This window comes from Ruegeria profundi (assembly GCF_049800715.1).
GTDB classification, from domain to species: Bacteria; Pseudomonadota; Alphaproteobacteria; order Rhodobacterales; family Rhodobacteraceae; genus Ruegeria; species Ruegeria profundi_A.
This window is the reverse complement of sequence record NZ_JBNAFO010000006.1, coordinates 167682-222684: the sequence shown is the minus strand read 5'-3', so window position 1 is coordinate 222684 and position 55003 is coordinate 167682. Positions and strand designations below refer to the sequence as shown.

At 60.4% G+C, this 55003-nt stretch carries 61 protein-coding genes (1 of these 61 running past the window's edge); 36 read left to right on the top strand and 25 right to left on the bottom strand.

All coding sequences use genetic code 11. From position 1 onward, the window contains the following. Window positions 1-515: the final stretch of a phenylalanine--tRNA ligase subunit beta gene (gene pheT / locus ACP15L_RS12280; RefSeq protein WP_425084368.1), read on the top strand. Its footprint begins 1882 nt before the window's first position; only the last 515 of its 2397 coding nucleotides appear in the window; the start codon falls outside the window, past its left edge; the stop codon is at window positions 513-515. Window positions 516-595: 80 nt separating this feature from the next. Next, window positions 596-1042, top strand: a complete 447-nt coding sequence (locus ACP15L_RS12275) for a YtoQ family protein (RefSeq protein WP_170379140.1) — start codon at window positions 596-598, stop codon at window positions 1040-1042. A 48-nt stretch (window positions 1043-1090) separates the two neighbouring features. Here ACP15L_RS12275 and ACP15L_RS12270 read toward each other — a convergent pair whose 3' ends face one another. Beyond that, window positions 1091-1789 (bottom strand): glutathione S-transferase N-terminal domain-containing protein, encoded by a 699-nt coding sequence (locus ACP15L_RS12270; RefSeq protein WP_425084367.1) that lies wholly within the window; start codon window positions 1787-1789, stop codon window positions 1091-1093. A gap of 262 nt (window positions 1790-2051) precedes the next feature. Here ACP15L_RS12270 and ACP15L_RS12265 point away from each other — a divergent pair, with 262 nt between their 5' ends. Next, the gene (locus tag ACP15L_RS12265; RefSeq protein ID WP_425084416.1) at window positions 2052-2813 is read left to right on the top strand and encodes a mechanosensitive ion channel family protein; all 762 of its coding nucleotides are present in this window, start codon (window positions 2052-2054) and stop codon (window positions 2811-2813) included. Window positions 2814-3007: 194 nt separating this feature from the next. Here the strand turns inward: ACP15L_RS12265 and ald are convergent, their stop codons facing one another. Then, on the bottom strand, window positions 3008-4126 hold the full coding sequence (gene ald / locus ACP15L_RS12260) for an alanine dehydrogenase (RefSeq protein WP_425084366.1): 1119 nt from the start codon (window positions 4124-4126) through the stop codon (window positions 3008-3010). A 138-nt stretch (window positions 4127-4264) separates the two neighbouring features. Here ald and ACP15L_RS12255 point away from each other — a divergent pair, with 138 nt between their 5' ends. Together ACP15L_RS12255 and ppk2 are read left to right on the top strand one after the other, a co-directional pair. Next, window positions 4265-4723, top strand: coding sequence for an Lrp/AsnC family transcriptional regulator (locus ACP15L_RS12255; protein ID WP_425084365.1), 459 nt, complete (start codon window positions 4265-4267; stop codon window positions 4721-4723). Window positions 4724-4943: 220 nt separating this feature from the next. Then, entirely contained in the window at window positions 4944-5861 is a 918-nt protein-coding gene (gene ppk2, locus ACP15L_RS12250; protein WP_170379135.1) for a polyphosphate kinase 2, read from the top strand. A gap of 51 nt (window positions 5862-5912) precedes the next feature. Here ppk2 and ACP15L_RS12245 read toward each other — a convergent pair whose 3' ends face one another. Then, window positions 5913-6989, bottom strand: a complete 1077-nt coding sequence (locus ACP15L_RS12245) for a CAP domain-containing protein (RefSeq protein WP_425084364.1) — start codon at window positions 6987-6989, stop codon at window positions 5913-5915. Between the two features lie 291 nt (window positions 6990-7280). Then, window positions 7281-7487: a 30S ribosomal protein S21 gene (gene rpsU, locus ACP15L_RS12240; protein WP_005614280.1), complete on the bottom strand. Its 207-nt coding sequence runs from the start codon at window positions 7485-7487 to the stop codon at window positions 7281-7283. Window positions 7488-7598: 111 nt separating this feature from the next. Here rpsU and ACP15L_RS12235 point away from each other — a divergent pair, with 111 nt between their 5' ends. Next, the gene (locus tag ACP15L_RS12235; protein ID WP_425084363.1) at window positions 7599-8291 is read left to right on the top strand and encodes a COQ9 family protein; all 693 of its coding nucleotides are present in this window, start codon (window positions 7599-7601) and stop codon (window positions 8289-8291) included. 55 nt (window positions 8292-8346) lie between these two features. Next, complete coding sequence (locus ACP15L_RS12230; protein WP_425084362.1) at window positions 8347-9345, top strand: NAD(P)H-quinone oxidoreductase; 999 nt, start codon at window positions 8347-8349, stop codon at window positions 9343-9345. An 11-nt stretch (window positions 9346-9356) separates the two neighbouring features. Here ACP15L_RS12230 and ACP15L_RS12225 read toward each other — a convergent pair whose 3' ends face one another. Further along, complete coding sequence (locus ACP15L_RS12225; protein ID WP_170379128.1) at window positions 9357-10214, bottom strand: DUF2189 domain-containing protein; 858 nt, start codon at window positions 10212-10214, stop codon at window positions 9357-9359. Window positions 10215-10407: 193 nt separating this feature from the next. Here ACP15L_RS12225 and ACP15L_RS12220 point away from each other — a divergent pair, with 193 nt between their 5' ends. Beyond that, window positions 10408-11391, top strand: coding sequence for a quinone oxidoreductase family protein (locus ACP15L_RS12220; RefSeq protein WP_425084361.1), 984 nt, complete (start codon window positions 10408-10410; stop codon window positions 11389-11391). A gap of 54 nt (window positions 11392-11445) precedes the next feature. On the opposite strand, the gene ACP15L_RS12215 is transcribed toward ACP15L_RS12220, so the two are convergent. The 10 genes from ACP15L_RS12215 to ACP15L_RS12170 form a co-directional block, all read right to left on the bottom strand. Further along, window positions 11446-11976 carry an outer membrane protein gene (locus tag ACP15L_RS12215; protein ID WP_425084360.1) on the bottom strand — a complete coding sequence of 177 codons (531 nt, stop codon included), beginning with the start codon at window positions 11974-11976 and terminating at the stop codon, window positions 11446-11448. A gap of 267 nt (window positions 11977-12243) precedes the next feature. Continuing rightward, window positions 12244-12717 carry a YHS domain-containing (seleno)protein gene (locus ACP15L_RS12210; protein WP_170553758.1) on the bottom strand — a complete coding sequence of 158 codons (474 nt, stop codon included), beginning with the start codon at window positions 12715-12717 and terminating at the stop codon, window positions 12244-12246. 190 nt (window positions 12718-12907) lie between these two features. Further along, window positions 12908-13177: a hypothetical protein gene (locus ACP15L_RS12205; RefSeq protein ID WP_425084359.1), complete on the bottom strand. Its 270-nt coding sequence runs from the start codon at window positions 13175-13177 to the stop codon at window positions 12908-12910. After that, the gene (gene plsY / locus ACP15L_RS12200; RefSeq protein ID WP_425084358.1) at window positions 13174-13779 is read right to left on the bottom strand and encodes a glycerol-3-phosphate 1-O-acyltransferase PlsY; all 606 of its coding nucleotides are present in this window, start codon (window positions 13777-13779) and stop codon (window positions 13174-13176) included. The genes ACP15L_RS12205 and plsY overlap by 4 nt, the downstream gene beginning before the upstream one ends. Continuing rightward, a complete protein-coding gene (gene pyrC / locus ACP15L_RS12195; protein ID WP_425084357.1) occupies window positions 13779-15059 on the bottom strand; it encodes a dihydroorotase in 1281 nt (426 codons plus the stop codon). Before pyrC ends, plsY begins: the two co-directional genes overlap by 1 nt. Next, entirely contained in the window at window positions 15056-15508 is a 453-nt protein-coding gene (locus ACP15L_RS12190; RefSeq protein ID WP_425084356.1) for a hypothetical protein, read from the bottom strand. Before ACP15L_RS12190 ends, pyrC begins: the two co-directional genes overlap by 4 nt. Next, window positions 15505-15891, bottom strand: a complete 387-nt coding sequence (locus ACP15L_RS12185; protein ID WP_170379112.1) for a hypothetical protein — start codon at window positions 15889-15891, stop codon at window positions 15505-15507. The genes ACP15L_RS12190 and ACP15L_RS12185 overlap by 4 nt, the downstream gene beginning before the upstream one ends. Continuing rightward, on the bottom strand, window positions 15876-16394 hold the full coding sequence (locus ACP15L_RS12180) for a hypothetical protein (RefSeq protein ID WP_425084355.1): 519 nt from the start codon (window positions 16392-16394) through the stop codon (window positions 15876-15878). The genes ACP15L_RS12185 and ACP15L_RS12180 overlap by 16 nt, the downstream gene beginning before the upstream one ends. After that, window positions 16391-17326 (bottom strand): aspartate carbamoyltransferase catalytic subunit, encoded by a 936-nt coding sequence (locus ACP15L_RS12175; protein ID WP_170491099.1) that lies wholly within the window; start codon window positions 17324-17326, stop codon window positions 16391-16393. The genes ACP15L_RS12180 and ACP15L_RS12175 overlap by 4 nt, the downstream gene beginning before the upstream one ends. Window positions 17327-17384: 58 nt before the next feature. Next, window positions 17385-17660 (bottom strand): hypothetical protein, encoded by a 276-nt coding sequence (locus ACP15L_RS12170; RefSeq protein WP_425084354.1) that lies wholly within the window; start codon window positions 17658-17660, stop codon window positions 17385-17387. A gap of 441 nt (window positions 17661-18101) precedes the next feature. Here ACP15L_RS12170 and ACP15L_RS12165 point away from each other — a divergent pair, with 441 nt between their 5' ends. The 6 genes from ACP15L_RS12165 to ACP15L_RS12140 all read left to right on the top strand — a co-directional run bounded on the left by ACP15L_RS12165 (window position 18102) and on the right by ACP15L_RS12140 (window position 25594). Then, a complete protein-coding gene (locus ACP15L_RS12165; RefSeq protein WP_425084415.1) occupies window positions 18102-18866 on the top strand; it encodes a uracil-DNA glycosylase in 765 nt (254 codons plus the stop codon). Further along, window positions 18866-19465, top strand: coding sequence for a metallophosphoesterase family protein (locus ACP15L_RS12160; RefSeq protein WP_425084353.1), 600 nt, complete (start codon window positions 18866-18868; stop codon window positions 19463-19465). Before ACP15L_RS12165 ends, ACP15L_RS12160 begins: the two co-directional genes overlap by 1 nt. Then, window positions 19462-20082 carry a LysE family translocator gene (locus ACP15L_RS12155; RefSeq protein ID WP_425084352.1) on the top strand — a complete coding sequence of 207 codons (621 nt, stop codon included), beginning with the start codon at window positions 19462-19464 and terminating at the stop codon, window positions 20080-20082. Before ACP15L_RS12160 ends, ACP15L_RS12155 begins: the two co-directional genes overlap by 4 nt. A gap of 6 nt (window positions 20083-20088) precedes the next feature. Then, the gene (gene moaB / locus ACP15L_RS12150) at window positions 20089-20631 is read left to right on the top strand and encodes a molybdenum cofactor biosynthesis protein B (RefSeq protein WP_425084351.1); all 543 of its coding nucleotides are present in this window, start codon (window positions 20089-20091) and stop codon (window positions 20629-20631) included. Window positions 20632-20738: 107 nt separating this feature from the next. Then, on the top strand, window positions 20739-22187 hold the full coding sequence (locus ACP15L_RS12145) for an efflux RND transporter periplasmic adaptor subunit (RefSeq protein ID WP_425084350.1): 1449 nt from the start codon (window positions 20739-20741) through the stop codon (window positions 22185-22187). A 5-nt stretch (window positions 22188-22192) separates the two neighbouring features. Then, complete coding sequence (locus ACP15L_RS12140) at window positions 22193-25594, top strand: efflux RND transporter permease subunit (protein ID WP_425084349.1); 3402 nt, start codon at window positions 22193-22195, stop codon at window positions 25592-25594. On the opposite strand, the gene ACP15L_RS12135 is transcribed toward ACP15L_RS12140, so the two are convergent. Next, entirely contained in the window at window positions 25591-26010 is a 420-nt protein-coding gene (locus ACP15L_RS12135; protein WP_425084348.1) for an NUDIX hydrolase, read from the bottom strand. The genes ACP15L_RS12140 and ACP15L_RS12135 overlap by 4 nt on opposite strands. Before the next feature lie 4 nt (window positions 26011-26014). After that, window positions 26015-26827 carry a protein-disulfide reductase DsbD domain-containing protein gene (locus ACP15L_RS12130; RefSeq protein ID WP_170462614.1) on the bottom strand — a complete coding sequence of 271 codons (813 nt, stop codon included), beginning with the start codon at window positions 26825-26827 and terminating at the stop codon, window positions 26015-26017. A gap of 145 nt (window positions 26828-26972) precedes the next feature. Between ACP15L_RS12130 and ACP15L_RS12125 the strand changes: the two genes are divergently transcribed. Continuing rightward, window positions 26973-27527, top strand: coding sequence for a YqgE/AlgH family protein (locus ACP15L_RS12125; RefSeq protein WP_425084347.1), 555 nt, complete (start codon window positions 26973-26975; stop codon window positions 27525-27527). Here ACP15L_RS12125 and ACP15L_RS12120 read toward each other — a convergent pair whose 3' ends face one another. Beyond that, the gene (locus ACP15L_RS12120; protein WP_425084346.1) at window positions 27528-28475 is read right to left on the bottom strand and encodes an L-threonylcarbamoyladenylate synthase; all 948 of its coding nucleotides are present in this window, start codon (window positions 28473-28475) and stop codon (window positions 27528-27530) included. It lies immediately after the preceding gene. Window positions 28476-28604: 129 nt separating this feature from the next. Between ACP15L_RS12120 and ACP15L_RS12115 the strand changes: the two genes are divergently transcribed. The 7 genes from ACP15L_RS12115 to ACP15L_RS12085 all read left to right on the top strand — a co-directional run bounded on the left by ACP15L_RS12115 (window position 28605) and on the right by ACP15L_RS12085 (window position 35103). After that, on the top strand, window positions 28605-30308 hold the full coding sequence (locus ACP15L_RS12115; RefSeq protein WP_425084345.1) for an acyl-CoA dehydrogenase: 1704 nt from the start codon (window positions 28605-28607) through the stop codon (window positions 30306-30308). Further along, window positions 30308-31354, top strand: a complete 1047-nt coding sequence (locus ACP15L_RS12110) for an MBL fold metallo-hydrolase (protein ID WP_425084414.1) — start codon at window positions 30308-30310, stop codon at window positions 31352-31354. The genes ACP15L_RS12115 and ACP15L_RS12110 overlap by 1 nt, the downstream gene beginning before the upstream one ends. A gap of 3 nt (window positions 31355-31357) precedes the next feature. Next, window positions 31358-31810 (top strand): DUF6173 family protein, encoded by a 453-nt coding sequence (locus tag ACP15L_RS12105; protein ID WP_170379083.1) that lies wholly within the window; start codon window positions 31358-31360, stop codon window positions 31808-31810. A gap of 55 nt (window positions 31811-31865) precedes the next feature. Continuing rightward, window positions 31866-33704, top strand: coding sequence for a glycerophosphodiester phosphodiesterase (locus ACP15L_RS12100; protein WP_425084344.1), 1839 nt, complete (start codon window positions 31866-31868; stop codon window positions 33702-33704). After that, complete coding sequence (locus ACP15L_RS12095) at window positions 33691-34251, top strand: hypothetical protein (protein WP_425084343.1); 561 nt, start codon at window positions 33691-33693, stop codon at window positions 34249-34251. Before ACP15L_RS12100 ends, ACP15L_RS12095 begins: the two co-directional genes overlap by 14 nt. A gap of 67 nt (window positions 34252-34318) precedes the next feature. Further along, complete coding sequence (locus ACP15L_RS12090) at window positions 34319-34453, top strand: aa3-type cytochrome c oxidase subunit IV (protein WP_170379077.1); 135 nt, start codon at window positions 34319-34321, stop codon at window positions 34451-34453. A 17-nt stretch (window positions 34454-34470) separates the two neighbouring features. Then, the gene (locus tag ACP15L_RS12085; protein ID WP_425084342.1) at window positions 34471-35103 is read left to right on the top strand and encodes a hypothetical protein; all 633 of its coding nucleotides are present in this window, start codon (window positions 34471-34473) and stop codon (window positions 35101-35103) included. Here the strand turns inward: ACP15L_RS12085 and ACP15L_RS12080 are convergent. Then, window positions 35092-35424: an AzlD domain-containing protein gene (locus tag ACP15L_RS12080; protein WP_170469111.1), complete on the bottom strand. Its 333-nt coding sequence runs from the start codon at window positions 35422-35424 to the stop codon at window positions 35092-35094. The genes ACP15L_RS12085 and ACP15L_RS12080 overlap by 12 nt on opposite strands. Then, window positions 35421-36137: an AzlC family ABC transporter permease gene (locus ACP15L_RS12075; protein WP_425084341.1), complete on the bottom strand. Its 717-nt coding sequence runs from the start codon at window positions 36135-36137 to the stop codon at window positions 35421-35423. The genes ACP15L_RS12080 and ACP15L_RS12075 overlap by 4 nt, the downstream gene beginning before the upstream one ends. A gap of 49 nt (window positions 36138-36186) precedes the next feature. On the opposite strand from ACP15L_RS12075, the gene ACP15L_RS12070 reads away from it, so the two are divergent. The 6 genes from ACP15L_RS12070 to ACP15L_RS12045 are packed head-to-tail and all read left to right on the top strand — an operon-like array spanning window position 36187 to window position 41299. After that, complete coding sequence (locus tag ACP15L_RS12070) at window positions 36187-37074, top strand: formate dehydrogenase accessory sulfurtransferase FdhD (protein ID WP_425084413.1); 888 nt, start codon at window positions 36187-36189, stop codon at window positions 37072-37074. Then, the gene (locus ACP15L_RS12065) at window positions 37071-37517 is read left to right on the top strand and encodes a hypothetical protein (RefSeq protein ID WP_425084340.1); all 447 of its coding nucleotides are present in this window, start codon (window positions 37071-37073) and stop codon (window positions 37515-37517) included. The genes ACP15L_RS12070 and ACP15L_RS12065 overlap by 4 nt, the downstream gene beginning before the upstream one ends. Next, on the top strand, window positions 37514-38155 hold the full coding sequence (mobA, locus tag ACP15L_RS12060) for a molybdenum cofactor guanylyltransferase MobA (protein WP_425084339.1): 642 nt from the start codon (window positions 37514-37516) through the stop codon (window positions 38153-38155). Before ACP15L_RS12065 ends, mobA begins: the two co-directional genes overlap by 4 nt. After that, on the top strand, window positions 38152-38643 hold the full coding sequence (gene mobB / locus ACP15L_RS12055) for a molybdopterin-guanine dinucleotide biosynthesis protein B (RefSeq protein WP_425084338.1): 492 nt from the start codon (window positions 38152-38154) through the stop codon (window positions 38641-38643). The genes mobA and mobB overlap by 4 nt, the downstream gene beginning before the upstream one ends. A gap of 20 nt (window positions 38644-38663) precedes the next feature. Beyond that, the gene (gene glp, locus ACP15L_RS12050) at window positions 38664-40709 is read left to right on the top strand and encodes a gephyrin-like molybdotransferase Glp (protein WP_425084412.1); all 2046 of its coding nucleotides are present in this window, start codon (window positions 38664-38666) and stop codon (window positions 40707-40709) included. After that, on the top strand, window positions 40706-41299 hold the full coding sequence (locus tag ACP15L_RS12045; protein WP_425084337.1) for a GNAT family N-acetyltransferase: 594 nt from the start codon (window positions 40706-40708) through the stop codon (window positions 41297-41299). Before glp ends, ACP15L_RS12045 begins: the two co-directional genes overlap by 4 nt. Here ACP15L_RS12045 and ACP15L_RS12040 read toward each other — a convergent pair. From ACP15L_RS12040 to ACP15L_RS12030, 3 genes are all read right to left on the bottom strand, one after another. Then, complete coding sequence (locus ACP15L_RS12040) at window positions 41296-42285, bottom strand: hypothetical protein (RefSeq protein ID WP_425084336.1); 990 nt, start codon at window positions 42283-42285, stop codon at window positions 41296-41298. The genes ACP15L_RS12045 and ACP15L_RS12040 overlap by 4 nt on opposite strands. Before the next feature lie 15 nt (window positions 42286-42300). Further along, window positions 42301-42771, bottom strand: coding sequence for a transcription elongation factor GreA (greA, locus tag ACP15L_RS12035; RefSeq protein ID WP_170379061.1), 471 nt, complete (start codon window positions 42769-42771; stop codon window positions 42301-42303). Between the two features lie 234 nt (window positions 42772-43005). Beyond that, window positions 43006-43386 (bottom strand): VOC family protein, encoded by a 381-nt coding sequence (locus tag ACP15L_RS12030; RefSeq protein WP_425084335.1) that lies wholly within the window; start codon window positions 43384-43386, stop codon window positions 43006-43008. Between the two features lie 88 nt (window positions 43387-43474). Between ACP15L_RS12030 and soxR the strand changes: the two genes are divergently transcribed. From soxR to ACP15L_RS11990, 8 genes are all read left to right on the top strand, one after another. Then, complete coding sequence (gene soxR / locus ACP15L_RS12025; protein ID WP_170379057.1) at window positions 43475-43930, top strand: redox-sensitive transcriptional activator SoxR; 456 nt, start codon at window positions 43475-43477, stop codon at window positions 43928-43930. Window positions 43931-44066: 136 nt separating this feature from the next. Further along, window positions 44067-45713: a 4Fe-4S dicluster domain-containing protein gene (locus ACP15L_RS12020; protein WP_425084334.1), complete on the top strand. Its 1647-nt coding sequence runs from the start codon at window positions 44067-44069 to the stop codon at window positions 45711-45713. A gap of 151 nt (window positions 45714-45864) precedes the next feature. Next, the gene (locus tag ACP15L_RS12015) at window positions 45865-46416 is read left to right on the top strand and encodes a TetR/AcrR family transcriptional regulator (RefSeq protein ID WP_425084333.1); all 552 of its coding nucleotides are present in this window, start codon (window positions 45865-45867) and stop codon (window positions 46414-46416) included. Between the two features lie 34 nt (window positions 46417-46450). Next, entirely contained in the window at window positions 46451-47554 is a 1104-nt protein-coding gene (locus ACP15L_RS12010) for a mandelate racemase/muconate lactonizing enzyme family protein (protein ID WP_425084332.1), read from the top strand. A 10-nt stretch (window positions 47555-47564) separates the two neighbouring features. Further along, on the top strand, window positions 47565-48659 hold the full coding sequence (locus tag ACP15L_RS12005; protein WP_425084331.1) for an alcohol dehydrogenase family protein: 1095 nt from the start codon (window positions 47565-47567) through the stop codon (window positions 48657-48659). After that, window positions 48656-49780 carry a mandelate racemase/muconate lactonizing enzyme family protein gene (locus ACP15L_RS12000; RefSeq protein WP_425084330.1) on the top strand — a complete coding sequence of 375 codons (1125 nt, stop codon included), beginning with the start codon at window positions 48656-48658 and terminating at the stop codon, window positions 49778-49780. The genes ACP15L_RS12005 and ACP15L_RS12000 overlap by 4 nt, the downstream gene beginning before the upstream one ends. Window positions 49781-49783: 3 nt before the next feature. After that, window positions 49784-50515 (top strand): SDR family NAD(P)-dependent oxidoreductase, encoded by a 732-nt coding sequence (locus ACP15L_RS11995; protein WP_425084329.1) that lies wholly within the window; start codon window positions 49784-49786, stop codon window positions 50513-50515. Further along, window positions 50512-51246, top strand: coding sequence for an SDR family NAD(P)-dependent oxidoreductase (locus tag ACP15L_RS11990; protein WP_425084328.1), 735 nt, complete (start codon window positions 50512-50514; stop codon window positions 51244-51246). Before ACP15L_RS11995 ends, ACP15L_RS11990 begins: the two co-directional genes overlap by 4 nt. A gap of 24 nt (window positions 51247-51270) precedes the next feature. Here the strand turns inward: ACP15L_RS11990 and ACP15L_RS11985 are convergent, their stop codons facing one another. After that, complete coding sequence (locus tag ACP15L_RS11985; RefSeq protein WP_425084327.1) at window positions 51271-52284, bottom strand: Ldh family oxidoreductase; 1014 nt, start codon at window positions 52282-52284, stop codon at window positions 51271-51273. Window positions 52285-52342: 58 nt separating this feature from the next. Then, window positions 52343-54796: a GcvT family protein gene (locus tag ACP15L_RS11980; RefSeq protein WP_425084326.1), complete on the bottom strand. Its 2454-nt coding sequence runs from the start codon at window positions 54794-54796 to the stop codon at window positions 52343-52345. Window positions 54797-55003: the final 207 nt, after the last annotated feature.

The following is a 55003-nucleotide window of genomic DNA, read 5'->3' as shown; positions in this document are numbered from 1 at the left end:
CACCCGCCAAGGTTCAGATCCTGCGCGACGGTGACGCCTGGTGGCATCCGGGTCGTCACGGCAAGATCTGCCTCGGCCCGAAAAAGGTTCTGGGCGTGTTTGGTGAGTTGCACCCGCGCATCCTTCAGGCGATGGATATCAAGGGTCCGGCAATGGCGTTCACCATCTGGCCGGATGAGGTGCCTCTGCCGCGCAAATCAGGCGCAACCCGCGCCGCGCTGGAACTGCGCGATCTACAAGCGGTCGAGCGTGACTTTGCCTTTGTGGTTGACGATACTGTCGAAGCTCTGACCTTGGTGAATGCTGCGGCGGGGGCCGATAAGGCCCTGATCGAAGACGTTCGCGTTTTTGATGAGTTCATCGGAGGTAGCCTGGGTGAGGGCAAGAAATCTCTGGCCATCACTGTGCGTTTGCAGCCAAAAGAGGCGACGTTGAAGGAAAAGGATATCGAGGCTGTGGCAGAGAAGATCATTGCCAAGGTGTCAAAAGCCACAGGCGGCGTTCTGCGCGGCTAAGGGTGATCCACCCTCGGTCACAAGATTTTTAGAAAGATGAAGGGGCGAATGCGCCCCTTTTTCATGGGAGGAAACGCAAGATGTTGAAAGTTTATCTTTCTGGTGAGATTCACACCGATTGGCGCGAGCAGATCATTTCGGGTGCTGAGGGGCTGGATGTCACGTTCAGTAGCCCAGTGACCGATCACGCGGCCAGTGATGATTGTGGTGTCGCCGTCTTGGGCGCAGAGCCGAACAAGTATTGGCACGACCACAAGGGAGCGATGGTGAACGCGATCCGGACGCGTAAGGGAATCTCGGATGCGGATGTTGTGGTTGTCCGGTTCGGTGACAAATACAAGCAGTGGAACGCTGCCTTTGACGCAGGCTACGCGGCTGCGTTGGGCAAGTCGATCATTGTGCTGCACGGCCCCGATCATCAGCACGCGTTGAAAGAGGTCGATGCCGCCGCGCTGGCAGTTGCGGAGGAACCGCGCCAGGTGGTGGAGATCCTGCGCTATGTTCTGACCGGCGCACTGCCGGGCTAGGTTGCCAAAAGGGCTTGCGCGCCGGGATGGTCGCAAGCCCTTTTGGTGTCAATCGCGGGCGGGTGTCACCAAGCCTTTTTGCACGGCGGGGCGGTCAAGGAACCGATCTAGATAGGCGGTGAGATTGGCGTGGTCATCCCACCCAACGACCTCTTTAGCGCCATAGAAATCCAGCCCGCGCAGCCAGGGTGCGATGGCCATATCGGCGATCGAGTAGTCTCCGGCGATCCAGTCCTGACCCTTGAGTTCCTGGTTCAGGACGTTTAGCAGGCGCTTGGATTCGTTGATATAGCGCTCGCGCGGGCGGAGGTCTTCGATCTCGCTGCCGGCGAATTTGTAGAAAAAGCCCAATTGTCCGAGCATCGGCCCAAGGCCACCCATCTGGAACATCAGCCATTGCGTGATGCGATGCTTGTCGGTGGCGGATTGGCCAATGAACTGCCCGGTTTTCTCGGCCAGATAGAGCAGGATCGCGCCACTCTCGAACACGCCAATGGGGGTGCCATCTGGGCCATTGGGGTCAATGATCGCGGGGATCTTGTTGTTGGGGTTCAGCGACAGAAACTCGGGGCTTTTGACATCGGCATCGGCCAGGGTGACCTTGTGTGCTTCATAGGGTAGGCCGGTTTCTTCCAACATGATCGAGGCTTTGACCCCGTTGGGTGTCGGGAAGGAATAAAGCTGTAGGCGGTCGGGGTGTTGCGGCGGCCATTTGGCCATGATCGGGAAAGAGGCGGTGTCCAGCATGCGAAAGCTCCTGTTCGGGCGGTTCCGTTCGAGTTAGGCACGGAGTCGTGTATTTGTCAGCCCCCCAAGCTGTGCAGTGTAGGTCATCGGTTGTTTGCTGGCGAACAATGGGGAAAACTGCCGTAACTCGCACCTAGACCGATTTGTGTTTTTCACTCACAATTCAGTGACTCCCGCGCGAAAGCCGCGGGATTGATGTTTGAGAAAGGAAATGCGCGTGGATGAAGTTGCAACACAGGTGGGTGCTTTTGCGCCTCTGATCATGAGCGCGGTGAAGGCGCTGATCGTACTGATTTTGGGTTGGATCGTCGCCGGAGCAATCGCTGGCATGGTGCGGCGACGCATCAACGCGACGCCGCAGATCGACCCGACACTAGGGAACTTCATGGCCAGCCTTGTCAAATGGGCGATCCTGGCGATGGTTCTGGTTGCCGTTCTCGGGATTTTCGGGATCCAGGCGACAAGCATCGTGGCCATTCTGGGTGCCGCGTCTCTGGCGATTGGTCTGGCGCTGCAGGGGACGCTCAGCGATCTGGCAGCAGGTGTGATGCTGGTCGTGTTCCGTCCGTATAAACTGGGCCAGTTTGTCGACATCGGCGGGACAGCCGGGACGGTGAAAGACCTCAACCTGTTCACGACCGAATTGGTGACGCCGGACAATGTGCAGATCATCGTGCCAAACGGGCAATCCTGGGGGTCGATCATCACCAACTACTCGGCACATGACACGCGCCGTGTGGATTTGGTGTTCGGGATCGACTATGGCGACAGTGCGGATGAGGCGATGAAGATCATTCTGGACGTTGCGAACGCGGATGCGCGTATTCACAAAGATCCGGAGCCCTGGGTGCGTGTGACCAATCTGGGCGATAGCTCGGTCGATCTGACAGCACGTCTGTGGTGCGCAGCGGCGGACTATTGGGATGTGAAATTCGAGCTGACCAAAGCTGTGAAAGAAGCCTTCGATGCGAAGGGCGTCTCGATCCCCTACCCACATTCGGTTGAGATCCACAAAGAGGGCTGAACCCTCCCGCCCGTCGCGCGGGCATTGGAAATGCCCTCCTCCCGTTGGGCCAAGCGCCGCACTTTCGTGCGGCGCTTTCGTTTTGCGGATAGGGTATCATTCAAGACCAACCACGCCGCGCCGATAGGCGCGGCGCCATGCCCAACGCTGTAAATCGCCTTTTGGCAAAAAGGCGATTTCAGGTGCGGGAGTGTTTACGACTTGATCACCACATTGGGGGAAACGACATCAATGCCGAGGGCTTTACCAACCGCATAATAGGTCAGTTGCCCGGCGTGAACGTTCAGACCCGCCAGCAGGTGCGGGTCGTCCTGACACGCCTGTTTCCAGCCTTTGTCCGCCAGTGCCAGCATGAACGGCATCGTCGCGTTGCCCAAAGCGATGGTCGAGGTCCGGGCCACCGCGCCCGGCATGTTGGCCACGCAATAGTGCATCACACCATCGACCTCGTAGATCGGGTCGGCATGGGTCGTTGCACGCGAGGTTTCGAAGCAGCCACCCTGGTCAATAGCCACGTCGACAAGCACCGCACCGGGCTTCATTGTCGACAGCTGCTCGCGGCTGATCAGTTTCGGAGCGGCAGCGCCCGGGATCAGAACGGCTCCGATAACCATATCGGCGTCCTGGATCAGCTCAGCCGTTGCGCCAGCCGTCGAGTATTGGTTCTTGAACTGCCCGCCGAATACGTCATCCAGATAGCGCAGCCGAGGCAGTGAGCGGTCAAGAACTGTCACATCTGCGCCCATACCTGCAGCGATCTTGGCCGCGTGGGTGCCGACGACCCCCCCGCCAATCACGACGACCTTGGCCGGCCCAACGCCGGGAACCCCGCCCATCAGCACGCCTCGGCCACCATTGGCCTTTTGCAGGGTCCACGACCCGACCTGAGGCGCCAGACGGCCCGCAACCTCGGACATGGGCGCCAGCAGAGGAAGACCGCCGCTTGCGTCCGTGACGGTCTCATAGGCGATTGCGGTACAGCCCGAGGCCAGCAGATCGTGGGTCTGATCCGGGTCCGGGGCAAGGTGCAGGTAGGTGAACAGCAACTGGCCTTCGCGCAGCATCTTGCGCTCACCGGCTTGAGGTTCCTTGACCTTCACGATCATGTCGGCCGTGGCAAAGACCTTTTCTGCCGTGTCAACGATGCCCGCGCCAGCAGCGACATAGGCGGCATCGTCAAATCCTGCGCCAATACCAGCACCGGATTCGATCAGCACGTCGTGTCCGCGCGCAACCGCTTCCTGAGCGGCGTTGGGCGTCATGCCGACGCGAAATTCCTGGGGTTTGATTTCCTTGGGGCAACCGATTTTCATCTGCACCGTCTCCGTTCATAAACTGCCCAAATTATGTGCAATTCAAGGCGCAATTTTTGTGAAACAAGACGGGGCTTTGTGTTTTTTGTCGGAAGGTTTTCGCGTAAACTGCAGAAATCTTGCAAAGGATTTGCAGCAATGAGCCTAGATACGACTGATAGGAAGATACTTTCTGCGCTGCAGCGCAATGGCCGGATGTCGAATGCCGAGCTGTCGGAGCAGGTGAATCTGTCCCCCTCGGCCTGCCATCGCCGGGTACAACGGCTTGAGGCTGACGGCTATATCCGCAAATACGTGGCTTTGCTGGATGCGCGCAAGATGAATGTGCCAACTACTGTCTTTGTCGAGATCACGTTGCAAGGCCAGGCCGAAGAGGTTCTGGACGCGTTCGAAAAGGCGGTTTCGCGCATCCCGGACGTTCTAGAATGTCACCTGATGGCCGGAACCGCTGACTACATCCTGAAAGTGGTGGCCGAAGATACCGAGGATTTCGCGCGGATCCACCGTCAATACTTGTCGCGATTGCCCAAAGTGGCGCAGATGCAAAGTTCGTTCGCTTTGCGCACGGTGTTCAAAACAACCGCCCTGCCAGTTTGAACGGCGCCTATTTTCTGCGCGCAGAAAGGCAAAGGACTGCCTTGCGTCAATTCTACGGCTTGTATCCCCGGGGCGGGGCGTCCAAAATTGAGACGATGAGACCCTCGCGCTGCACCTCCCCGTGATCCCGGCAGCGCGATGTCATCAATTCATCTGATGACATCAGGCGGTTACACAAACCTGCCAGGGTGGGAACCCGAAGAATAATAAGGAGTTGACCTTGGCCTACGAAAACGATGGCGCCCCCAAAGACTGGCTGGAGGCTGAGCTGGAAGATACGCTGGATGAGGACTTCGAGATCGAATTCAGCGAGCCGATGCTGTCGATGGAAGTTCGCAAGATCTATCGGGAACAGCATCCGGACATGCTGGACCGAAAGGTCTATTTCCGCAACCTGCTGCGCCTTCAGGCTGAGTTGATCAAGGTGCAGGACTGGGTTCAGCACACCGGTGCCAAGGTCTGTATACTGTTTGAAGGCCGTGACAGTGCGGGCAAGGGGGGCGTGATCAAGCGGATCACCCAGCGCCTCAATCCGCGCGTGGCGCGGGTGGTTGCCCTGCCAGCCCCCAGCCGCCGGGAACAAAGCCAGTGGTATTTCCAGCGCTACGTGCCGCACCTGCCGGCGGCCGGTGAGATCGTTCTGTTCGATCGCTCCTGGTACAACCGTGCAGGCGTGGAACGCGTAATGGGTTTTGCGACCGAGGATCAGGTCGAACAGTTCTTTCAGGACGTTCCGGAATTTGAGCGTATGTTGGTGCGCTCTGGGATCATCTTGCTGAAATACTGGTTCTCGATCACGGATGAAGAACAACAGCTGCGCTTCCTTATGCGTATCCATGATCCGATGAAACAGTGGAAGCTTTCGCCCATGGACCTGGAGTCCCGTATCCGTTGGGAATCCTACACCAAGGCGAAGGAAGACATGTTCTTCCGCACCAATATCCCCGAGGCGCCGTGGTACATTGTGGAAGGTAATGACAAGAAACGCGAGCGTCTGAACTGTATCGAGCATCTTCTGACCATGATCCCCTATACGGATGTTCCGCATGAGAGGGTCAATCTGCCCGATCGCCGCTACAATCCGGACTACGAACGCCGCGTTCTGCCGGACGAGCTGCACGTACCCAAGATCTACTGATCGTGCTTTGACGATGCGAGGCAGCGGACTGCCTCGCATCAGGATAGGCCGTCAGGCGACGTCCATCATGCAATCGAAATTGAAGAAGTTGACGAAGAAGACGTCTCCGGAATCGTCCGATGCCATCTCCGGGCACGACGCGTCGTCCTGAGATGGATCCATATCGTCGACCATCACCAGCTCCAAGTCGTCCTCGGGTTCGTCCGGAGTCATGATGTCATCATTCCAAGCGAATTGATCCAACTGCGTCTGCAGCTGTTGAATGAACGCCTCAATTTCGGCGAGGAAAGCTGCGACGTCGAAACAACCGCTATCAGGGTCCTCGGTCTCGGTGACATCGGTCTCGGGCTGCTCAGGTTCCGGATCTTCGGTCTCTGTGACGTCAGTTTCGGGCTGCTCGGGTTCCGGGTCTTCAGTCTCAGTAACGTCAGTTTCGGGCTGTTCGGGTTCCGGGTCTTCGGTCTCTGTGACGTCAGTCTCCGGCTGTTCAGGTCCCGGATCATCCGTCTCTGTGACATCGGCTTCGGGCTGCTCGGGTTCCGGGTCTTCCGTCTCAGTGACATCGGTTACTGGTTGTTCCGGAGTGGGGTCTTCGGTATCCGTCACATCTGTTTCCGGTTCCTCGGGCACTGGATCTTCAGCCGGGGGCGGCGTCATGGCGGTGTCGTCAATGTCCAGCATGACCTCTGCGTCAGTTGTGGCAAAGTTTTGCGTCACCATGACTGCGTCAAAGCCCTGCATGTCGCCCGTCTCAACGCCGATCCCGATATATTTGAAATCGGGGTTCAGAATGTTGGCCCTGTGGCCGGGGCTGTTCATCAGGTTCTGATGCAGTTGCGCGACATCATCGCTGATGCCTGGGGCGCCGCGCTCGGATTGCCAGGCGATATTCTCGCCCGTGCGCCAGCTGCCTTCCAGATCGAAACCGGCCGACTGCATGCGCTGGGTTGCGCTGGATCCGCCCGATCCGGTGTGGCTGAACCGGTCCGTATTCAGCATCCATGCGCTGTGGTCTTCTGATGACTCGTTAAGCTGTCTTTCAAGTTGCAGGGGGTCCAGACCGCGGGATGTGCGCTCTTGGTTGATGAGCGCCAGCATCTCTCGTTCTACTTCACTTGCTGTAGACATTTTTGCCTCCGTTTTATGTTTTGTCTGAGTGGACGAGCCCAGTTATCGGGGCCACCAAAGACATGAACAGAGAGGCGATGAAAATCGGCGCTTTTCGGCGAGACGATGCAGTCGGACGCAGATTCGCTGCGCTGGAAAACGCCGAGAAAGAGGCGAGACTAAGGCTCGGCGAGTTATCGCACTGGTTGTGCGGGGGTGCGGGCAAAAACGCACTTAGAAACGACAAACCCCCGGGCGATGCCTCGGGGGTCGTCAAATAGTGTCATCCAAAGCTGGACGAGCATCAGGTGCTTAGAGCAAACCTTCGCGCTGTGCTTTCTTACGTGCCAGTTTACGGGCACGACGGATCGCTTCAGCCTTCTCGCGCGCTTTTTTCTCGGACGGTTTCTCGAAATGTTGCTTCAGCTTCATTTCACGGAACACGCCTTCGCGCTGCAGCTTTTTCTTCAGGGCACGAAGCGCCTGATCGACGTTATTGTCGCGAACACTAACCTGCATGTGGTTGTCACCACCTTTCTAGATAGAGTTGCAAGGAAATTGCAGGAGTTGGCCGTATAGCAAAGCCGCTCTATCTTGTCTAGTACTGTGCCTAAGCACCGGAGAACTGCCATGACCGTCACTTACGAAGACACCAAACAACAGCTGCTGGACGCGATTTTGATGCATGTTCCGTTCGATGGCTGGTCCGAGGCCAGTTTTCGCGCGGCCGTTGTCGATTGCGATCTGGAAGGCGGTCTGGCCCGTGCGATCTGCCCGCGCGGCGCGGTCGATCTGGCGCTGGCCTACCACGCGCGGGGCGATCAGGTCATGCTGGACAGAATCAAGTCCACTGACATGAGCGAGCTGAAGTTCCGTGAAAAGGTTGCCGCTGCTGTTCGTTTCCGGCTTGAGGCGGTCGAGGACAAGGAACTGGTGCGCCGGGGCATGACCCTGTTTTCGCTGCCCAACCACGCGGCAGACGGGGCCAAGGCGGTTTGGGGCACCTGCGATCTGATCTGGGACGCGCTGGGTGATACATCGGATGATGTAAACTGGTACACCAAGCGCGCAACCCTGTCGGGGGTCTATTCGTCGACGCTGCTGTTCTGGCTGGGGGATGATTCGCCGGATCACCAGAACAGTTGGGCGTTTCTGGATCGTCGCATCGAAAACGTGATGCAGTTCGAAAAGCTCAAGGCGCAGGTGAACGGCAACCCGCTGCTCAAGCCCTTACTGGCTGTTCCGAACTGGTTTGCAGCACAGGTGAAACCTCCGATGAAGATGCGGGCTGATCTGCCGGGGATGCTGAACCCGCGCAAGTAAGCATCTGGGCCTTTGCTTTTTGGCCTGCTAGGCATTGGGCAAAGGAGATTTGCCCATGACTTCGCCCGAGACCCAGACAATGCGTGCCGTCGAAATCACCGAGCCCGGCGGCCCTGATGTTCTGCAACTGACCGCACGACCGATTCCTGAGCCGGCGGCCGGGCAGGTTGTTTTGAAAGTGGCCTATGCTGGCGTGAACCGACCGGATGCGCTGCAGCGCGCCGGGGCCTATGATCCACCTCCCGGTGCAAGCGATCTGCCGGGGCTTGAAGCTTCGGGCGAAGTGGTTGCAATTGGCGCAGGTGTTGAGGGGCTCTCGATCGGTGACAAAGTCTGCGCGCTGCTTCCGGGCGGCGGATATGCTGAATATGTCGCCACGCCCGCCGCGCATTGCTTGCCTGTCCCAGATGGCATGGATCTAAAGCAAGCCGCCTGCCTGCCCGAGACCTTTTTCACCGTTTGGTCGAATGTCTTCACGCGCGGAGGTCTGAAAGCGGGTGAGCGGTTCCTCGTCCATGGCGGCTCCAGCGGTATCGGAACAACGGCGATCCAATTGGCGAACGCGTTTGGCGCGCGTGTATTTGCGACGGCGGGCTCGGCTGAGAAATGTGAGGCCTGCCTCAGCTTGGGCGCCGAAAAAGCGATCAACTACCGGGATGAGGATTTTGTTGGGGTTATGCGGGCCGAAGGGGGCGCGAACCTGATCCTCGATATGGTTGGAGGCGACTATATCCCGCGCAACGTGAAAGCGCTGGCCGAGGATGGACGTCTGGTTCAGATCGCCTTTTTGCAAGGACCCGTGATCGAGCTGAACTTTGCCCTGATGATGGTGAAACGCCTTACGCTGACCGGCAGCACCCTGCGTCCGCAAAGCGATCTGGCCAAGGCAAAGATCGCTCAGGACCTGCACGAGGCCGTCTGGCCGCTGCTCTCTGCAGGCAAGGTCGCGCCGGTGATGCACAGCGAATTCCCTCTGGCCGAGGCTGCTGCGGCACACGCGCTCATGGAAAGCTCGCAGCATATTGGCAAGATCGTTCTGAACGTCTCAGGCTAACGCCTTTTGGGTCACGCCACGGCGCGCCGATAGAGGTGCCATGTTGCGTGACCCAGAACGGGCATTACTATGATCAGCCCCAGCAGCATCGGGATCGCGCCCAGCACCAGCAGGGTCGCGACGATGAAGCCCCAACCCATGATGACGCCGGGATTGTGGCGCAGCACGCGAACGGATGTCACGACGGCCACGGGCAGCCCTACTTTACGGTCCAAAAGAAGCGGGAAGCTGACAACGCTGACCGCCAGCGCAATCAGCGCGAAAAAGAACCCCGCAGCAGTGCCGAAGATAACCATTGTCCACCCCGCGCCGGTGGTCAGAACCTCGGTCGCAAACGCGCCCAGCGAGGCAGGCGGTTCAGGGCCGAGCGTCTGCGCATAGACGCTTTGAGCGACCATCAGCCAGACAAGCAGCAGCAGGACTAAATAGAACCCGAGCGCGAGAATGGCCCCGAAGGAGGGCGAGCGGAATACGCCGAACGCGTCCAGCCAATGAACCTCTCCGCCTTGTTCGCGCTTGCGGCTGATTTCATAAAGACCAACGGCTGCGATCGGGCCGATCAGGGCAAAGCCTGCGATCAGTGGGGCCAATAAAGGCACCAAATCCATGTTCATTGCAAAGCCGACCATCAAAAGCCCGGCAATAGGGTAGATCAGCACGATAAAGATCGCATCCGCGCGGGTTTCCAGAAAGTCCGTGTATCCGGCCCTCAGGCAGTATTTCAGGTCGTCGAATGTGAGTGGCTGCACCATGGGCAGGTGGCGCACGTCCGAGCTGCCCAGGTGCGAGACGCTTTCCGAGACGTGATCGCTGGTTGCTCCAAGGCTTTGGGCCGCCCAGCTGATCGGATTACCGATAGTTTTTGCCATTTTGTTCCCTTCCTTGGCGAGTGGTGCGCCGCGGAATGGATCCGGCTGAGGGTTGCTCGTGGCCGGACCAGCCGGCAACGCCTGTGTGTAGTATAGCACGGTTTTGGAAATTCCCGAATTGCCGCCGCCGCATCACCCGGATTGTCTTGCCGCGCTGGCGTGTTAGCTTGGGCATAGGCAAGAGGAGGTCAGAATGCAGCAAACTGCGCGTACAGTCGTCATTGAGGAATTCGGCGGACCCGAGGTCCTACAGATCAAGGACCAGCCTTTGGGCGATCCCGGCCCCGGCGAAGTTCGCATTCGCCACGAGGCGTGCGGGTTGAACTTCATTGATGTCTATCAACGAACGGGCCTCTATCCCCTTGAATTGCCGCATGCTTTGGGCATGGAGGCCGCAGGTGTGATCGAGGCGGTCGGCGAAGGCGTGACGCATTTGCAGCCGGGCCAACGCGCAGCTTATGCCAGCGCCCCGTCCGGCGCTTATTGCGAGGCGCGGGTGATGCCCGCGGCGCAGGTATGCCCGCTACCGGATGGCATTCCTTCGGAGATTGCCGCCGGGATGATGTTGAAAGGTCTGACAGTCGAATATCTTTTCCATCGAACCACCCCATTGAAACGTGGCGACACGGTTCTGTTTCACGCGGCTGCAGGCGGTGTCGGCCTGATCGCCTGCCAATGGGCGAAATCTGAGGGCATCAAGCTGATCGGAACCGCAGGAACGGATGAGAAATGCAGCCTAGCGCAATTCAACGGTGCGGCCCATTGCATCAACTACCGGACCGAGAACTTCGCCGAACGCGTGGCCGAACTGACCGGCGGCAAAGGTGTCGATGTGGTCATGGATTCCGTTGGGGCCGATACGTTTGACGGCTCATTGGACTGCCTGAAGCCTTTGGGGATGATGATATCCTTCGGCAATGCATCCGGGCCGGTGCCGCCGGTTAATATCGGCATTCTCGGGCAGAAAGGCTCGCTCAAGATCACCCGCCCGACCCTGTTTACGCATATTGCCGATCATGCGGTTTGTCAGGCGATGGCGCGGCGGTTGTTTGGCAAGGTTCAAGGCGGCGAGGTCAAGATCCATATCGACCAACGCTTCCCTCTGGATCAGATTGCCGAAGCGCACCGCGCGCTAGAGGCGCGGCAAACCACCGGCAGCACAATTCTGGACTTGTAAACGCAAAGACCCGGCGCAGGACGCCGGGTCTGCTCCAGCACAAAACCGGAAAAATCAGAAGCGGTAGGCCGCTCGGATCTGCAGTGTTGTGGCGTCAACATCCACGCTGGACGAGTTGAAGTTGTCAAACTCGTGATAAAGCAACTCGCCTGCGATGCTGACATTAGGGGCCACGATCTGCTCATAGCCTGCGCCGATGAACCAGCCGTCGTCGCTGCCCAGATTGTCGGTGCCAGCATCCGCATAGCCGCCAACGCCGTATAGAAGACCCTGAGGGTTTACCTTGTAGCCAGCGCGCACTTTGATCCGCCATACCTCCTCGACAGTTGCGGGGCCGAGATCGATATTGGTCCAGTCATAATCAAAGCCGCCGCCCACGACCCAGTCGCCCAGATCGTAGTCATATCCAAGGATGATACCGCCAATCGCGCCATCGCCATCGACGCCGGAGACGCTGGTGTCCACGTCGATATAGCCCAATTGCAGACCGCCGTAGAACCCCGTCCAGCTGCCCGAGGATTGGGCCATCGCTGCCCCTGCCGCCAGGGTGGACGCCGCTGTCACAATTGCCAATCTGCCTATCATTTCTTGATCCTTTCATTCCAAATAACCGCGCGCCAATTTGTAAATCTGGCTACGCATATCCATACTCAAATACGGCCCTGCCTCAGGACCGGATCATCGTTCGTGGCATATTCCGTACTAGGTCTTGGATCGTTAAAGCCGTTTGGACCTATGTCCGCCCGATAGACCCGGGCTTGTCTCAATAAGATAGTTAGCGTTTTCAAAGCTTCAAATAAAATACGGCGGCAGATCACTCTGCCGCCGACGCGTGCCTTCAATTTCAGCGGATTATTGCTGCAGTTCAGCCGGGCTTTTGTCTGCGATGGTTTCCCAGTTGGTGCTGGCTTGCTCGATGAAGCCCGGGATGTCGCCTTCCCAACGTTCCTGGATGTCTTGCGACAGGTTCAGGTACAGTTTGTTGTCAACGATTTTCCAGTGGTTCGGGTCACCGTCGAATTTGAAGCCCATGGCCGCGCCGAAGGCGCAGTAGCCGCCATATGCGGGCAGGTAGGCCTCGGGGTTAGCTTCAAAAGCCACTTTGTTTTCTTCTGACGAGAAGCGGTACAGCGCGTCGTTGTGCAGGGTGGTGATGCGGTAGTCGCCTTTGGTTGCTTCGCCAGCAGTGAAATAGGCAACCGGGTCATAGCCTTGCATCGCGAGGCCGGTCGAGCTTGCGTTGAGTTCAACACCAGCGGCCAAGGTCGAAGTGGCCAGAGCAACAGACAGGGCAACGCCGCCGATCAGAGATTTAAACGTGTTCATAGCTTCACCTTTCGTGAAAGGGCCGCGCGACCTCGCCTGAATTGCGATTTGCGGACCCGGGATTTTATCTTGTGAGACCGGTAATTGGCCGCCACGGAATGCAGATGGGAGGCGGGTTGATCACGTTCAAAACAATGAATTGTGATTGTGCCAAGACACAGAGGTGCTGTGCAAAAATGCGAAATATCAATCAGATATCCGGGGTCATCGCCAACACGAAATCCACCACTTTGCTTGCGGGCATTTCACAGGGACGCAGCAACGCACCGCTGTTTCGCGTCTGATAGAGGTTCAGGCTGATATAGTCCGTCCCGCCCATTTCGTACGCGACAAGCTTATGGGATTTGCCCCCCGCCAAAGCCTTACGAGTCACTACATAGCGCTTGGCGTCTGCTCGGCCAGTGAACGTACCGATGGGCAGGGCGAAAAGTGCCGACAGAAAATCCTCTGGCGGGGTCACGATTTCCCGATTTTCGGCTCGGTCCGGGATTTGATGCGTGCCACGTTGTCCTTATGACGCCAGTAGATCAGGAAGGTCAGGGCAATTCCGAGGATGAATGTCTTTCCGTCTGTCAGAGTGATGATCCAGGTGGTCGACAAGGCCGCTGCGGCCAGTGCTCCGGCCGATGACATGCGCCAGATCGCGACGGAGACCAGCCAGGTCAGACAGCACGCAACGCCGACGCGCCAGTCCAAAGCAAGCCAGAGGCCGATGAAGGTTGCAACGCCCTTGCCGCCTTTGAAGGCCAGCCAAACAGGCAGGCAGTGGCCAAGAAAAGCCATAAGGGCGGCAATCTGCGCCGCGTCCTCACCTGCATAGGCGCGGGCCAACAGGACTGCCAGCGCCCCTTTTCCGCCATCCAGCAGCAGCGTCAGCGCGGCGGCGGGTTTGCTGCCGGTGCGCAGAACATTGGTTGCGCCGATATTACCTGATCCGATCTGCCGCAGGTTGCCCAGTCCCATGACACGCGCGATGATCAGGCCGAAAGGGATCGATCCGATCAGGTATCCCAAGGCCGCCCACAGGGCGAGTACATTCATTGAGCTGTCGAATTCGGGCATCAGGTTCTCCGGTACACGTCTTTGCCGGCCACATAGGTCGCAAGGACCTTACCTTGCATGCGCTGACCGTCAAACGGTGTGTTCTGAGATTTCGAATTCAGGGCAAACCGGTCCAGCACAAAGGGCACATCTGGGTCGAACAGAACCAGATCGGCAGGCGCACCCTGCGCTAGTCGCCCGCTGTCCAACCCCAACCGTTTCGCCGGATTCAGCGCGACGGCCCGGAACAGAGTGGGCAGGTCCAATTGCCCTGCATGAAACAGGCGCAGGGCTGCAGGCAGGAAGGTCTCCAACGCAACCGCGCCCGAGGCGGCCTCTTCAAACGGCAGGCGTTTGCTTTCTTCGTCCTGCGGCGTGTGCATCGAACTGATGATGTCGATCAGACCCGTGCGCACCGCTTCGATCACCGCTTGCCGATCATCCTCAGACCGCAGGGGCGGCTTGACCTTGAAGAAGGTGCGATAGTCGGCCACGTCCAGTTCATTCAGTGTCAGATGGTGTATCGAGGTCCCGGCGGTGATGTCCAGCCCGTTGCGCTTGGCACGTTCCAGTGCGGGCAGGGCGCGGGCGGTGGTGATCTGGTCGGCATGATAGGCGGCCCCGGTCATCTCTAGCAGCGCAATGTCGCGGTCCAGCCCCATCCGTTCCGCCATGGGCGAGACGGCGGGCAATCCGCGCAGAGCAGCGAACTTGCCGCTGGTGACGGCGGCCCCTTTGCTCAGCCCTGGTTCCTGAGGGTGCGCGATGACCAGCGCGCCGCAGGATTTGGCATAGGTCAGCGCGCGGGAAAATACCTTGGTGTTGGTGATGACGTGATCGCAATCGGTGAAGGCGACCGCGCCCGCATCCTGCAGAAATCCGATCTCGGTCATCTCACGCCCCTCGCGACCTTTGGTGAGGGCCGCCATAGGCAGGACGTTGACAGGCGCGTCAGCTTGTGCCCGCCGGGTGGCAAATTCCAGCGTTTCGGGCGTGTCGACGGCTGGCAGCGTATCGGGGCGGGTGACGATGGTGGTCACCCCACCCGCCGCCGCCGCCAGACCAGCGGATTTGTAGCTTTCTTTGTGCCGCTCACCTGGTTCACAGACCTTGACGCCGATATCGACAATACCGGGGGCAAGGCATTTGCCGTTGCAGTCGATGGCGTCTCCGCTGATGGCCGGGGCGTCCCCATCCCCAATCGCCACAATGTGTCCGTTTTCGGCGTGTAGCCAGCCCAGGCTGTCCGTGCCAGTTTCCGGGTTGATCATGCGGGCATTGGTGAAAACGACAGAAGTCATGCTGAGGCCTCTCGGGCTTGGTTCAAAGCCGCCAAAGCGGCATCAGGGTCGGACAAGTATTCGAAGACAAGAAACAGGCGGCGCGAAAACACCACGTTCTGACCGCTGCGATGGTAGTTCAACGCGTGGTCGACGGGGATGTGTTTGGGCCTGAAGATCTTGCTGATCCACCATGCGTTGCGGGTGGTCACCACATAGACACGACACGTGCGCAGCAGGCGGTCGTACCACATGAGGAACGCAACGAACCCCGTGGACCCGATCAGTTTCCAATAGTCCCACAGGGTATCGGCGAACCACGGGCTGGCCAGCCAAGCCAGACCGAGGCTGAGGATCAAAATCCGGTAAGCCCATGCCACATGGGGCGGAAAATAACCCTGATGAGGTTGCCCGGTCCAGAGGATCTCTTCGCCCTCAGGGATATGGGTTCGCCACCACCCGTCGCTCATCCCGCGGCCCTTTCGATGGCGGCTTTGGTGGCAGCGGGGTTCGCCTGATATTTGATGAGGTGCTTGTCACCGCCCCGTGTCACCACCTGAACAAAGCTGCCCATCGTATTGACGGCTTCGATCTGGTTCAGCGCGACGACCCGAGGGCCGGGGCCGGTGAGGGTGGTGTCAGACAACTCCCACGTATTGTTCAGCTCTTCCGAGGCCAGATACCAGGCGCGCAACCCGATTGCGGCTAACCCGGCAGGCGCGCCGGTCCAGACATAGGGGTTGCCGATCAACCACAGCACCAGCATCGCCCCCGCCATCGCAATGGCGGCGAGGGTCAGGTTGGTCTGGACATAGGCGCGTTTGTCCGGGGTGAAGGTCACAGGATCAGCCATAGGGCACCTCCGATAACAAGCAGGGCGAGAACCGCCATCAGGGCCGATCCGACACGGCGAGTGGCATCATTGTCGATGGGCGCCTGCGGGGCAGAGAACGGCTTGGCGCTTTCAGTTTCTATCGCACCGCCGGTCCAGTTCGTCGCCTCTTCGGTGAACAGACCCAGCAAATGCAGGCGAGGATCAGGGTTCAGCTGTGCCGCGCGCCCACCAAAGGCCGCGCTGCGGACGACCATGACCCAGCCTTCGATGGCTTCAAGCATGCTACGATCCAGTTGACACTCGGACACGCCGCCGCCTTCGTGCAGATAGCCATAAAGTCCAAGGTCTTCGAGGTCGGAGACTGGGAAGATATCGATTTGATCGGGGTCCAGACCATCAACACCCAGAACCTGATCGGCCGCGCCGGGTTCGCGTAGGAACTTGGCCTCTTCCGGGCGCATGTCCAGCGCGAACAGGCGGATCACACCGTGTTCGTGGGGGGCGACGGTCAGATCGCTCATGCGACCTCACGCAGGTTGCGGGCCAGAAGCTCCATCGCGGCCATGCGGACGGCGACGCCCATTTCGACCTGCTCCTGAATGACCGAGCGATTTATGTCATCGGCCAGCGTGCCGTCGATCTCAACCCCGCGGTTCATCGGTCCGGGGTGCATGACAATGGCATCGGGCTTGGCCTGCGCCAGTTTGGCGGCGTCCAGCCCGTAGCGGTGATAGTACTCACGCTCCGAGGGGATGAAGCCGCCATCCATCCGCTCTTTCTGAAGGCGCAGCATCATGACGACGTCGACGTCTTTGAGGCCCTCGTTCATGTCGTCATAGATCTCGGCCCCGAACTCGGCAAATTGTGAGGGGACCAGGGTGGGCGGGCCGATTAGGCGAATGCGATTCTCCATCTTGCCCAGCAGGATCAGGTTCGACCGCGCCACGCGGGAATGGGCGACGTCTCCGCAGATCGCGATGTTCAGGCGATGCAAGCGGCCCTTGGCTCGGCGGATGGTCAGAGCGTCCAGCAAGGCCTGCGTCGGATGTTCGTGCCGTCCGTCGCCCGCGTTCAGCACCGCGCAATTCACCTTTTGCGCCAGCAGGTCCACGGCCCCGGAATGCGGATGCCGAACCACCAACAGGTCGGGATGCATCGCGTTCAGCGTCATGGCGGTATCGATCAGCGTTTCGCCTTTTTTGATCGAGCTGGCCTGCATCGCCATGTTCATCACGTCCGCGCCCAACCGCTTGCCCGCCAGTTCGAAACTGGCCTGGGTACGGGTCGAGTTCTCAAAGAACATATTGATCTGCGTCAGCCCCGACAGCACGTCTGAATGCTTGGTCGATTGCCGGTTCAGGTCGACGTATTTTTCGGCCAGATCCAGAATGGCGGTGATATCGGATTGCGACAGATGCTCGATGCCAAGAAGGTGACGATGGGCAAAACGCATGGCGGGCTCCTGTCTGACAATCGGACCGCTTATAGAAAGCCACGCGGGCAGAGGCAACCTATGGTTCCGACCCTTCGGGCAGTTTCTCGCACCCGCCTTCGGGCAGGCATTGCTCGCCGGGTTTGCACCACTTGCCGTAGCCGCAGTCGACGGCCTTGATCGGAACGCATCCCTGATGATCCGAGCATTTGAAGCCGGGGCGGCATTGCGATCCGGTTTCCTCGCACAAGAACCATCCGGGACGCGTGCATCCGCCCCCCGGCAGGCACGACGACCCGCGCGCGCAGGTCAGGCCATCGTCGCATATCTGCGGCGGGTCAAGGGCCTCAGGCAAGCTGGGGTTCAAGTCGGGTATGGTTTTTTCACATTGCCCGCGCGCACTGCAAAAGCTGCCTGAGGGGCAATCCAAACTTGAGGTGCAGGCGTTTGCCCCAGCAGGCGCGCAGCGTGTGCCACCCGCGACGCAGCGCTCGAACGCGCCACAGGAGCGCCCGCCGCCGCAATAGGTTCCGCCTAAGGGAATGCAGTGGCCATCAAAGCTGCATCTCTGTCCGCCCGAGCAGCAGCGGCTGCCGCAGGCGAACTGACCCGCCCGGCATTGATCCGCCCCGCCAAGCAACTGGGCCGAGGCTTGTTCGCCGCCGAGGGCAAGCACCAGAGCAACCAGAAGGAATCGCAGAAAAGACAGCATGACGCCCGCATGGTCGGTCTGTCCCGGTGCCGAGGCAAGGTCTATTCGCTTTCCCTCAGGCAAAAGCTGGTTAGATTGAGGGGCATGGAATCGGGCTTGGACTATCATACTGCAAAGGCGCTGCTGGAATGGCAGATCGAACTGGGCGCGACCGAGGCGATCGGGGACGCGCCGATTGATCGCTATGCCTTGCCGGATACGACGCCCAAGGCGAAGAAGCCCGTAACTCCGCAAGCCGCGCCGGAAAAACCCAAACAGGTCGATCCGGTGGCGATTGCCAAAGCGACCGCCCAAGGCGCCGGGTCTTTGGGCCAACTGCGCGCGGTGATGGAGGCGTTCGATCATTGTGAGCTGAAGCGCGGCGCGCGTCAGTTGGTCTTTGCCGATGGTACGCCGGGTGCGCGGGTGATGATCATTGGCGAGGCTCCGGGCCGGGATGAAGACCGCGAAGGCAAACCTTTTGTTGGTCGGGCCGGGCAATTGCTGGACCGTATGTTGGCCGCGATTGATCTGGACCGTGCGCAGGATGTCTACATAACCAATGTGCTGCCCTGGCGCCCTCCGCAGAACCGCGACCCCAAACCCGAAGAGATCGGCATGATGAAGCCGTTTCTGGAGCGTCACGTGGCGCTGGCCAAGCCCGAGGTGCTGGTGGTGATGGGCAATATCAGTTGTCAGGCGGTTTTGGGCAAACGCGGCATCACACGCTTGCGCGGGAACTGGGATCAGGCGCTGGACCTGCCTGTCATCCCGATGTTCCACCCCGCCTACCTACTGCGACAACCGCAGATGAAAAGACAGGCTTGGGCGGATCTGCTCGAGCTGAAAGCGCGACTGGGGGCCGGGTGATGCGTATCCTGGCGTTTTCGGATCTTCACATGGCACGCAACCGGGCTGCTGATCTAGTGGCGGTCAGCGCCGAGGCGGATTTGGTGATCGGGGCCGGAGACTATTGCAACATGCGGCAGGGCCTCGATGAAGCGATGCAGATGCTCTCGGGCATCGCGGCACCTCTGGTTCTGGCCCCCGGCAATGCCGAAAGCGCGGCTGAGCTGACAGACGCGGCCCCTGAGGGGGTTCATGTGCTGCACGGAACCGGGATGACGGTCGACGGGTTGCGCTTGTTCGGCTTGGGCTATGGTGTGCCGGTCACGCCGTTTGGAGACTGGTCCTGTGACCTTAGCGAGGCCGAAGCCGCAGAGATGCTGGACCGTTGTGATGGGGCGGATGTGCTGGTCGTTCACTCTCCGCCCAAGGGGTTTGGAGATACGACGTCACAAGGGATGTCCGTCGGATCGGTCGCCGTGCGCGACGCGGTGGAACGCCTGCAGCCAGAACTGGTCTTTTGTGGGCATATCCACGATAGCTGGGGCTATCGCGGGTCATTGGGTCGCTCAGAAATCGCCAATCTTGGCCCCAGACCAAATTGGTTTGAGGTTGCGATATGATCGAAACCGTTACTCTGCTTGCCTTTATCCCCGCCGCGATGGTGCTGAATTTCACACCCGGTGCGGATATGATGTTCTGCTTTGGGCAGGGCCTGAAATCCGGACCCCGACCGGCGCTTGTGGCAAGTGCCGGGATATCGCTGGGACTGATGGTGCATGTCCTGCTGGCCGGGCTCGGCCTTGGAGCCTTGGTCAACTCAATGCCATGGCTGTTTGATGTCATCCGCTGGCTGGGTGTTGCTTATTTACTTTATCTGGCGTGGGGCGCGATCCGCAACGGAGCGGTCTCGACCGAAGGGCCAACAAGGCCGACGCGCATGGCGTTTCGGGATGGGATGGTGGTGAACCTGACCAACCCCAAGATCATTCTGTTCGTTCTGGCCTTTATCCCTCAATTTGTTGATCCTGCGGCGGGCCCGATCCTTGGGCAATTCCTGATCTTTGGCGCGATCATCGCATTGGGTGGTTTTGTCGTGAACGGGTTGGTTGGCGTGTTCGCAGGCGGCACAGGCCGGTTGCTGATCGGAAACCCGCGCGCCTCACGCATCATGGGATGGGTAACAGGCGGGATTTTCACCGCGTTGGCGCTGCGGCTTGCTATCATGGAAAGGGCCTGACACCTGATGTCACGTATCGACGAAACGATCGACTTCATCCCTATACGTATCGCGGTTCTGACCGTCTCGGACACGCGCTCGGTTGATGAGGATCGTTCGGGCCAGACATTGGTTGACCGCATCGAAAAGGCGGGGCATGTGGTTGCGGATCGCAAGATTATCCGGGATGAACGCGCCCAGATCGCCGATCAGCTGCGCGCCTGGGTGGCGGATGCGGGGATCGACGTGGTGATCTCGACCGGTGGCACCGGGCTGACCGGGCGGGACGTGACGGTCGAGGCGCATCGCGACGTCTATGAAAAAGAGATTGACGCTTTCGGGACCGTTTTCACAATCGTCTCGATGGAGAAAATCGGTACTTCGGCAGTGCAGTCGCGCGCAACAGGTGGCGTGGCAGGCGGCACTTATCTGTTTGCACTTCCGGGCAGCCCCGGGGCCTGCAAGGACGCTTGGGACGGTATCCTCGAGAAACAGCTCGATTATCGCCACCGGCCCTGCAATTTCGTGGAAATAATGCCTAGATTGGACGAACATCTGCGACGGAAGTAGACTGGTCGCACGTTCAACACCTTATAACCGCTTTGTGGCTTGGCATATTTCGTGCCTCCGCTACATTTTTCGCAGGGCAGCCCAATTGCAACCGGGATGAATAATAGATGCGTTTTTTAAGGCAGAGTCTGGTCGGTGTGTTTCTGGCGTCGCTAACGTTGGCCTTGCTGTTTGTCGCCATTCAGATCGTCACAGGCGCTGTGCAAGAGGTTCTGATCCGCGAGAATGAGCAACCCAAAGCGCGCGAGCGGGTCTTTGCGGTGACCGTCCGTCCGGCTGTATTCGAAACCGTCACGCCCAATCTCGAAGCCTTCGGCGAGGTGCAAAGCCGCCGCCGTCTGGAGTTGCGCGCGGCACTGGGCGGCCGCGTGATCGCATTGGCTGATGATTTCGTGGATGGCGGCACAGTCACCACAGGTGAGGTTTTGGTCGAGCTTGATCCGGCGGATGCACAATCGGCGCTTGATCGTGCGAAATCGGACGTATTGGATGCGCAGTTCGAAGAACGCGACGCTGAACGGTCATTGTTGCTGGCGCAGGATGAATTGAAATCAGCCGAGGCGCAAGCCGAACTGCGTGAAAGAGCCCTGCAGCGCCAGCGAGATCTTGAATCCCGCGGCGTGGGGGCACCCGCCAGTGTGGAAGAGGCCGAATTGATCGCCGCCGCCGCACAACAATCGGTTCTGGCGCGTCGCATTGCCCTTGCGCAGGCGGAATCGCGGGTGGATCAGGCTACAACCCTGCTGGCCCGCGCGCGGATCGCGCAGGAAGCGGCAGAGCGTGACTTGGAGGACATGACCATCCGCGCAAGGTTCGGAGGGACGCTGACAGATGTCACGTTGGTTGAAGGGCGTTTGGTTTCAGCAAACGAGAAGCTGGCCGAACTGGTGGACCCCAACGCATTGGAGGTGGCCTTCCGCGTTTCAACCGCGCAATTCGTGCGTTTGCTGGACAAAGACGGAGCGCTGATCAACGCCCCCTTCACCATCTCGCTTGAGGTCACGGGGGCCGACCTGACCGCGAGGGGCCGGATCAGCCGTGACAGCGGCTCGGCTGGTGAGGGGCAAACCGGGCGTCTGATCTATGCCCGGCTCGACGATGCCTCGGGGTTCAAGCCCGGCGACTTCGTGACCGTGACGGTGCAGGAACAGCCCTTGGAACAGGTCGCACGCCTTCCGTCTTCGGTTCTGGACGCAGCTGGAACCGTTCTGGTTTTGGGTGCAGATGATCGTCTGGAAGTCCTGCCTGTGCAACTGATCCGCCGTCAGGGCGATGAGGTTCTGCTGCGCGGAGAAGGGCTGGAAGGGCGCGAGGTCGTGATAGGCCGCACGCCTCTGCTAGGGTCCGGGGTTCGCGTGCGCCCCCTGCGTCCCGAGGCCAGTGCCGATCCTGATCTGGTTGAATTGACTGATGCGAAACGGGCCGAACTGATCACTCATGTCGAGGCTAGAGAGGATATGCCTGAGGCCGAGAAAACACGCATGCTCGGCCAGTTGGAAGAGGCGAAGGTTCCGGTCTCTCTGGTGCGTCGCATTGAAAACCTGGCCGGGGGCTAAGCGCCATGATGCGCGACATCCCTAGCGCTGCCGGTGGTATCCTGAGCTATTTCACCCGGCACAGAACCGTGGCCAATCTGTTGTTGCTGGTGATGCTGGTGTTGGGCGCGGCGGCCATCCCGAATATGCGGGCGCAGTTCTTTCCGGATGTGGTTCTGGAACGGGTCGACGTGAATGTCGAATGGGAAGGGGCCGGTCCCGAAGATGTCGACAATGGCATCGTCCAACTGCTCGAACCTGAATTGCTGGCGGTTGAAGGCGTGGCAAGCACCACGGCGACCTCTCGCGAAGGCTCTGCCAGTATCCGGCTGGAGTTCGAGCCGAACTGGGACATGTCCCGCGCCGTGGAAGAGGTACGCACCGCCGTCGACAGCGTTACCAACCTGCCAGAAGATGCCGAAGAGCCCACGATCCGGCGTGGGGCTTGGCGCGACCGGGTCACAGATGTGGTCGTCACGGGCCCGGTTGATCCGGACCAGCTGGCCAAATTCACCGATGAGCTGATCAACCGCCTGTTTGCCGCTGGCGTGACCCGCACCACGATCCGCGGTCTCGCCGCCCCGCGCGTGGTTGTCGAGGTGCCCACCGCGCAGCTGATTGCCAATGACGTGGCTTTGGCCGACATCGCCTCGGCCATTTCGGCTGAGGTCAATGCCAGCCCGGCGGGGGATGTGACGGGTGCCAACGCGCGCATCCGGACTGGCGCGGAAAAGCGCACGCCGGAAGAGATTGAGACCATCGCTCTGAGGACTTTTGCGGACGGATCGAAACTGTTTGTTGGTGACGTCGCGCAGATTCGGGTGGAGGGGGTCAATCGCAACCGCAGCTATTTTGTCGGCGACAATCCCGCAATGTCGGTTCGGGTGGACCGGTCCAATCTGGGGGATGCCATCGCGATCCAGCACACAGTTGAGAACGTGGTGACTGAGATGCAGGCCAGCCTGCCCGAAGGTGTCTCGGTCGAGATGATCCGTACCCGCGCGCAGGCCATTACCGACCGTCTGGATATTCTGATCGACAATGGGCTGGTTGGCCTTGGCCTTGTCGTGTGTCTGCTGTTTCTGTTCCTGAACGCGCGCATTGCTTTCTGGGTTGCTGCGGGTATTCCGGTTGCGATGTCGGCGGCGATTGCGCTGATGTATATCGGTGGCTTGTCGCTGAACATGGTGTCTCTGTTCGGTCTGATCATCACGCTGGGAATCGTGGTGGATGACGCAATCGTTGTGGGCGAACACGCCGATTTCCGAGCCCGCCGATTGGGGGAACCGCCCATCGTGGCCGCCGAACGCGCTGCCCGCCGGATGGCTATGCCGGTTTTTGCGGCCACGATCACCACCGTGATCGCCTTTTTCGGCCTGACCCTTGTAGGTGGCCGGTTCGGAGAGTTGATCCGTGATATCCCCTTTACGGTGATCGCGGTGCTGGCGGCCTCACTCATCGAATGTTTCCTGATCCTGCCGAACCACATGTCCCACGCCATTGCGCATTCTGCCAAGGAACATTGGTATGACTTGCCCAACCGGGTTGTGAATCGGGGCTTCCGTTGGGTGCGGGACACCCTGTTTCGCCCCTTTATCAGCTGGGTCATCTGGGCGCGCTATGTCGTGGTTGCATTGATGCTGGTGATACTTGCGACCCAGGCTGCCCTGTTCATTCGCGGCGATGTGAACTGGCGGTTTTTCAACGCGCCCGAGCGTGGCTCGGTCACCGGTAATTTCATCATGGCCGAAGGGGCAACGCGTGCTGACACGATCGCCATGATGCGCGAATTGCAGCGCGCCACCGAAGAGCTGGGCCAAATCTACGAGGAGCGCCACGGGCGCAATCCTCTGGAATATGTTCTGGCCGAGGTTGGCGGCAGCGCAGGGTTCGGTCTGTCCGCTGCTGAGGGCAAAGATGAAGATCTTTTGGGCGGTATCTCGATCGAGCTGATCGACGCCGACCTGCGCCCCTATTCCAGCTTCGAGTTTGTTGGTGAGTTACAGGATTTCGTCCCTCGCCATCCCAAGGTTGAGCTGCTGAGTTTCCGGGGCTGGCGTTCGGGTCCGGGAGGGGACGCGATTGACGTGCAGTTCTACGGCGCGGATGTAGACACGCTGAAAGCCGCCTCTGAGGATTTGCAGACCGAACTGTCAAAATACCCCGAGGTCTCGGCACTTGAGGACAATCTGGCCTATGACAAAGAGGAATACATCCTAGACCTGACAGCACAGGGTCAGGCGCTGGGCTTCCGCATCGAAACGCTGGGCCGCGTGCTGCGCAACCGGTTGAACGGGATCGAGGCCGCGACCTTCCCCGACGGCCCCCGCAGCGCCGAGATCCGCGTGGAACTACCCGAGGGCGAGCTGACCGCAGATTTCCTGGAACGCACCCTGATGCGCACGCCAGACGGGGTCTATGTCCCGCTGGCCGACATCGTCTCTGTCGAGCGTAAATCAGGCTTTTCGACCGTCCGGCGCGAGAACGGGTTGCGGGTGATTTCGGTGAATGGCGACATCTCCGAGGATGATCCCGCCCGCGCCGCCGAAATCGGGCGCGCAATGAACGAAGAGATCCTACCGCGCATTGCGGGCGAATATCAGGTCGACTGGCGTATGGCTGGCCTGAGCGAACAAGAGGACGAGTTCCTGTCCGAGGCGCGCACCGGCCTGATCCTGTGCCTGACCGGCATCTATCTTGTTCTGGCCTGGGTTTTTGCCAGCTGGTCGCGGCCTCTGGTGGTGATGTCGATCATTCCGTTCGGATTGGTGGGCGCGATCTGGGGGCACTATATCTGGGACGTGCCGCTGAGCATGTTCACCGTTGTCGGGCTTCTGGGCATGACAGGCATTATCGTCAACGACTCGATTGTGCTGGTGACAACTATTGATGGCTACCAGCAGGAGAGGGGGTTGGTGCCCTCGATCATCGAAGGCACAGCAGACCGGTTGCGCCCCGTAATGCTGACCACGCTGACGACGGTGCTGGGTTTGACGCCGTTGCTCTATGAAGGTTCGCAACAGGCGCAGTTTCTCAAGCCAACGGTGATCACGCTGGTCTACGGGCTGGGTTTCGGAATGGTTCTGGTGCTGGTTCTGGTGCCCGCGCTTTTGGCAATCCTGAACGATTTCGCGCGTCCGATGACTGCGATGCGTCGGGCGATCTATGCGCGGGACCGCGTGGTGCAGGCCGCGCTGGGTGCGACCGCTTTGGCGCTGTTGCTCTGGTTTGCGGTGACGCTGGTCTGGCCGATGGTCTCGGGTGCGCCTGTAGACCCATTGGTCGGTCTTTACGGAGGTGCGGACGCCCCCGAGATTCTGCGCATGGGTTTGGGAGCGTTTGTGGCGGGTGCCATCCCCATCGTGATCCTGAGCGTGCTGCTGTCCGGGATGTTCTATGCCCGGTTCAAAAGCCGGGCCGGAGCCTAGCCTGCCTTTAGCGCAAGCTGCAACAGGCTGGCTACACGGTTGCTCATCGGCAGGTCGCCTTTGAGGATCCGCTCGATAGGAAACCATTGCGCGTCCAGCGCATCATCCCCTGCCAAAGGCGTGCCGGATTGGTACCGACAGGCCACCCCTACCAGTAGGTAGTGCGACAAGACTTGCCCATCCGTATCCCTCCTCAGCAGGTCTAGATTGTCCAGATAGTGCAACGGTTCAGCCGTGACCGATGTTTCCTCAAGCAATTCCCTTTCTGCGGCCTGAAGGACGGTCTCACCCCATTCCACATGGCCGCCAGGAAACCCCCACAGGCCTCGATCCGGTTCCTTACTGCGTTGCACCAGCAGAACGTGTTCCTGATGCAGGACAACAGCCAGCGCGCCGATCTTGGGAGATTGGGTCATAAGGTCAGCCTGCAGAGCATCCCTGAATGTCCACAGCGTGGTTGGCGCCCAGAACCGTGATCCGAATCTCGGACCGATCCAGCGCAAAAGGTGCGCCCGAGGCGCTGATCACCTCGGATCGGGCAATCAGTGTGCCACCCTGCCGCTGCGTTTCGGGTTGCGAGGCCCAAAGGACCGGGTTCCCCGGCTCGATCACCGCAACCTCTTGCCCGCCGGCCGAAGGCATGGTCACCCGCGCCTCGATCTGCATACCGTCCGAGGTTGGGGTCAGATGGCAGCTGGCCTTTGCCACACGCGCTTCGCGGGCCGAGTAGGGGCGTTGCGCCAAAGCGGCTGCGATTGCGGGGTTGCGACCTGCATCAGAGTCAACCTTGTGGTCGAAATCCAGACGTTGCGGGATGCAAACGTCCTTGCACACCCCCAGATCCATCTCACCCCGCAGGCGTACAGGTTTGGCGGGGTTCTTTGGGGTAATCTCGACCGGCAGTACCAGTTGATCCTCGTAGCCGATGGATTTCAGGCCGTTCTGGTCGAAAATCTCCGGCGCGGGCCAGGTGATACGCACATCGCCCACGTTTCCGGACCCGCTCCAATCGAATTGCGGCGGGATCCCGGCGTCGCCCGGCGCGCGCCAATAGGTCTTCCAACCCTCTTTCAGGGTCAGACGTAGCGCGCCCAGATAGGTCCCATTGGCCGTGCGTCCTCCGTCCAGAACATCCAGCGCTACAACCCCGTCCAAACCCTGCGCCGAGGCGGGTGCGGACAGGCCCAGACAGGCGATCAGAAGGGCAACCGAGGATTTCATACGAGTCATCATACCCTATTACATGCGCCGTGCGGACCTGAAATCCAAGTCACGTTCGGGTCACCTTTGTGAAATCTGCTGAAATCAGCTTTGCTCCCTTGCCAATACCAGTGCCACAGGGTCATTGTTGAGGGGTAACGAGCAAGAGAAACCTCGCATGGACCTGACCGGAAAACTGTTGATTGCGATGCCGGGGATGGGCGATCCGCGCTTTGATCACTCGGTCGTGTATATCTGCAGCTACGGCGACGATGGCGCGATGGGGTTGATCATCAACAAACCCTCTGATCTGCGGTTCAAAACCCTGCTGGGGCAGCTCAACATCCCGTGTCGCATTCCCATCATAGGCGAGCGTCTGGTGCATTTCGGAGGCCCGGTCGAGATGTCGCGCGGCTTTGTTCTGCATAGCTCCGACTATGATGCCAACCTGCACTCGATGCAGATTTCGGATGAGTTCAGCATGACGGCCACGCTGGACGTGCTGGAGGATATGGCCGCAGGGCGTGGTCCGCTGAACGCGATGCTGACGCTGGGCTATTCCGGCTGGGGGCCCGGTCAGCTGGAGGATGAGATCGCGATGAATGGCTGGCTGACGGCGGATGCATCGTCGGAATTGGTGTTCGATGTGCCCGATGACGACAAATGGGAAAAGGCCTTGGCCACGCTCGGCGTCGACCCGCTGACCCTTTCGGCCAGCGCAGGCCGCGCCTAGCTAACTGTCGCGCGGTGCGGCGGCGCGGCGCAAACGGTCATTGATCGCAGCCCCCAGCCCATGATCGGGGATCGGAGAGATGGCGATCGGACGCCCGGTTTTGTTCAGGCTGTGTAGCGCGGCGAACAGATTGGCCGCTGCCTCGGTCAGACTGCTTGTTTCAGACAGGTTCATGTCGCAGATGACCGGGCCGAACCCCAACAAAACCTCATCCCCTTGCACGGTTTCGGCATTCAGCCTGACCGGCGCATCTGGCGCGTAGTGCGATTGCAACTGCCCCGGAGCGGTCAGCATATCCCCTGCTTTGTGCAGGTGAAGGCGGGTGTTCAGGACGGTCTCGATCTTTTCCAACGCGACGCCTCCGGGGCGCAGCAGGCTGGGCTCGCCGGTCAGTCCGACGATGGTGGATTCCAACCCGACACCGCAGGGTCCGTCATCCAGAACGGCGGCGATCCGACCCCCCAAGCCCGCATGCACATGGGTCGCCGTCGTGGGGCTGATCTGACCCGAGGGATTGGCAGAGGGTGCCGCAACCGGCCCATCAACCGCCGCCAGCAAAGCGCGCGCCGTGGGATGCGCAGGCACGCGCACCGCCAGAGTATCCAAACCTGCAGTGACCAGTGACGACACCCCGTGCCCCGGCTTCAGCGGCAGAACCAAGGTCAGCGGACCGGGCCAGAACGCATTCGCCAAACGCTCGGCCTGATCCGACCATTGCACAAACCGCTGTGCGGCCTCGACCGAGGCGACATGGGCGATCAGCGGGTTGAAACTGGGTCGACCCTTGGCCTCGTAAATCCGGGCCACGGCCTCACCGTCTCTAGCATCACCTCCCAGGCCATAGACCGTCTCGGTCGGGAAGGCGACCAATAGGCCCTGACGCAAAAGATCTGCAGCACGGGCGATGCCGTTGGGGTCGGCTGTCAGCTCAAGAGTGGTGGGGATCATATCTGGTGACGCCGCGTTTTGGTTGCTTGCAACATGGGGAAGAGTAGGTAATCCCAATACGCAAAGATGCATACCGGCGCTGATCGCAGATTCCAAGTGCGGCCGTGCCGACAGACCGCAAGGGAAGCCATGCCATACCGCGCCCCAGTTTCTGACTATGAATTCCTGTTCCGCAATGTGGTGGGTCTGGATCAGATCACGGCCACCGACAGATTCGCTGACGCAACCCCGGATGTGGTCAGCGCGATCCTTACGGAAGCGGGCAAGATGTGCGAAGAGGTTCTTGCTCCGCTGCAACGCCCCGGTGATCTGGAACCGGCGCGCTTGGAAAACGGCGTTGTTCGCACCTCACCCGGATACTCGGAAGGTTGGAAAGCCATCGCCGAGGGCGGCTGGATCGGGATGAGCGGTAGCCCCGATTATGGTGGGATGGGTCTACCCATGGCCGTCACTTCGGCGGTCAATGAGATGATGAGCGCGGCCTGCCTGTCACTGCAGGTGGCCCCCTTGATGTCGCAGGGTCAGATCGAAGCGCTTGAGGCGCATGCCAGTGACGAGCTTAAGGAACTGTACCTGCCCAAGCTGATGTCTGGTGCCTATTCTGGAACGATGAACCTGACCGAGCCGCAGGCCGGGTCAGATGTAGGTGCTTTGACGACACGGGCAGAGCCCAATGGTGACGGCACTTATGCGGTCACCGGGCAGAAGATCTATATCTCCTGGGGCGACAACGATTTCTGTGAGAATATCTGCCATCTGGTTCTGGCCCGTCTACCCGACGCGGTTCCGGGCACCAAGGGGATTTCGCTGTTTCTGGTGCCGAAATACCTGCCCGACGCGCAGGGCAACCCCGGCGCGGCCAACGACCTGAGCGTCGTGTCGCTGGAACACAAGTTGGGTCTCCATGGCTCTCCAACCTGTGTCATGCAGTATGACGGGGCCACGGGTTGGCTGGTCGGGCAAGAGCATGGCGGTATGGCGGCCATGTTCACCATGATGAACAACGCACGTCTGGGTGTCGGGGGTGAAGGTGTCGGCGTGGCCGAAGGCGCGTATCAGCACGCGCTGGCCTACGCGATGGAGCGGAAACAGGGCAAGACGCCCTCGGGCACGATCATCGACCACGCGGACGTGCGCCGGATGCTGACTGAAATGCGGGCGGATGTGTTTGCGGCGCGGGCAATCATGCTCGCGAATGCCGCAGCGATTGATATGGCGCACGCGACCGAGGATGCCGACTGGGCCGCGCGGGCGGCGCTGCTGACCCCGATTGGCAAGGCCTTTGGCACCCAGACCGGGATGCGCGTCGCCGAGACCGGTGTACAGGTTCATGGCGGCATGGGTTTCGTCGAAGAAACAGGGGCGGCCCAGTATTACCGCGATGTCCGTGTAACCGCGATCTATGAAGGCACCAACGGCATTCAGGCGATGGATTTGGTCGCCCGCAAGATGATGGATGGCGGAGACGCTGCTGCCAGCTTGCTCGACGAGATCGAAGATCACGCCGAACAGGCCCGCTCCAAGATGCCCGATCTCGCCGGTCCGGTGTGGGAGGCCACGGAATCCCTGCGCGAAGCGACCGAGTGGATGGTGGCGCAGGACAACATGAACGCGCGCTTTGCGGGTGCCGCAGCCTACCTGCGCGCCTTTGCGCGGGTTTTGGGCGGGCACTACCATCTGGCCGCAGCCCTTGCCGATCCGGATGGCCCGCGGGCGCGACTGGCGCGATACTACATCAATGCTTTGCTGCCCGAATATCTCGGTCTGCTGGCGCAGGCGCAGAACGGGGCGGATGACCTATTCGCACTCAGCGCCGAGGATCTGGGCGCGTGATGGACGGCGTGGAGCCATCGGGCATCCGATATCCGTGGCCCGAGCCGCCCGCCCCCGGTGAGGCCATCGAGATAGCCGAGGGCGTCTTGTGGATGCGCTTGCCGCTCCCAATGGCGCTCGACCATGTGAATATCTATGCGCTGGATGACGGTGACGGGTGGACGGTGATTGATACCGGGATGTCCTCGAACAAGACCCGTCGCATCTGGGCTGAGTTGATGTCGGGCCCTCTGGCCGGAAAGCCCATTCGGCGCGCTGTTGTCACCCATCACCACCCCGACCACGTGGGCAATGCAGGCTGGTTTCAGGCCGAACATGGGGTCGAGCTGGTGACAAGCCGCACCGCTTGGCTGTTTTCGCGGATGCTGACGCTGGACGTGCAGGAAAACTGGCCGCAGGAGACGCTGAATTTCTACCAAAGCGCCGGGATGGACCCTGCGTTTTTGGAAAAGCGCAAGGCCGATCGTCCGTTCAACTTTGCCGATACGGTCTATCCCATGCCCCTCGGCTTCACGCGGGTCAAACAGGGTGACGTGATCCGCATCGGTGGGCGCGACTGGGACGTGCATATGGGCAACGGTCACGCGCCCGAACATCTAACACTCTGGAGCCGCGACGATCATCTGGTGCTGAGTGGCGATCAGATACTCGGCTCTATCAGTCCCAATCTGGGCGTCTATGCGACCGAACCTATGGCCGATCCGGTCTCCGATTGGATCGAGTCTTGCGAACGGCTGCAAAAACTGGCCCGCCCGGATCATCTTGTTCTGGGGGGCCACAAGCTGCCCTTCACCGGTCTGCCGCTGCGTATGCGTCAGCTGATCGAGAACCACCACGGCGCGTTGGAGCGTCTGCTAGCCTATCTAGACCAACCCAAAGCAGCCGCCGAGTGCTTTGCGCCGCTCTTCAAGCGTACCATTCGCGAAGGCGAATACGGGCTGGCGCTGGTTGAAGCGGTTGCACATATGAATCATCTTCATCACACTGGAGCTGTTACCCGGACGCGACGCGCGGACGGGGCGTGGACGTTTCAGCGCAAAGGGTGATGCATGCAGGACAAGATTGAAACCTCGGCTGAGGCTGCCGAAGCGGATGCCCTGCCGCGGTGCTATGAGGTTCACGCAGATTCCGAGGCCGAGTCCGGCACCCAGCCCCTGCCGGGGCAGTTGAAAAAACCTGTTGAAACCAAAAGCGCCGCGCAATGGGCATATGAGCGTCTGATCCTTTATATCCAGAACTTCGAGAAAACACTCGATGGCGATCACGAGGTCGCAATGGGTTTCACCGGAGGTGACGCGGGTGTGATGCGGATTCAGGGGATGGGCTATTTCGACCCAGATATCATCACGTTTTTCGGCTCGGACGGAACGGGCGCGCGAACGCAGCTGGTGCAGCATGTCAGCCAGTTGAACGTGATGCTGCGCGCTTTGCCCAAATCGGTCGAGGACAAGCCCGCCAACCGCATCGGGTTCCGTCTGGCTGCGGATCTCGAAGACAGCTGACTTGCAATTCATGCCTGCACACCCTTGAATGCATGCATCATTCAAGGGTGTTTACATGTCCATTTTTTCAACCGTTACAAATGCCTATTCCGGCGCCTGGGCAAGACGCAGGGTCTTTGTGCCCATCTATCTTGCGGTACGGCTGCTTCTAATCGCGCTGGTCGCGCCCGGTGTCGCTCTGGCGGTCAATCTGGCGGTTTCACTGTCCGATCAAACTGCGCTGACGGATCAGGATATCGCGGCCTTCATCCTTTCGCCCGCCGGTTTCATCGCGGCCATCGTGGTGCTGAGCCTTTTTCTATTGGCCGAGGTGTTTGTCTTCGCGGTCATGGCAGCCTCTTTGAGGATGGGAGAGGCCGATCCGTGGCGCGCGGGCAGTGCGGCGATCGGTCTGGTCCTGTCGCGCCTGCCATCGCTATTCGGCTTTGCGGCCCGGTTCATTCTGCGGGTTTTGCTATTGGCGCTGCCGTTTCTGGCGGTTGCCGCGTTGATCGCATGGTGGACGCTGACCGAATACGACATCAACTACTACCTGACCTTCCACCCGCCCGCCTTTATGGTGGCTGTGGCCCTGATCGGCGCGGTGGCTCTGGCCATGGCTTGGGTGCTGATCCGCAAGCTGTCGGGCTGGGCTTTGTCACTTCATTTGGTGCTGTTTGAAAACGTCCACCCGGCGCATGTGTTCAATATCAGCACGTCACGGATGGAGGGCAAACGCGGGCGCTTGAAACTGGCCTTGGTCGCATGGCTGGCGATGCGCCTTGCAATTGCGGCGGCGATTGCATGGGTGGCCGGGCTTTTGTTTGGACTGGTGCCGTTGCAAGGCAGCAGTAACCTGAAATTGGCGCTGACCTATAGCCTCGCGATTGCAGGGCTGTGGTCTCTGGCCGGGCTGGTTCTGGCGGCCTCTGCGCTGGGCGCATTGGCGGTTCTGCTGGACAAGTTCTTTGAACCTCAGACGGATGAGCCGCCCCATCCCGAGCCGCGCCGCATGCAGGCCTCGCTGTTCACAGCGGTCGGGCTGGCGGCAGCTGCTCTTCTGCTGGGTGGCTGGTTCGGCCACAACCTGCTGGAACGCGTTCAAGCCGAGGATCATGCCGATGTTATCGGCCACCGGGGGGCTGCGGCGCTGCGGCCCGAAAACACTATGGCTTCGGTTCTTAAAGCGATCGAAGATGGCGCGGATTGGGTTGAGATCGACGTGCAGGAAACAGCTGATGGCGTTGTTATCGTGGCCCATGACAGTGACTTCATGAAACTGGCCGGGGTCCCGACAAAAATCTGGGACGCCACGATGGAGGATGTTGAAACCATCGACATCGGCAGCTGGTTTGGCCCTGAATATGCCGACCAACGCACCCCAACCTTGCGTGAGGTGCTGGAAGCAACAAAAGGCAAATCCAAAGTCATTATCGAGCTGAAGTATTACGGCCACGATGTCGATCTGGAAAACCGGGTCGCCGAGTTGGTCGAAGAATTCGAGATGCAGGACGACATCGCCACCATGTCGCTGAAATATCCGGCCGTGCAAAAGATGAAGGCGCTGCGCCCGGATTGGCGCGCGGGTGTGCTGGCCGCGACGGCGGTGGGCAACCTGGCGGGGCTGGAAGGCGATTTTGTTGCTGTGAACGCGGCAACAGTGTCCCCGGGACTGATCCGCTCGGTCCACGCGGCGGGTAAGGAGATCTATGTCTGGACGGTGAATGACCCGCTGCAGATGTCGGCAATGGCCTCGATGGGGGTGGACGGGCTGATCACGGACCGCCCGGCCATGGCGCGCGAAGTTCTACGCGTCCGCGCCGAGATGGGCCCGGCCGAACGCGTGCTGCTTTGGCTTGCCACAACCTTTGACATGACCGTCGATACCGAGGCGATGCGCGATGACAGCCCGTAAACTGGCGCTGGGTCTTTTTCTATTGGCCAGCCCGGCCACGTCTCAAGACCTGATGCGCGCGGTCGAGATGCCCTCTCACCGTGCCATGATTGCACAACGCGGCGACGCCGAGCTGATCCCGTTCGAAACTGATGGATGCTCGGGCGGCTTGTCGGCCAGCTGGCGCTGGGTGGCCGATACGTTCCCTCAGATCGGCGAGTTGTATCAGGAACATCCGCCCTGGGAGTACTGCTGCGTGACCCATGACCGCGCCTATCACAACGCCGGTGACGCGCAGACGGCCGCAGAAAGCTATGACGCACGCCTCGCCGCTGACCAGGCTTTGCAGGTCTGTGTCGAAACCCATGGCGAGACCCACGCACAGGCCTATGCGGAACGCTATGACATGACGCCCGAGCAGATCCGCTCGGTCCATTCGCTGACTTCGGACGCCCTCTACGGCGCGGTCCGATTCGGTGGCGGCCCCTGCAGCGGACTGCCGTGGCGCTGGGGATTTGGCTATCCAGGATGTTTTGTGTTGGGTGACAGGGCCCCTGCGCTGGAATGACGTGGTGACAGGCCCGAAATTTTCTATTATCCAGCGGATAAACACGCGAACTGGGAATCTGAGACTCATGGCTGAACACAAGCACGGCGAAATGGACATCACCGTTCAAACCAAAACCTTTGAGGGCTTCATCAAGGCCACCGTCTGGTGCTGTGTCGCCATCGCGATACTGGCGTTCCTGCTGGCGCTTTACGCGTCCTAAATCTTTCGGGGTCGACCGTGTTCAGAATTTTGATCGCCTGCCTGCTGGCGGCAACAGTGGCTGGCTGCGCGAATTCTAAACGCCCTCAGGCAGATCAGGCTGAGATCGTGTCGCGGTCCTACCGTGATCCTGGGCCGTCGACCTTGACGCTCTATACGATGATCAACACGCGCTCCGGTTCGGGGGCGCATACCTCGTTGATGATTGGTGCCAGCGAGAGGGTTATATTTGACCCAGCAGGCTCGTTCCGGGCGGATATCGTTCCGGTCCGGGATGATGTTCTCTATGGCATCACCCCGGCGGTCGAGCGTGCCTATCGCAGCTCTCACGCGCGCGAGACGCATTTTGCCCGCATCCAGACCATTCAGGTGACGCCGCAACAGGCTGAAATCGCGCTGCAACTGGCCAAGCAGACCGGGCCCGTCGCAGGGTCTTTTTGCGCCAATTCGACAGCGCGGTTGTTGCAGCAGGTGCCCGGATTCGAGCAGATCGAAGTGACCTTCTTTCCGATCAAGCTTTCGGAACAGTTCGCCGAAATTCCAGGTGTCATCACTGAAGAATATCGCGAGAATGACGATGCCGATCTGCAAAAAGGTCTAGCAGCCAACAACGCCGCTCTGAACCAGCTGGAGGCGTCTTCAAGCCAGTAGATAAAGCAGACCATAAAGTGTGGCCGCGCCGGAAAAGATCGCGGCCAGCACGTTTTTGGTGAACACTCCAACAGACAGCGTCACCGCAGCAGCCGCCATTCGGGCTGCATCAGGTTGGCCCTCGGTCGCGGCGGGCCACACGACCAGCGGCGCGATCAGCGCGGGCAGGATCGCCACGGCGGTGTAGCGCAGGTGGCGCAGCAGCCAGGGTGGCATCGGGCGGTCTCCGACAAAGCCGATGAACACAAAGCGCAGGGCAAAGCTGCCGATGGCCAGGCCGATAATGACTGTCCACATGGTGGTGGGGTCGATCTGCGTCATGCGTGCGCCTTTCTACGATCCAAGATCACCTCGGCCTGAGCACCTGCGATCATGCCTGCGGTTCCGGCGATCACCAGGCCCAGATTGAACGGTACGCTCACGGCCAGCAACGACACGACCAACGCTACTAGGGCCGCAATGACATGGGGCAGCGTCCGCATCATCGGCCCCAGCATGGCCAGAAAGGTAATCGGCAGGGCGAAATCCAAAGCCCAGCTTTCAGGAATCCGGGTACCCAAAACCGCGCCCAGATAGGTCGCCAGAATCCAGCACGGCGTGATCGGCGTGACCGAGCCGATGAAATAAGCCATGCGCTGCGGCACGGTCATCTTTGGCTCTTTCTCGAACTGCACGATCGAGCAGGCATAGGATTGGTCAACCGTCAGATAGGCGGCGCAGGCCCTCTGCCACATGGGGGCAGCCCCCAGAAACGGCGTCAGTGAGGCTGAATACATCGCCACTCTCAAATTCACCGCAAGAGCCGAGGCCAGCACAATGGCTGTCGGCGCGTTCTCCTGCAGCAATTGCAGGGCGGTGAATTGCGCTGCTCCGGCGAAAACCGTGGCCGAGAAGGCGACGACTTGCACGATTTCCAGCCCGGCCTCGGCGGCGAAAACCCCGAATAGGGTTCCAAAGGGAATCGCTACAAAAATAAAGGGTGTCCCGTCGCGAAACCCTTTCCAGAAGTATGACTTGGATGTGGCGTCTGCCATGGCTAAATCCTATGGTATTCGCAGCAGCAGTAGCGGTCTTGGGAAGGGGTTGCAATTGGTGACAGAATTGGATGTCTCGGACTATATCATCGCCCCCGATCCCGGCGCGGCCCGTTTGACGCGCGCCGTTGAAGGCGTGGACCAGAATGGCGAAGTCAGCCAGATTTCGGTGGTCGAGGAGCGCCCGCTGACGATTTTCCTCAATTCCCAGGAAATCGTGACCGCAATGACCATTGGCGACTATCCCGAGTATCTGGCGCTGGGTTTCCTGCGCAATCAGGGGATGCTGCTGGTTGATGATGAAATCACACGGGTCGACTATGACGATGACCTTGAAACCGTAGTGGTGCGGACGGCCCGTGAAACCTCGTATGAGGACAAACTGAAGAAAAAGACACGCACCAGTGGCTGCGCCGTTGGCACGGTCTTTGGGGACATGATGGAGGGGTTGGAGGACGTGCGCCTGCCGAAAGTGTCGGTCCGGACCTCGTGGCTTTACGATCTGGCCGCCAAGATCAATCGCACGCCGTCTTTGTACCTCGAGGCCGGTGCGATCCATGGCACGGTTCTCTGCCGTGAAAACCGACCGCTTGTGTATATGGAAGATGTAGGCCGCCACAACGCCGTCGACAAAATCGCAGGCTGGATGCTGTCCGAGAACGAGACGGCGGAGGACAAGATCCTCTACACAACCGGGCGTTTGACCTCAGAAATGGTGATCAAAACGGCGATGATGGGCATTCCGGTTCTGGCCTCCCGGTCCGGTTTCACTGCCTGGGGCGTCGAGATCGCCCGCGAGGTCGGCCTAACCCTGATCGGTCGCATGCGCGGGCAGCGCTTTGTGTGCCTGTCCGGCGAGGATCGCCTGCTGCGCGACGTGGACCCGGCGAGCGTGGCCGTCGAGGACAAGAAACATCGCAGGAAGAGCGCGGGATGATTGAAATGCTCGCAGGGCTTGAAGAGTTGCTGGTCCTCCCGATCCTCTGTGCCACGATGCTCTATTCCTTTAAGTACCAATATGCGGATGAGCTGGCGATAGATATGGCGCTGGCGACCTATCCCGACGAGGTGATGGATCAGCTTGGATGGGGCGCTTTGACCGATTTGATCGCAACCTCTCGTGCGCCCGGTAGCTCATCGCAGCGAAAGTCGACGCGTCTGCGTATCTTTTTTTGGGGACTTCCCGCGCTGAAAGGGCTGGATAGGTCGACCCGAACCGCGGCGCGGCGATATCGGCTGAACACCGCGGCCATGTTTCTTTCGGGATTTCTGGTCGCCAGCATTTGGTCTTTCTGGTTGGGTGGTCTTCTGGTTTTGTTTGTTGTCGTCATCTTTTTACGAACACCGAACTGGCCCACGCTGAAAGGACTGACAACATGACCAAACCCCTCGGAGTGATCCTCGCAGGTGGCCTTGCGACCCGGATGGGCGGTGGAGACAAAGGGCTTTTGCAGATCGGCGGGCAGAGCTTGTTGTCTCATGTCATCGACCGGCTCGGTCCGCAGGTGGATGACCTCGCGTTGAACGCCAATGGTGATGCAGCGCGGTTTGCGGAAGTGAATCTTCCCGTCTTGCCGGACACGATTGAGGGGTTTGCAGGCCCCTTGGCGGGGGTTCTAGCTGGGCTGGATTGGGCGGCAGAGCAAGGGGCGGAAAGTATCGTCACCGCCGCCGCAGACACGCCGTTCTTCCCGCGTGATTTGGTTGCGCGGCTGACCGAGGCTGCTCAAGGTCAAACGCACCCTTTGGTCCTTGCCACGACGCCCCGCACCGGGGACGAGGCCTTGAAGTCAGGCGGCAAACGGGTCAACCGGCACCCGACATTTGGCCTCTGGCCCGTGGCGCTGCGAGATGATCTACGTACCGCTTTGAACGACGGGCTGCGTAAGGTCGTACTGTGGACCGACAAGCATGACGGGCGCGAGGCGCTTTTCCCCGCTGACCCGTTCGATCCGTTCTTCAATGTCAACACACCGGACGACCTTGCACGCGCTGAAAAACTGTTGGAGCAGGCATGAGGGTCTACGGCGTCACCGGCTGGAAGAACGCAGGCAAAACCGGGCTGATGGAGCGGCTGGTGGCCGAGATCACCGGACGCGGCTACAGCGTCTCGACCGTCAAACACGCGCATCATTCCTTTGACGTCGACCAACCGGGTCGCGACAGCCATCGCCACAGAATGGCAGGCGCCAACGAAGTTCTTTTGGCCTCGGGTCAACGCGTTGCCCTCATGCAGGAATTGCGCGGCGCGGAGGAGCCTACGCTGGCCTCTCTGCTCGCCCGTCTCTCGCCAGTCGATCTTGTGTTGATCGAGGGCTATAAACGCCAACGCCACCCCAAGGTCGAAGCCTTCCGCGCCGAGCCGGGCAATGACCTGATCGCCCCGTCGGATGACACGATCCGCGCTGTGGCCAGTGATACTCCGCTGGAGTTGGACCGACCTGTGTTCGATCTGAACGACACGGCGGCCATTGCGGATTTCATCCTTTCCGAGGTTGGTTTGTGAGCTTTTTCGACAGCTTTGCGATGGTCGATTGGTCCGGTGGCAACGACACTGGACCGCGCCCTCGCAAAGACGCCATCTGGGCCTGTGTGGTTCGCGACGGCGCAGTGCAGGCGCTGGACTATCTACGCAATCGGGTGGTCGCCGAGGAGTGGCTGCACAGTCTGATCGACACTGAACTTTCTGCTGGTCGCCGCCTGATGCTGGGGTTTGATTTCCCCTTCAGCTATCCCGCAGGCTTTGCCAAGGCGATCACCGGAACACGTGATCCGCTTACCCTGTGGGACTGGTTTGAAGACCAGATCGAGGATTCTCCGACCGCCAACAACCGCTTTGACCTCGCGGGTCAGATCAATGCGGGCTTTGGCGGGAAAGGCCCGTTCTGGATGAATGGACTGCGGCGCGACATCGCCGGGTTGCCGCGCACGAAACAGGACTATCACAACCCGTTTCCGGATCGACGAAAGGTCGAGCATTTAGCCAAAGGCAGCTTTACCTGCTGGCAAATGGCTGGGGCAGGGGCAGTCGGTGGGCAGGTGATGATGGGCCTGCCGGTGTTGAACCGGCTACGGCACGCCTTCGCGGGCGAGATCGCCGTTTGGCCCTTTCAGCCGCTGGACAAGCCGGTGGCGTTTGTCGAGATCTGGCCCTCGCTCAACCTTGGTGCAGCGCCGCCGGATCGGATCAAGGATGCGTGGCAGGTCGAACAGGTTGCCTTGACTCTGTCGCGGATGACGGATCAGGAATTGGGCAGACAGTTGAACGTTTCAGCCTCAGAGGAGGGGTGGATCTTGGGTGTAGCGCAGGACAAACCGAACATATCGCCTCCGCCATTGCGAAACGATTGTTTTGCCTTGCCCGCCGGGGTGAACTGGACGCCGGTGGATGACGCGCTTGGGTTGCTGCGGGATCGGTTGCGCCCCGTCACAGGGGCCGAGGTGGTGCCGCTTGCGCAGGCGATGGGTCGCGTTCTGGCCGAGGACGTGGTGGCGCTGCGTTCGAACCCGCCGCAGCCCAACACGGCTGTGGACGGCTATGGGTTCGCAGGCCCAGTCGCCGAGGGCGCGCAGGTGATGCCGCTGACCGAGGGGCGCGCCGCGGCGGGTATTCCATTCGATGGCACGGTGCCTGCTGGCCGCGCGTTGCGTATCCTGACCGGCGCGGCTTTGCCCGAAGGCGTGGACACGGTCATCCTGGAAGAGGACGTGACGGTGCAGGACGGGCATATTGCCTTCCATGGTCCTCTGAAAAAGGGCGCAAACACGCGCCGCGCGGGTGAGGATGTTTCAGTAGGAGAAGTGGCTCTGACAACTGGTCGTAAGCTGACACCGGCCGATATGGCGCTTTTGTCGGCGGTCGGTATTTCCGAGGTGCCCGTGCGCAAACCTTTGCGCGTGGCCGTTCTGTCCACCGGGGATGAGCTTGTCGAGCCGGGCGAGACGGCGGGCATCGGGCAGATATTTGACGCGAACAGGCCCATGCTGCTGTCTTTGATAGACCGCATGGGATTTGTGCCGGTTGATCTGGGACGTGTCGCCGACGACCGCGAAACCCTAAGGTCAAGATTGGATGAGGCCTCAACGCAAGCCGATGTGATCCTGACCAGCGGCGGCGCTTCGGCGGGAGATGAGGACCATGTCTCAGCCCTTCTGCGCGAGGCGGGTGCGATGCAGGAATGGCGGATTGCTCTCAAACCCGGTCGCCCTCTGGCTCTGGGTATGTGGTCGGGTACACCGGTCTTTGGGCTACCCGGCAACCCGGTGGCCGCCAAGGTCTGTACCTTGATCTTCGCCCGCCCGGCCCTGTGCCAGATGTCAGGGCAGGGATGGGCAGAGCCACAGGGTTTCGAGGTGCCCGCCGCTTTTGAGAAACGCAAGAAACCCGGTCGCCGGGAATATCTGCGCGCCCGAATTCGCGAGGGGCGGGTCGAGGTTTTCCACTCGGAAGGCTCTGGCCGGATCAGCGGGCTAAGCTGGGCCGAGGGGCTGGTTGAGATCGAAGACGGCGCGCGCCACGTCCAGCCGGGCGATCTGGTGCGCTTTATCCCTTACGGCAGTTTTGGGCTGTGACGGTCACGGTATCCAAAGGCTTTAGCGAGGTTGAAAGGCCCCAAGCCGCAGCCCTGTTCTGGCAGGCCTTTGCGGCCAAGTTGCACAAGGTGATGGGACCGGATGAAAAAGGGTTGGCCTTCTTTGGAACGGCCCTCGACCCGGAATTCGCGCTGGTTGCGCGTGATGCTGAAGGCCGGATGCTGGGCCTAGCGGGTTTTAAGACCAACAAAGGCGGCTTGGCGGGAGGCAGTCTGTCGGACCTTGCACGCGTCTATGGCTGGTTCGGGGCGCTTTGGCGCGGTGTGGTTCTAAGCGTGTTGGAGCGCGATCTGCAGCCCGGTGTGTTCCAGATGGACGGCATCTTTGTCGCGGCTGAGGCCCGCAGGCAGGGCATTGGAACAACCCTGCTTTCTGCCATCAAGGCTGAGGCGCTGCGTCGCGGAATGGCCGAGGTGCAGTTGGATGTGATCGACACCAACCCACGCGCGCAGGCACTGTACGAACGCGAAGGGTTCAAACCCGTGGGTGTTGAGAAGACGGGTCCATTTCGGCACCTGTTCGGCTTCAGCCGCGCCACCAAGATGAGCTGGCCTGTACCTGCCGCCTAGTCGAAGGTGCCAGCCACGCGCCCCAACAACATGAAGGCCCGCGCGGTTCTTGTGTCTCCAAGGGCGGTCAGTTCCGCGTCACTGGCATTGGCTTCGAATTCGACGATCATGTTGTCGAACCGGCGCAGGAAATGGTGCGCCGCATCCCGGAAGATCGGATCCTGTTTCATCCGCGCCGCCGTCAGCGCCAGCGACGAGCGATCCCGAATCCCGCCCAAAGCCGCGACCGAGCGTCCGCGTGCGCCCTGGGCAAACTGACGCCAGACCTCAGGGCGTGCCATATCGGGGCGGAGGTCATCCATATAGATGCCCTCTTGGCTGAGCAGGGTCAGAACATCCTGCGAGGCCTGTACCAGTTTGGAGGCTTTTCGATCCTTCAACGCCATCCGAAGCGCGGTGAACCCTTCGGTGTCTTTCTCGGTCTCGGGGAAGTTCAGCGCGCGGATGAAGGTATCGGTGGTCAGAGGCGGTGTAATCTCTTCGGCGGTTGTACCTAGCGCCAGCGAGGTTTGCCCGCCCGACGCAGGTGGGGCGACCTGCAAGGGTTCACGCCGCTTGCTGGAAAAGGTGGCCAGCGCGTCCTCGGCCTTTTTGGTCACAGCGGCGATTTCGTCCAGCTTTTTGGACACCGTCGGCTCATACGAGCTGGCGGCGCGCTGTTGCTGAACGACATAGGCCTGACGGATCGCATCAATCGCGGTTTGCAGCCGGGCGCTTTCCTCGCGCATGACGCGACTGGCACGCATCGCCGTTGCGGCAACCCAGATCATGGCTACCGGCAGGAAAACCGCCAACAGGGTCACAATGAACCCGCCGCCTTGTGTCTGGTCGGGCATCACAAGGAACAGGACCGAGACCACCAGCCAGATGACACTCAGCACCCCGGCCGCAATCTCGATCGAGGTCACAGACGGGCGCTGAGGGCGATCATAGATGCCCAGCGAGGTTGGCCGTTCGCTTTCCTGGTCAGGTTGTGGCCCCGACATGACAGACCCTCCGGGTCAGGCGAATTCGATGTTGAGAACTTCGTAAGAGCGGACACCGCCGGGGGTGCGCACCTCGACACTGTCGCCTTCGTCCTTGCCGATCAGGGCACGGGCCATGGGCGATTTGATGTTCAGCAGGCCTTTTTCGATATTGGCCTCATATTCACCCACGATCTGCCAGGTCTTTTCCTCATCGGTGTCTTCATCGACCAGCGTCACCTTGGCGCCGAACTTGATCGCGCCCGACAGTTTGGCCGGATCAATCACGTCGGCCAGAGACAGGATACCCTCAAGCTCTTTGATGCGGCCTTCGATGAAGCCCTGCTTTTCACGGGCCGAGTGGTATTCGGCGTTTTCCTTCAAATCGCCCAGTTCGCGGGCCGAAGCGATGGCTTCGATGATCGCCGGGCGCTCGACGGATTTGAGGTTTTTCAGCTCCGCCTCGAGCGCGGCATTGCCCGCAGGCGTCATTGGAATCTTTTCCATAATCTTGTTGTCCACGCATAAATTGAGCCGCCCCGCCGCGGGGAAAGCGTCGGGGCGAATGATGGGTCGTTCAGTACCTGACCCAAATGGAGCGTGAAATGCAAGAGGCCAAGGGGGCGTCACACGTCGATTTGCGACTTAACGCCGTTCCGCTGGGGCGGTTCGCGCCTGTGGCGGTGATCCGGGGGCTTATTCCTGCGCCACCGCTGTGACGGGGTGCAGAGCCACAACATCTCAATCATATTGCACCACTTCGAACTCGATCCCGTTGTCATCGTCGAAATAGAACCGCTTGCCCGGCTCATAATCGGCGTGGTTATGCGGTGTGAAACCTGCCGCGCGCACCTTGGCCTCGGTCGCGTCGATATCTTCGACCAGAACCCCCACGTGGTTCAGGCCGCCGACCACGTCATAGCTGCTTTCGTTTGATGGCTCGGGGTGTTCGGGACGGTAGAGTGCGAGATAGGTGTGTTTCGTGCCCACATGCACCGTATAGCCGCCCGCCATCGCGGCGCCTTCCCAGCGGATATCCCATCCAAACACTTTGTGCATCCACGCGGCCGAGGCTTTGGGATCGCTGACGGTGAAGTTGGTGTGTTCAAGCGTGGCCATCATGGCAGGTCCTTTCCTTTTTCAGGCTTGTCACGAACCAGCGTAATTTCTAAACCTAACTTTAGGTCAAGGTATTTCTTGCGAGGGTGAAATGGCGGCTTCCGAAGGTCTGGCAATTGGTGCTTTGGCGCGGCGTACTGGGTTGGCGGTGTCGGCGATCCGGTACTATGAGGCGCAGGGGTTGATCTCGCCCTGGCGCAATGCAGGCGGGCAACGGCGGTATCAGCGGGCCGATATAAGGCGGTTGAGCTTTGTGATGATCGCCCAGCAATTCGGCCTGACCTTGCCCGAGATCCGCGAGGTGCTATCGGGCCTGCCCGGCAACCGAACCCCTACGCCGCAGGACTGGAAAGATATCAGCGTCACGCTGCGCGCTCATCTGGATCAGCGAATCAATACCCTGACGCGATTGCGCGACAATCTGGACGGCTGCATCGGCTGCGGGTGCCTCAGCCTGCCGAAATGCGCCCTTTACAACCCCGATGACCGCGCCAAATCACATGGTAGCGGTCCCAGATACCTTATGGGCGACTCGCCAAACACGTGAAGTGTCGAATAGCGGCATTGTTACGCCGTGTTTCGATTGACCTGAGTCTTTCTCACCATGTAATCAGCCGAGAAACAAAATTGCGCCGACCGCACGAGAAAAGCGCCAATTCGGAAAGTTAGCTAAGGAGCCCGCGATGGCCGAGATTGAACGCGAAGCGATGGAATACGATGTGGTGATCGTGGGCGCAGGCCCCGCGGGCCTGTCGGCGGCCATCCGTCTGAAACAGCTGGATGCCGACCTGAATGTCGTGGTTCTGGAAAAGGGATCGGAAGTGGGCGCGCATATCCTGTCGGGCGCCGTGCTGGATCCCTGCGGTTTGGACGCTCTGATCCCGGATTGGAAAGAAAAAGGCGCACCGCTGAACACACCGGTGAACGAAGACAACTTCTACATGCTGGGTGAGGCCGGAAAGCTGCGCATCCCCAATGCTCCGATGCCGCCGCTGATGAACAACCACGGCAACTACATCGTCTCGATGGGCAATGTCTGCCGCTGGATGGCCGAACAAGCGGAAGAATTGGGCGTGGAAATCTTCCCCGGCATGGCCTGTTCCGAGCTGGTCTACGGCGAAAATGGCGAAGTCAAAGGCGTGGTCGCCGGTGTCTTTGGTCTGGAGGCAGACGGCTCCTACGGTCCCGGCACCGAACCGGGCATGGAGCTGCACGGCAAGTACGTGTTCCTGTCCGAAGGCGTGCGCGGCTCGCTGTCCAAGGAAGTCATCGCCAAATACGACCTGTCTGCTGGCAAAGAGCCGCAGAAATACGGCGTTGGCATGAAAGAGATTTGGGAGATCGACCCGGCGAAGCACAAGGAAGGCTCAGTCACGCACACGATGGGCTGGCCTCTGGGCAGCAACGCAGGTGGCGGTTCCTTCATCTATCACCTGGAAAACAACCAGGTCTATGTCGGTTTCGTGGTTCACCTGAACTACAAGAACCCGCACCTGTATCCGTACATGGAATTCCAACGCTTCAAGCATCACCCGATGGTGGCTGAGCTGCTGAAAGGCGGCAAGCGCGTGGCTTATGGCGCCCGCGCGATCACCGAGGGTGGCTATCAGTCGATGCCAAAACTGGTCGCTCCGGGCGTGGCGCTGTTGGGTTGCTCGGCGGGTATGGTCAACGTGCCGCGCATCAAGGGAAACCACAACGCGATGCTGTCGGGCAAAGCCGCAGCCGAGGCCGCCTTTGACGCGATCAAGGCCGACCGGTCCGGTGATGAGCTGACAGTCTATGAGACCGACGTGCGTAAAGGCGCCATTGGTCAGGACCTCAAGAAAGTGCGTAACGTCAAGCCGATGTGGTCGAAATGGGGCCTCATGCCCTCGCTGGCGCTGGGTGGTCTGGACATGTGGACCAACACGCTGGGCTTTTCGCTGTTCGGCACGATGGGTCACGGTAAGAACGACGCCGAGTCGACCGAAGAGGCCAGCAAGCACAAGCCGATCGACTATCCCAAGCCCGATGGTACGCTGTCCTTTGACCGTCTGACCAACGTGTCCTTCGCGATGACCAACCACGAGGAAAGCCAACCCTGCCACCTGAAGCTGACCGATCCGTCGATCCCGGTTGCCGTCAACCTGCCCAAATTCGCCGAGCCCGCGCAACGTTATTGCCCGGCTGGCGTCTATGAAATGGTCGAGGATGACGACGGCCCACGGTTCGTGATCAACTTCCAGAACTGCGTCCACTGCAAGACCTGCGATATCAAGGACCCGAGCCAGAACATCACCTGGACCACTCCGCAGGGTGGCGACGGCCCGAACTACCCCAACATGTAACTGAAGGCTTGGCACTGGCGGCGCGACCCTGCCGCCATCCCGCCCTTGTTCCATGCCACCGGTCCCGCCGGTGGCATTTTTTGTCGTTGGAAAGAAAGTCTGTGTCGCAAACGGTGATGTGTGGGTAGAGTGATCGCTCTACCACCGAGATATGACTGAGACACAGCAGAAAATCGCAGAAAACCTAGACCGGCAGTTTTCAGAGATGGGATTTGCCACCCAAGGTGTAGAAGCCTTGCGAGAGGGCGCTAATGTTTCCCTGCGCACGCTCTACAAGTATTTTCCCAGCCGCGAAGCGATGGTCATCGGCGCGTTGGATCACCGCGATGCCGCCTATTCCGATTGGATCGGCACCGATCAACTCCAGGGGGCGGATCACGTGTTGCACGTTCTGACCCGCCTGGCGGACTGGCTGCGCGAGGTTTCAAACACCGGATGCCTGTTCCGCAATGCGCTGGCGGCCTACCCCGAAAGTGATGCGATCCGCGATGCCGTCACGACGCACAAACAGCATGTCCGCGACATGTTCCGTACGCGGCTGATCCACGTGGCCCCCGATTGCGATGTCGAGGCTTTGGCCGAGGCTCTTTTCATCCTGCACGAAGGCCTGACCGAGAGCGCGCGTTTAATGGGGGCTGAGGTCGCAACCGCGGCCACAATGCGTTGCGCCCGCGCGTCGCTGGCCGCTGCCGATATTCACTAGTCCGGGCATCCGGCAAACGACAAAAGAGACGGATATGAAGATCAAGGAAATCCACATCTACGCCCATGATCTGCCGGTCAAAAACGGTCCTTACACCATGGCAAACGCCGAGGTCTGGACGCTTGACACCACGCTGGTCAAGCTGGTGGCCGAGGATGGCACGACCGGCTGGGGAGAGACCTGCCCGGTCGGCCCAACCTATGCTGAAGCGCATGCAGAGGGCGCGCGGGCTGCGTTGAAGGCAATGGCCGAGGGCCTGATCGGCGCGGATCTGTGGCCTGTGGCCCTGCACCACCGGATGAACGGGCTGCTCAATGGGCACAACTATGCCAAGGCGGCCATCGACATCGCGGCCCATGACCTGATTGGCAAGAAACTGGGCGTCAATGTCGCCGACCTGCTGGGCGGCGCGCAGACCGATCGCGTGCCCTCTTACTACGCGACGGGTGTGGGTGCGCCGGACGATATCGCGCGCCTTGCCAATGAGAAGCTGGCCGAGGGCTATCCTCGGTTGCAAATCAAGGTTGGCGGGCGTCCGGTCGAGATTGATATCGAAACCATCCGCAAAGTCTGGGAGGTTGTCGGCGGAACAGGCATGCGCCTTGCGGTCGATGGCAATCGCGGGTGGATCACGCGCGATGCGCTGCGCGTCAGTCGCGAATGCCCAGATGTGCCCTTCATCATGGAACAGCCCTGCAACACCTATCAGGACCTGGAAAAGATCCGCCCTCAGGTGAGCCATGGCATCTACATGGATGAAAACAGCGTCGACTTGAACGCCGTGATCTCGGCTGCCGGAACCGGGCTGGTGGACGGGTTTGGCATGAAAGTCACCCGCATCGGCGGCCTGCAGAACATGCGCACCTTCCGCGACATCTGCGAAGCGCGCAATCTACCGCATACCTGCGATGATAGCTGGGGCGGGGACATCATCGCCGCCGCCTGCACGCAGATTGCATCCACCGTGCGTCCGACGCTGATGGAGGGCGCATGGCTCGCCGCCCCCTATATCGAGGGCAACTACGATCCCGAGAACGGCATCACTATCCAAGGCGGTCACATCCAGCGCCCGACCGGGCCGGGTTTGGGCGTCACCCCCGACGAGACGCTGTTCGGCGCGCCCGTCGCCTCATACTAAGGAGAACACCATGATCCCCGAAACCATGCATGCGGTTCAACTGACCGGCCATGGCGGTATCGAGATGCTGGACTACCGCTCGGACGTCCCGGTTCCGACGCCTGGGCGCGGAGAGGTGCTGATCCGGGTCGCTGCCGCGGGCGTGAACAACACCGACATCAACACGCGGATCGGCTGGTACTCCAAGGCTGTTACCGAAGACACCAATTCCGGCGGTGCCTCGGGTTTTGAGACTGTGGACGATGACGATGCCAGCTGGTCTGGCACGCCCTTGACCTTCCCGCGCATTCAGGGTGCCGATGTCTGTGGCTATGTTGCTGCCGTAGGCGATGGGGTCGACCCGGCGCGCGTTGGCGAGCGTGTAATCGTGCGCAACATGCTGCGGACCTATGTGGACTACCGCCCTTTTGAATGCTGGACCATCGGCAGTGAATGCGATGGGGGTTTTGCCCAGTTCTGCGTCGCGCCTTCTCAGGAAACCCATGCCGTGAATTGCGACTGGGAGGATGTGGAACTGGCCGCCATCCCCTGCGCCTATTCCACCGCCGAGGGTATGCTGCACCGCGCCAGCGTCGGGGCTGAGACTGTTCTGGTCACCGGTGCCTCGGGCGGTGTTGGGTCAGCCGCGGTGCAACTGGCGAAACGGCGCGGCGCGTATGTGATCGCAATGTGTTCACCCGCGAAAGCCGAGGCTGTTCGGGCTTTGGGCGCAGATCGCGTGCTGGACCGCAACGCCGATCTAGTGGCTGAACTGGGTGAAGGCTCGGTCGACGTGGTGGTCGATCTGGTGGCCGGCCCGCAATGGCCCAGCCTGCTGGACGTGCTGCGCCGGGGCGGGCGTTATGCGACCGCCGGGGCCATTGCCGGACCGATCTGCGAAATCGACGTGCGGACGCTCTACCTGAAAGACCTCACCCTGTTTGGCTGTACGTTTCAGGAGGACATCGTGTTCGAAAACCTCGTGAAATACATCGAGGCCGGAGAAATTCGCCCTGTCGTTGCCAAGACTTATCCGCTGAGCGAGATCGCGACGGCGCAGGAAGAGTTTCTGACCAAAACACATACCGGGCAGCTGGTGCTGATCCCGCCGCAGGTGACCTCATGAAAATCCGCAAGATCGAGCTTTTTGAGCTGCATCTGCCCTATGCGGGTGGCTCTTATGAGCTGTCGGGAGGGCGCATTTACACCGGGTTTGACAGTGTCATCGTCTGTATCACCGCCGATGACGGGACCGAGGGATGGGGTGAATCCACGCCCTTCGGCCCGAACTACATCGCTGCCCATGCACGGGGTGCCCGCGCCGGGGTTGAGGAAATCGCCCCTTATCTGATCGGCTGGGACCCGCGCGATGTGGACCGGATCAATGACGCTATGGATGAGGCTCTTCTGGGTCACAACCATGCGAAATCGGCGCTTGATCTGGCCTGTTGGGACCTGTTCGGCAAATCGGTTGGTCTGCCGGTCTATAAACTGCTGGGCGGTGCGACGGGTAATCGCCTGCCCGCGATCAGTTCGATCTACGCGGGTACGCCCGAGGATATGCGCGCCCGCGTCGCGGAACACCGCGCGACGGGCTATATGGGCCATTCGGTAAAGGTCGGCGCTATTGATTCCGAAGGCGGCCCTGCGCTGGACGCCGAACGTATCGCGGCCTCATTGGCGGATCGGCAACCGGGCGAATATTTCATCGTTGATGCCAATGGCGGACTGATCCCGGAAACCGCGCTGCGGATGCTTCGCGCCCTGCCGAACGGGCTGGATTTCGTACTGGAGGCCCCCTGTGCCACATGGCGCGAGACGCTTTCCCTGCGCCAGCGTTGCGACGTGCCGATCATTCTGGACGAACTGGCGCAGGAGGACGGCGATATCGCCAAGCTGGTGGCGCTGGACGTGGCCGATGGCATCGGGCTGAAAATCTCGAAAGCCGGAGGGCTGACCCATGCCCGCCGTCACCGCGACATCTGCCGCGCCGCTGGGCTGACGATCAGTGTGCAGGACACGGTGGGGTCAACCCTGTCTGCCGCGTCGATCTTCCACATGGGTGCAACTGTGCCCGAAGGGCTGCTGCGCTGTGTTCTGGACCCGCGCGACATGGTGACGATCCAGACCGGGGCGTTTGACGCCCCAATCGAAAACGGTGGCGTGCTGCCGCCCGATGCGCCGGGCCTCGGCGTGACAATGAACCGGGACCTGCTGGGGCAGGCCGTCGCAATCTGGGAAGACTAAGACATGTTTCAGGACAAAAACGCCCTCGTCACCGGCGCGGCCGGAGGGATCGGGCAGGCCATCGTCAACCAGCTGCGCGCACAGGGTGCTCGGGTCGCGGTTGCGGATCGCTCGACCGATGGGATCAAGGCCGAGGTGCATCTGCCCGGGGATCTGCTGGACCCGGCCTATTGCGATCAGCTGGCCTCAGCCGCGCAACAGGCTTTGGGCGGCCTCGATATCGTGATCAACAATGCCGGCGTCATCACCCGCGGCCCGGTGACCGAGACCTCGGACGCCGACTGGACCCTGTCCTTGGGCGTGAATGTCGAGGCTCCGTTTCGGATTTGCCGCGCTGCCATTCCGCTGATGGCCGAGGCGGGCGGTGGAGCCATCGTCAACACCGCCTCCTGCTGGGGCGGCAAGGCGCCGGGGCCGAACCATGCGCTCTATTGCATGACCAAGGCGGCGATTGCCTCGCTGACTGAATGTATGGGGATGGATCACGCGCATCAGGGCATCCGCATCAACGCGGTGTGCCCGAATGAGGTCAACACGCCGATGCTGCGCTCGGGCTTTGCCCAGCGCGGGTTTGATCCAGACGAGGCCGTGACCGAACTGGGTAAGACCGTGCCTCTGGGCCGGATCGCCGAGCCTGAGGATATTGCCGATGTGGTCCTGTTCCTCGCCTCGGATGCGGCGCGCTACATGTGCGGCACGCTGGTTGAGGTCAATGGCGGGAAGCCGGTTGCATGAGGCGGTTTGAGGGCAAGGTTGCGCTGGTCACCGGCGGTCGCTCCGGGATCGGGCAGGCCATCGCGGCACGGCTGACGGAGGAGGGCGCGCGCGTCTTCACCGCTCAGCGTGGTGGAGATGACCGGTTCGAAGGGATCACAGCCGATTTCACCGATCCAGCTGTGCCTGCACAGGTGGTGGTCGAGGTCATTGCCCGCGCCGGACAGCTGGACGTTCTGGTCAACAACGCCGGGATGATGCAGGAGGCCCGCGTCGAAGAGATGACATTGGATGACTGGCAGAAAAACCTGACCGTCAACCTGACCGCGCCATTTCTGATGATCCAGGCCGCTTTGCCCCATCTGCGCAAGACAAAGGGCAGCATCGTCAATACCGGCTCGATCGAGGGACTGGGCAGCAATCCAGGCCACGCAGCCTATTGCGCGTCCAAGGCCGGGTTGCACGGGCTGACCCGCGCCGTGGCGGTGGATCACGGAGCCGAGGGTATTCGCTGTAACGCCATCGCTCCGGGCTGGATCGACACCGAGCTGAACCTCGACTTTATCGACTCAATGCCCGACCCGGATGCGTTTCGCCGGGATATCGGCCAGATTCACCCGGTCGCGCGCACTGGCAAGCCCGAAGAAGTGGCCGCATTGGCCGCGTTTCTGGCCGCGGAGGAAAGCGGCTTTATCACAGGGCAGGTCTACACGGTCGATGGCGGGCGGATGGCAAAGTTGAGCTTGCCTTGATCCCCGTGCCATAGGTTTGAGCGCTTACCGCAGGTCTTGCAACTGCGTCAGCAATTCGGTGCTGATGCTGACACCCTCGGCCTGAGACGCGGCGCGGTTCTTCAGCCGCCCGTCACCGGGTATGCGCGCGGTGCCGTTGCCTTCGATCTCGGAACAGATGCGCGTAACATAGTCGTTGAAACCGGCATTTCCGAACCGTGTCGGATCAATCGCGATCAGGGTCGCGCCGCCCTTGACGTTCAACGCGCCATGCGCCTCGCGCTCGGCATTGTCGACCGATAGGGTCCCTCCGGCCAGCGCCGCGCCCATGACCTCGATCAGGAAGGCGATCGCGGCCCCTTTGTGCTCGCCGAACGGCAACAGGCTGCGGGTTTCCAGAATGGCGTTGGGATCGGCGCTGGGCTGGCCGTCCGGGGCCAGACCTGCAGGGCGCGGCAGGTCATGCCCTTCGGCGGCGGCCATGCGGATATCCATCAAGGCCACTGTCGAGGACGCCTGGTCCCAAACGATGGGTTCCATGCCGTCGCGCGGGCAGGCAAATGACATCGGGTTGGTGCCAAAGACCGGGCGCACACCGCCCTGAGGCACCACCATCGACAGTGAGTTGACGACAGCCAAAGCCACCAACCCCGCATCGGCCAGCGGTTCGGTGTCAAAGCGCAACGCGCCGAGGTGGTGACTATTTGCGCAGGTAAAGGCAGCGATCCCGTTTTCGCGCGCCATTGCGATCAGCTCGTCCCGTGCTGCGGCCGCGGCGATCTGGTAGTATCCATTGTCTGCGTCACCACGCAGAACGCCCGGTGCGATACGCTCGAACGTGGGGTGAGCGGCGGGGTTGGCATAGCCCGAGGTAAAGCTCTGCGCGTAGACCGGTAGCATGCGCAAACCGTGGCTGCGCGGGCCGTCACGTTCGGATTTCACGACGATCTCAGCGATCATGTCGCTGCCCGTATCATCCATACCCGCAGCCACAAGGACGGACTTCGCCAATTCCCTAACCTCTTGAAGTGAGAGCGTTTTCGTCGAGATATCGGTCATTGGCAGAATCCTGTCCTTGTGTTTGTGAAAGGGACCGCAAGCCCCCTTGTTGTTCTTGTCAGGCGCGTGCGCGGGCGCTGGAGGGATCAACGGCGCAGGTGTCGATGACCTCGGCCTCGCGCATCTCGTTATGGACCAGAACCTGCATTCTGGTGCCCGGGGCCGTCATGTCCTGCGGCACCAGCGCCATCGCGATGTCGTGGTTGCAATAGTATGAGAACCCACCCGAGGTGACGCGCCCGATCAGTTTGCCGTCGGAATAGACACCTTCGTCAAACATCACTGAGGTATCGCAATATGGCAATTTCAACGTGACCAGAGTGTTGTATCCCCCCGCATCCTGCTGTTTCAGCAGCGCGGGTTTGCCGATGAAGTCCCGTTCGACCACTTGCCCGCCGATCTTCTCAGTCATGGCGACGAACCGGCCCAGATCGACCTCATACGGGGTCAGGTCTTTGCAGATCTCGCGGTTGATGGCGCGGTAGGATTTCTCGAGCCGCATGGACTCCAGCGCTTCAAGGCCGAACGGTTTCACGCCGGCCTTCAGCAACAGATCCACGAGATGACGGTTGTAGCCCGCCGGATGGTGCAGCTCCCATCCCAGCTCACCGGTGTAGGAGACGCGCAGCAGGTGAACGCCCTTGGCATAGCCGACCTCGCCCATTTGGGCCGAGAGCCACGGGAAGGCCTCGTTCGACAGATCATTGTCGGTCAGTTTCGACAGGATCTCGCGCGATTTCGGACCGGCCAGAGCGATCACGCCCAGCTGTTCCGAGATGTCCTCCATCACGACCGAGCCGTCTTTGGGCAGCAGACGCTGCATCTGGTCCCAGTTATAGGCCTGCCAATTCGGGGTCGAGATCAGGTAGAAGTCATCCTGCGCCTTGCGCACGATGGTGTATTCCGCATCCATCCCGCCCTTGTCGTTCAGCATCAGAGACAGGGTCATGCGCCCCACATTGGGCAGTTTGTTCGCCATCAGACCGTCCAGCCATTTGGCCGCGCCCGGCCCGCGCACGGTGAATTTGGTCATCGGAGACATCTCGATGAAGCCCGCCTCTTCGCGGGTGCGACGCACTTCTTCCTGAACCAATTCCATATGATTGGTGCGACGGAAGGAGTGTTCGGAGATCGCCTCTTCGGGTGATTTGGCGAACCAGCGCGGGAATTCATAGCCATTGAAGCTGGTCCAGACGGCGCCATGTGCAGTCAACAGATCGTATGAGCCCGCGGTTTTCATCGGGCGAGCCTCGGGGAAATCCTCACCGGGGATGTGCGCATTCATATGGGTGCCCCATGTCTCACGCACCTTGTCCATGGTCCACCGTTTCGAGGCATAGTCCGAGAACCGGCGTGGGTCGAGTTCCGACATGTCCATACCCGGATCGCCATCCACGATCCACTTGGCCAGACGGTTCCCGACCGTGCCGCCCCACAGGATGCCGCCGGGCATCCCTTCGGCCAGCCACAGGTTCTCGTGCCCGGGTGCAGGGCCGGCCAGAGGCAGCTCGTCCGGGGTCATCTGGAACGGGCCGCGGGTGTTGGCCTTGATGCCAACCTCGCCCAGCGTCGGAACCCGTTCGATGGCGCGTTCCCACTGGGTTTCCACGGCGTCGAAATCTTCGGGCAGAAGATCGGCGCCGAAATCCGGTGGCACGCGATCTTCGGCGAACAGCTTGAGGTTCTTGGTGAATTCATAGGGGCCAAACTGGATGCCGCCCACGTCTTCGCGCAGATAGGCACCATAATCCTCGTCCCGCAGGATCGGGAATTCCGGCAGGCCCTGTGCCTTGCGTTCTTTCAGCAAGGGCACGGTCTCGGTTGTCCAATATTGGTGAACGATCGGGATACAGGGCAGGTCGAGCCCCACACGGCGCGCGTTTTCACGGGCGTAGTTGCCGGTGGCAAAGATCAGATGCTCGCAAGTGATCTCACCCTGGTTGGTGGTTACCTTCCAGTGGCCGTTATCCAGTTTTTCATAAGAGGTGGCTTCGGTGTTCTGATAGACTTTGGCCCCGGCATCGCGTGCCAGCTTGGCCAGCGCCATGGTGATGTCGGCGGGGTTCACATAGCCGTCTTCTGTGTGCAGGATGCCGCCACGAATATCGGGGCTTTGGTTCAGCAAGGGGTGAACCTCGGCAATCTCTTCCGGTGTCAGCAGCTTGCACGGCACCCCGGCGGCCTCGGCGATCGAGATATAGGACTGGAACTCATCCCAGCGCTTTTCGGTATTGGCAACGCGCAGCTGGCCCACTTTGCGAAGGCCCACCGAGGCGCCCATCTTTTCCTCAACCTCGGAATAGATGCGGATGGTCTCCATGGTCATCTTCGACACGTTATGCGAGCGCACAAAGGTCACAAGCAGACCGGCGGCATGCCATGTGGACCCGGATGTCAGCGTCGTCCGCTCCAACATCACCGCATCCGTGCAGCCATGTTCGGTCAGACCATACAGGATCGAGGCCCCAACGCAGCCGCCCCCGACCACAACTACTTTCGCATGTGACTTCATCGTATGTTTATACCGTGTTTGGTTTGCCAACAGTGTTTGGAAGCACCTTTCCGTCAGTCGGTCATTTGCGCAATTGGAAAAATATTTCACTCTGAATGAGTTGAAGTCACTCAAACCGAACATGTGCCTTATGAAACGCGAAGGGTACCCAAATCCTCCGCCAGGGTGAGCCAACCAAAAGCCCTATTGATGAGCTGCCATTGTGTG

Coding starts and splice junctions, on each gene's coding strand:
- ACP15L_RS12275 (WP_170379140.1), top strand. CDS start 596: ATGTTGAAAGTTTATCTTTCTGGTGAGATTCACACCGATTGGCGCGAG.
- ACP15L_RS12270 (WP_425084367.1), bottom strand. CDS start 1,789: ATGCTGGACACCGCCTCTTTCCCGATCATGGCCAAATGGCCGCCGCAA.
- ACP15L_RS12265 (WP_425084416.1), top strand. CDS start 2,052: ATGAGCGCGGTGAAGGCGCTGATCGTACTGATTTTGGGTTGGATCGTC.
- ald (WP_425084366.1), bottom strand. CDS start 4,126: ATGAAAATCGGTTGCCCCAAGGAAATCAAACCCCAGGAATTTCGCGTC.
- ACP15L_RS12255 (WP_425084365.1), top strand. CDS start 4,265: ATGAGCCTAGATACGACTGATAGGAAGATACTTTCTGCGCTGCAGCGC.
- ACP15L_RS12245 (WP_425084364.1), bottom strand. CDS start 6,989: ATGTCTACAGCAAGTGAAGTAGAACGAGAGATGCTGGCGCTCATCAAC.
- rpsU (WP_005614280.1), bottom strand. CDS start 7,487: ATGCAGGTTAGTGTTCGCGACAATAACGTCGATCAGGCGCTTCGTGCC.
- ACP15L_RS12235 (WP_425084363.1), top strand. CDS start 7,599: ATGACCGTCACTTACGAAGACACCAAACAACAGCTGCTGGACGCGATT.
- ACP15L_RS12230 (WP_425084362.1), top strand. CDS start 8,347: ATGACTTCGCCCGAGACCCAGACAATGCGTGCCGTCGAAATCACCGAG.
- ACP15L_RS12225 (WP_170379128.1), bottom strand. CDS start 10,214: ATGGCAAAAACTATCGGTAATCCGATCAGCTGGGCGGCCCAAAGCCTT.
- ACP15L_RS12220 (WP_425084361.1), top strand. CDS start 10,408: ATGCAGCAAACTGCGCGTACAGTCGTCATTGAGGAATTCGGCGGACCC.
- ACP15L_RS12215 (WP_425084360.1), bottom strand. CDS start 11,976: ATGATAGGCAGATTGGCAATTGTGACAGCGGCGTCCACCCTGGCGGCA.
- ACP15L_RS12210 (WP_170553758.1), bottom strand. CDS start 12,717: ATGAACACGTTTAAATCTCTGATCGGCGGCGTTGCCCTGTCTGTTGCT.
- plsY (WP_425084358.1), bottom strand. CDS start 13,779: ATGCCCGAATTCGACAGCTCAATGAATGTACTCGCCCTGTGGGCGGCC.
- pyrC (WP_425084357.1), bottom strand. CDS start 15,059: ATGACTTCTGTCGTTTTCACCAATGCCCGCATGATCAACCCGGAAACT.
- ACP15L_RS12190 (WP_425084356.1), bottom strand. CDS start 15,508: ATGAGCGACGGGTGGTGGCGAACCCATATCCCTGAGGGCGAAGAGATC.
- ACP15L_RS12185 (WP_170379112.1), bottom strand. CDS start 15,891: ATGGCTGATCCTGTGACCTTCACCCCGGACAAACGCGCCTATGTCCAG.
- ACP15L_RS12180 (WP_425084355.1), bottom strand. CDS start 16,394: ATGAGCGATCTGACCGTCGCCCCCCACGAACACGGTGTGATCCGCCTG.
- ACP15L_RS12175 (WP_170491099.1), bottom strand. CDS start 17,326: ATGCGTTTTGCCCATCGTCACCTTCTTGGCATCGAGCATCTGTCGCAA.
- ACP15L_RS12165 (WP_425084415.1), top strand. CDS start 18,102: ATGGAATCGGGCTTGGACTATCATACTGCAAAGGCGCTGCTGGAATGG.
- ACP15L_RS12160 (WP_425084353.1), top strand. CDS start 18,866: ATGCGTATCCTGGCGTTTTCGGATCTTCACATGGCACGCAACCGGGCT.
- ACP15L_RS12155 (WP_425084352.1), top strand. CDS start 19,462: ATGATCGAAACCGTTACTCTGCTTGCCTTTATCCCCGCCGCGATGGTG.
- moaB (WP_425084351.1), top strand. CDS start 20,089: ATGTCACGTATCGACGAAACGATCGACTTCATCCCTATACGTATCGCG.
- ACP15L_RS12145 (WP_425084350.1), top strand. CDS start 20,739: ATGCGTTTTTTAAGGCAGAGTCTGGTCGGTGTGTTTCTGGCGTCGCTA.
- ACP15L_RS12140 (WP_425084349.1), top strand. CDS start 22,193: ATGATGCGCGACATCCCTAGCGCTGCCGGTGGTATCCTGAGCTATTTC.
- ACP15L_RS12135 (WP_425084348.1), bottom strand. CDS start 26,010: ATGACCCAATCTCCCAAGATCGGCGCGCTGGCTGTTGTCCTGCATCAG.
- ACP15L_RS12130 (WP_170462614.1), bottom strand. CDS start 26,827: ATGATGACTCGTATGAAATCCTCGGTTGCCCTTCTGATCGCCTGTCTG.
- ACP15L_RS12125 (WP_425084347.1), top strand. CDS start 26,973: ATGGACCTGACCGGAAAACTGTTGATTGCGATGCCGGGGATGGGCGAT.
- ACP15L_RS12120 (WP_425084346.1), bottom strand. CDS start 28,475: ATGATCCCCACCACTCTTGAGCTGACAGCCGACCCCAACGGCATCGCC.
- ACP15L_RS12115 (WP_425084345.1), top strand. CDS start 28,605: ATGCCATACCGCGCCCCAGTTTCTGACTATGAATTCCTGTTCCGCAAT.
- ACP15L_RS12110 (WP_425084414.1), top strand. CDS start 30,308: ATGGACGGCGTGGAGCCATCGGGCATCCGATATCCGTGGCCCGAGCCG.
- ACP15L_RS12105 (WP_170379083.1), top strand. CDS start 31,358: ATGCAGGACAAGATTGAAACCTCGGCTGAGGCTGCCGAAGCGGATGCC.
- ACP15L_RS12100 (WP_425084344.1), top strand. CDS start 31,866: ATGTCCATTTTTTCAACCGTTACAAATGCCTATTCCGGCGCCTGGGCA.
- ACP15L_RS12095 (WP_425084343.1), top strand. CDS start 33,691: ATGACAGCCCGTAAACTGGCGCTGGGTCTTTTTCTATTGGCCAGCCCG.
- ACP15L_RS12090 (WP_170379077.1), top strand. CDS start 34,319: ATGGCTGAACACAAGCACGGCGAAATGGACATCACCGTTCAAACCAAA.
- ACP15L_RS12080 (WP_170469111.1), bottom strand. CDS start 35,424: ATGACGCAGATCGACCCCACCACCATGTGGACAGTCATTATCGGCCTG.
- ACP15L_RS12075 (WP_425084341.1), bottom strand. CDS start 36,137: ATGGCAGACGCCACATCCAAGTCATACTTCTGGAAAGGGTTTCGCGAC.
- ACP15L_RS12065 (WP_425084340.1), top strand. CDS start 37,071: ATGATTGAAATGCTCGCAGGGCTTGAAGAGTTGCTGGTCCTCCCGATC.
- mobA (WP_425084339.1), top strand. CDS start 37,514: ATGACCAAACCCCTCGGAGTGATCCTCGCAGGTGGCCTTGCGACCCGG.
- mobB (WP_425084338.1), top strand. CDS start 38,152: ATGAGGGTCTACGGCGTCACCGGCTGGAAGAACGCAGGCAAAACCGGG.
- glp (WP_425084412.1), top strand. CDS start 38,664: ATGGTCGATTGGTCCGGTGGCAACGACACTGGACCGCGCCCTCGCAAA.
- ACP15L_RS12040 (WP_425084336.1), bottom strand. CDS start 42,285: ATGTCGGGGCCACAACCTGACCAGGAAAGCGAACGGCCAACCTCGCTG.
- greA (WP_170379061.1), bottom strand. CDS start 42,771: ATGGAAAAGATTCCAATGACGCCTGCGGGCAATGCCGCGCTCGAGGCG.
- ACP15L_RS12030 (WP_425084335.1), bottom strand. CDS start 43,386: ATGATGGCCACGCTTGAACACACCAACTTCACCGTCAGCGATCCCAAA.
- soxR (WP_170379057.1), top strand. CDS start 43,475: ATGGCGGCTTCCGAAGGTCTGGCAATTGGTGCTTTGGCGCGGCGTACT.
- ACP15L_RS12020 (WP_425084334.1), top strand. CDS start 44,067: ATGGCCGAGATTGAACGCGAAGCGATGGAATACGATGTGGTGATCGTG.
- ACP15L_RS12015 (WP_425084333.1), top strand. CDS start 45,865: ATGACTGAGACACAGCAGAAAATCGCAGAAAACCTAGACCGGCAGTTT.
- ACP15L_RS12010 (WP_425084332.1), top strand. CDS start 46,451: ATGAAGATCAAGGAAATCCACATCTACGCCCATGATCTGCCGGTCAAA.
- ACP15L_RS12005 (WP_425084331.1), top strand. CDS start 47,565: ATGATCCCCGAAACCATGCATGCGGTTCAACTGACCGGCCATGGCGGT.
- ACP15L_RS12000 (WP_425084330.1), top strand. CDS start 48,656: ATGAAAATCCGCAAGATCGAGCTTTTTGAGCTGCATCTGCCCTATGCG.
- ACP15L_RS11995 (WP_425084329.1), top strand. CDS start 49,784: ATGTTTCAGGACAAAAACGCCCTCGTCACCGGCGCGGCCGGAGGGATC.
- ACP15L_RS11990 (WP_425084328.1), top strand. CDS start 50,512: ATGAGGCGGTTTGAGGGCAAGGTTGCGCTGGTCACCGGCGGTCGCTCC.
- ACP15L_RS11985 (WP_425084327.1), bottom strand. CDS start 52,284: ATGACCGATATCTCGACGAAAACGCTCTCACTTCAAGAGGTTAGGGAA.
- ACP15L_RS11980 (WP_425084326.1), bottom strand. CDS start 54,796: ATGAAGTCACATGCGAAAGTAGTTGTGGTCGGGGGCGGCTGCGTTGGG.